Raw genomic sequence first — 57671 nt, 5'->3', positions numbered from 1 at the left:
CGCGACGTGACCGTCCGGAAGATCCGGCAGGAGCGGCTGACCTCGGCCGAGCGGCCGCTGGAGCTGCTCGCGGTGATCGAGGAAGCGGTGCTGCACCGACCAGTAGGCGGACCTGCGGTGATGCGTGCCCAGCTCGCGCGCCTGGTCGAGGCGGCCGCTCTCGACACGGTGACCGTTCAGGTGCTCCCCACCGATGTCGGGGCGCACGCCGGAATCGACGGCGCATTCACCGTGCTGAGCTTCGAGGGACTCGGCGAACCGGACATGGGCTATGTCGAGCACCCCATGGGGTCGACACATGTCGAGAAGGAGGAGGACGTCACGCAAGCTAGGCTGGTGTTCGACCACCTGCGCACGGTCGCGTACAGCCCGGCCGAGTCGGTCTCAGTGATCGAGCGGGTGGCCGCGCAGATGTAGCCGCGACCGCGAGAGGTGCCCGATGCCCACCCTCGATCCTGCAGGCACCTGGCGGAAGAGCAGTTTCAGCGGCGGCAACGGCGGGGCCGACGGCTGCGTCGAGGTGGCGGCCCTGCCCGGTGGCGTCGTGGCTGTCCGGGACACGAAGGACCGTACCCGGCCGGCGCACCACCACCCGGCGGCCGCCTGGACCGCCTTTCTGGCTGGGGTGCGTGCGGGCGAGTTCGAGGAGTAGGCCGCGGTTCCGCGGAACCGGGTGCGCTCGCACATCGGTTGTGGTGCTCGCACATCGGTTGCAGTCGGTGTGTAAGTCCCACTGCTCGTGTGTGAGTACGTCGGGGTCGCATTCCAGGCGGGCTTGATCGCCGTCCCGGCGCGTTTTCCGACGTGAGGTGTCGGGAATCGCGCCCGTCTGGCGATCACCGGGGCTTCGAGGCCGCGGCGTCGAAGAGGGCGTGGCGCTGGTCCGTCCTCTTTGCTGGGGTGCGTGCGGGCGGGGTCGAGGCGTGAGCGCCCCGGGCGGGTACGGTTCCGCGGAACCAGGTGCGCTCGCACACCGGTTGTGATGCCGACACATCGGTTGCAGTCGGTGTGCGGGCTCCCCTGCTTGTGTGTGAGCAGGTCGGGGTCGCCTTCCAGCGCCCGTCCGGCGATCACCGGGCCTGCGAGGCCGGGGTGTCGAAGGCGCCCGCGTACGCGTTGAGCGCGGGCTGGCCGCCGAGGTGCGCGTAGAGCACCGTGGAGTCGCGGGGGATCTCGCCGGTCCGGACGAGGTCGATGAGGCCTGCCATCGACTTGCCCTCGTACACCGGGTCGAGGATCACGCCCTCCAGCTGCGCGGTGAGGCGGATCGCGTCGATCGTGGAGGCCACGGGGATGCCGTAGCGCTCTCCCGCCCAGCCTTCGAGCACGGTGATCTCGTCGTCGCGCAGCGGCCTGTCCAGGCCGATCAGGTCGGCCGTGTGGCGGGCGATGCGTTCGACCTGGTCGCGGGTCTGGTCGAGGGTGGCGGAGGCGTCGATGCCGAGCACCCGGCGTGGCCGGTCCTGCCCGGCGAACCCGGCGATCATGCCCGCGTGGGTCGAGCCGGTGACGGTGCAGACGACGATGGTGTCGAAGAAGACCCCGAGCTCCTGCTCCTGGCGCGCCACCTCGTCGGCCCAGCCGGCGAACCCCAGCCCGCCGAGCGGGTGCTCGGACGCCCCGGCGGGGATGCCGTAGGGCACGCCGCCGGCGGCGCGGACGTCCTCGAGGGCCTGCTCCCACGAGTCCTTGATGCCGATGCCGAAACCGGAGGGGTCGAGGCGCACGTCGGCGCCCATGATCCGGGAGAGCAGGATGTTGCCGACCTTGTCGTTGACGACGTCGGGCCAGTCGACCCAGCGCTCCTGCACGAGCCGGGCCTTCATCCCCAATCGGGCCGCGACGGCCGCCACCTGGCGCGTGTGGTTGGACTGGTAGCCGCCGATCGAGACGAGCGTGTCGGCGCCCTTCGCGAGGGCGTCCGGAACGATGTACTCCAGCTTGCGGATCTTGTTGCCGCCGAACGCGAGGCCGGAGTTGCAGTCCTCGCGCTTCGCCCAGATCTGAGCCCCGCCGAGGTGGCGGCTCAGCCGCTCCAGCGGGTGGACGGGGCTGGGGCCGAAGGTCAGCGGGTAGCGGTCGAAGTCGGCGAGGGACAAGGTGCCTCCAGTCTGATCACGGGATGAGCGCGGTGCATGATGGGGTATGCCGGTTCCCGCCGCGTCCGAGAAGCGCCAGCTCCTGCGCGACAGCGTGTTCGTGCGGATCAGGGACGCGATCATCGACGGCACGCTCGAGCCCGGCGAACGCCTCCACGACGGTGAGCTGGGTGGCTGGCTCGGGGTCAGCCGCACCCCGATCCGCGAGGCGCTGGCGCGGCTGGAGGCGGCGGGCCTGGTGGAGACCAAGCCGGGCCGCTACACGATCGTCAGCCCGATCGACCCCGTGAGCGTGGCCGACGCGCAGGTGGTCACCGCGGCGATGAACGAGCTCGCGGTGCGCACCGCGGTGCCGCTCCTGACCGCGGACGACCTGGCGGCGATGCGCGCCGCGAACGAGTCGTTCGACGCCGCGCTGCGGGCCTCCGACGTGGCGGGCGCGCTCGCCGCCGACGACGCCTTCCACCGGGTGCCGGTCGACCGGGCGGGCAACGCCGCCGTCAGTGCGGTGCTCGACCAGTACACGCCGGTGCTGCGCCGGGTGGAACGCATCCGGTTCGCGTCGCTGGGCGGCCGCGACTCGGTGGCGCAGCACGCCCGGATCGTGGATCTCGCCGAGGCCGGGGACGCCGAGGCGGCTGCCGTCGAGACCCGGCGCAACTGGATGACGCTCGACCCGTACGCCCCGGTCGACTGAGCAACCGCGGCGGCCGTCGGTGGTGGGGCCCATCGCGTCCTTCCGCGTCCGGAATAAGTGATATGCAAAATATCGCAGCGGCCGGACGGGGGTCAACGCCGCCGCACGAGCTGCCCCGTGACGCCGATCGGGTGAGCCGCTTATGCTCCCGGCCCGGGGGATCACATGACCATCGCGGAGCGGGCGACGGTGTCGGCAGGCGCCGTGGTGCGCCTGTGGCACCCGAGGGTGGGCGTGGTCGGGGGCGGGTTCGTCGTCGCGCCCGACCGGATCGCCACCTGTGCGCACGTGGTTGCGGAGGCGCTCGACGCCGACCCGTACGCGCCGGAACCCCCCGCCGCCACGGTGCGGGTGGACTTCCCGCTCGCGGGTGACGGTGCCGACGAGCCGTTCGACGCGGTCGTGGAGCGCTGGTCGCCCATCCGGGACGACGGGTCCGGCGATGTCGCGATCCTGCGGTTGAGGCGTCCGGCGCCGGTGCCCGTACCGCCGGTGCGCGGGATCGCCCGGCTGTGGGGTCACGGTTTCCGGGTGCTCGGCTTCCCCGAGGGCGGCGCCGGCGGGGTCTGGACGAGCGGGGAGATCCGGGGCGAGCAGGGCACCCGGTGGTTCCAGCTGCACACCGGGGTCGGCGAGCCGCGCGTGGAGCCGGGGTTCTCCGGCACCCCCGTGTGGGACACGGCGTCGGGTGCGGTGGTGGGCATGACCGTGGCCGCCGTGCGCGGGGACACCACCGCGGCCGCGTACCTGATCCCGGTCGACGCGGTCTTCGCGCTGGACCAGTCGCTGGTGCCGTGCCCGTACCCGGGCGCGCGGCCGTTCGACGACGAGCACGCCGCCTACTTCCACGGCCGCGACGACGACATCGCGCGGCTCGCCGACGCCACGTCGCGCCGGGCGGTGGTGGCAGTGGCGGGGCCGTCGGGGGTGGGCAAGTCGTCGCTGGTCCGGGCGGGTCTGCTGCCCCGGCTGCGGGCCGCGGGCACACCGGTGGTGGAGTGCCGCCTCGACGTCGACCCGGTCGGGGAGGTGGCCTCGGCCCTCGCCGGCGCGCCGGAGGGCGCGGTGGTGGTGCTCGACCAGTTCGAGGAGCTCGCCACCCTCGCGCCCGAGACCGCGGGCGCGCTCCTGGACGAGGTGATCACCCGCACGGGCACGGGGCGGGTGCGGGCCGTGCTCACGTTGCGGTGGGCCGCGTTCGAGCGGCTCGACCCGCGGCTCACCGCCGCGCTCGACGAGGCCACCGTGCAGGTCACCCCGCTGGATCGCGCCGGTCTGCGGGACGCGATCGTCGGGCCGGCGGAGCAGGCCCCCGGCCTGAGCTTCGAGGACGGGCTGGTGGACCGCATCCTCGACGACGCGGGCACCGAGCCCGGTCAGCTGCCGCTCGTGTCGGCCCTGCTTGCCGACCTCTGGGACCACCGCGAGGACGGCCGCGCCACCCTGCGCGGCTACCTGGAGTGCGGCGGGGTCGCCGGCGCGCTCGCACAGCACGCCGACCGCGTCGTCGACTCGCTCGCGGCCGACGAGCAGACCGTGCGCAGGCTGTTCACGGCGCTGGCCGAGCCCGGCCGCGACGGGCGGTTCGTCCGGCGCCCGGTGCCGCTCGCCGACCTGCCTGCCGAGCAGCGCGAGCTCGCCGAGGCACTCGCCGACCGGCGCCTGCTCGTCGTCTCCCGGGACGCCGTGGAGCTGGCCCACCAGGCCCTCATCGAGCACTGGCCGCGGCTGCGCGACTGGCTGAGCGCCGACCGCGAGTTCCTCTCCTGGCTCGCCGGGCTCCAGGACCGGCGCGCGCGGTGGGAGTCCGGTGGCCGGGACGACGGCGCGCTGCTGCGCGGGGCGCCGCTCGCCGCCGCCGTGGAGTGGTCGTCCTCCCGCGCCGATGACCTGACCGCCGCCGACCAGGAGTACGTCCGGTGCGGCGTGGCCCTGGAACGCCGCCGGGTGCGGCGCAGGCGGGTCGTCACCGCGGTGCTCGCCGTGCTGCTGCTGGTGGTCGGGTCGCTGTCGGTGCTGGCGGTGCAGCGCCGCGACGTCGTGGCCACCCAGCTGGCCACCGCGAACGCCGGCACGCTCGGGCGCGAGGCGCTGGCGAGGCTGTCCTCGGATCCGGCGCTGGCCGCGCAGCTGGCGCTGGCCGCGTGGCAGGCAGACCCGGACCACCCGACCACCCGCGACGCGCTGGCGGGCGCGTACCTCGGCCTGCACGCGGCCGTCGGCGAGCTCGCGGAGCTGAGCCCGGAACCGATCGAGGCCATGCTCGTGCGGGGCGACACCGCGCTGCTGGCCACCCGGCCGCACCCGGTGCTCGTCACCGGCCTGGCCGGTCCGGCGCCGCAGCGGCACGAGCTGGCCGACCTGCCGCCCGGCAGCGGTGCGCCCGTGCTGAGCCCGGACGGCCGCCTGGTGGCGGTGCCGATGACCGACCGGCCGGTGGTGCTGCTGCGCGACCCCACCGGGCAGCAGCCCGACCGGGAGCTGCACGGCGCGCGCGGCACCCGTCCGTCCGCGCCGATCTTCGCACCGGGTGGGGACAGGCTCATGTGGTTCGCCCTGTCCGAGGCGCAGACCGCGAGCGTGCAGCTGTGGGACCTGCGCACCGGCGCGGAGATCCCGAACGGGATCGGCACGGTGCCCAACGACGTGACGTGGGGCTGGCCGACCGACGACCCCGGGCGGATCCTGCTGCGGCACGGCCGGTTCGAGATGAGCGACTCGCGGCTGGTCGTGCGCTCGGTGACCGACGGCGCCGAGGTGGCCACCCTCCCGCCCGGCACGGCGGTGGCGCCCGACGGCGGGGCGCTGGTGCGGATCGACGACGACACCACGGAGTTCACGGACCAGGCGGCGGTGGTGGTCGACCCGGCGGCCGGCGCGGGTCCGACCCGGCGCTGGCCCACCGCTGACAGCCGCGTGTCGTGGTCGCGGTTGTCGGCGGACGGCGGGTGGTTCCTCGAGCGGCAGCTGACCGCCGCCGAGGCGGACTACGAGCTGGTGCGGATGGTCCACCTCGCCACCGGGGAGGTCCGGCAGGCCGCGCTCCCGCGGGTCCCCGCCGCGGACGCGCAGGGGGCACCCGGAGACCTGTTGTCGGCGGCGACGAGCATCGGCGTGGTCTCGGCCGGTGACCGCACCGTGCTGGTGCGTGCCCAGGGCACCTCGCTGCTGACGTTCGACACCGAGCGGCTGCCCGCCACCAGGGACCCGGACCGGAGGGCCACCACCAGCGTGGGCGGGACCGTGATGTCGACCTCCTACACCCGCGTCACCACCTGGGACCGCCGCACCGGGCAGCAGCTGGGCGAGATCACCGGGATCCCGTACCGGTTCATGGGTCCGGTGCTGGAGGGCGAATCCCTGTGGATCATGTCGCCGGTGGAGGCGGAGGGGGTGTGGGAGATCGTCCGGTACGAGTTCCCGGCGCTGCGCCCGACCACCTCCTTCCGCATCCCCGACCGTCGGCGGGCCCCGAATCCCGTGGACCTGTTCTACGTGGGGGAGGAGGTCGACCTCGCCGTCGACGGGGAACAGGTCGTGATCTCGCACGGCGGGTGGCTCACCGCGCACGACCCGGCCACCGGGCAACCGCTCGGTGAGCCGGTGCGGCTCGGGGACACCCCCGCGGAGACCGAGTACAGCAGCGCCCACGCGCACGTGTGGGCGCGTCCCGGCCATCCGGGCCAGGTGGCGGTGAAGACGGCGGACGGCAGCACGCAGTTGCGGGAGATGCCCTCGGGTCGCCTCCTGCGCACGTTCCCGACCACCACCGAGGTGGGACCGGTGTTCGACGCGTCGGGCGCTCGGATGGCGATGCCCAACCGGGACCGGGCGATCGAGGTGTGGGACGTCGACGAGGGCGTGCAGATCGGGCCTCCGATCGTGCTCCCGGAGGAGGACGTGGCGGTGGTGACGTTCCGGCCCGACGGCCACCTGGTCCTCCGGGTGGCGGCCGGGTCGGGTGTCGAGCACCTGGTGCGGCTGCTGTTCGTCGAGCCGGTGAGCGGCCGGCACGCGGGTGAGATGCGGCTCGCCGACGACGTGGGCACGATCAGCGGGGACCAGACGGTGGGCCTGCGCGACGGCACGCCGTACGGGCCCGTCCACCCGAACCCGCCGGAGGTGCGGATCTCCGCAGAGGGCTGGCGGGACGCGCTCTGCGCGCTGGCCGACCGACCGTTCACCCCGGCCGAGCGGGCGTTGCTGCCCGCCGGGGTCGACCCCGTCCCGCCGTGCTCGTGAACGCGACCGGGTCGGTCTTCCGCGAGCACGCCGACCTCGCGGGCGCGCACTTGCGCGTGTGGTCGGGCTCCGGTGAGGTCGCCGGAGCCGGCTTCCTCATCGGACCGGACCTGCTGGTCACCGCCGCCCGGGCCGTGGCGGACCACGGGCGGCCGGTGTGGCTCGACTTCCCGTTGCTGCGTGACGAGCACGGCGAGCCGGTGCGGGTCCCGGCGGTGAGCGAGCCGGCCCGGCCCGGCGGGGTGCCCGGCGACGTGGCTCTGCTGCGGGTGCGCGACGCGGTGCCCCTCGACGCGCGCGTGCCCCCGCTGCGGCGCGTCAGCGACCTCGACGGCAGCGGGTTCCAGGTGCTCGGCTACCCCGAGGGCCTCGTGGACGGCGTGTGGTCGGCGGGCACGGTCCGCGTGGAGGACGACGGGCGCATCCGCCTGGACCCCGCCCCCGGTGAGCACCCGCTCGACACCGGGTTCGCCGGCGCGCCGGTGTGGCACGCGGCGGGCGGCGCGGTGGTGGGGGTGACCGTGGTCGACGAGCGGGGCGCCCATCTCGTGCCGGTCGACCGGGTGCTCGGCGTCGACCCGGACGCGCTGCCCTGCCCGTACCAGGGCCTGCGGCCGTTCGACGAGGAGCACGCCGAGGTGTTCTTCGGGCGCGACGACGAGATCGACCGCCTCCTCGCGGCCGTCGACCGGCTGCCCGTGGTGGCGGTGACCGGCCCGTCCGGGGCGGGGAAGTCCTCGCTCGTGCGGGCGGGGCTGCTCCCGCGTCTGCGCGCCGCCGGCGTCGACGTGCTGGACCTGCGGATCACCCCGGGATCCGGTGTGCCGGCGTCGCCGGCCGAGGTGCCGGCGGGCCGGGGCGCGCGACAGGTGGTGGTCGCCGACCAGTTCGAGGAGCTGGCCGCCTCCGACCCGGAGGCCGCCCGCGGGCTGCTCGAGTCGATCCTGCGGATCACGCGCCCGGACGGCGACGGCCCGAGGGCCCGGGCCGTGCTCACGCTGCGCTGGAGCACGCTGGACGAGCTGCTCACCCCCGACCTGGCCGACGCGCTGCACTCCGGCAGGCTGCTCGTCGCGCCACTGGACCGGGGCCGGCTGCGGGAGGCGATCGTGCGGCCCGCCCGGCTCGCCCCGGGGCTGGTGTTCGAGCACGGGCTCGTGGAGCGCATCCTCGACGACACCGGTACCGAGCCCGGGCAGCTCCCGCTGGTGGAGTCGCTGCTCGCCGAGCTGTGGGAGCGCCGCGAGGGCGGGTACCTCACCATGGCCGACTACACCGCGGTCGGCGGGGTGGCGGGGGCGTTGGCCCAGCACGCCGAACGGGTGGTGGGCGGGCTCGACGCCGAGCCGGACGCGCTGCGCGGGCTGTTCACCGCGTTGACGGGGGTGGATCGCGCCGGGCGTTTCACCCGCCGGGCGGTCCGGCTCGACGCGCTGCCGGAGGCGCAGCGCGCCCTGGTGCCGGCGCTGGTGGCCGGGCGGCTGCTGGTGCGCAACCGGTCGAGCGCCGAGACGAGCGCCGAGGTCGTGGAGCCCGCGCACCAGGCGCTCCTCGAGCACTGGCCGCGGTTGCGTGAGTGGCTCACCGAGGACCGCGACTTCCTGGTCTGGCGCAGTGAGCTCGCCGCCCAGCGCGAACGCTGGGAGGACGAGGACCGCGACGACGCCGCGCTGCCGCGAGGCGCGGCCCTGGCCACGGCCGCCGGTTGGCTCGGCACCCGCGCCGACGAGCTGCCCGCCGCCGACCGCGACTTCCTGCGGCGTGGCATCGCCCGCCAGCGCCGCGACGTCCGCCGCAGCCGGATCGTCAACGCGGTGCTCGCCGTGCTCGTGCTGGGCGCGGCCACGCTCGGCGGCGCCACCGTGTACAGCGGCAACCGGATCGCCGAGCAGCTGGCCACTGCCAACGCCGAGACGCTCGGCGTCGAGTCCCAGAACCGCGCCCCGGGCGACAGCGCGGTGGCCGCCCAGCTCGCGCTGGCCGCCTGGCGGTCCGACCCGGAGAACCGGCAGGCGCGCACCGCGCTCGCCCGGTCGGCGCTGGCCATGCGGTCGGTGCGCGCGGTCGTGCCCGAGGTCGCCCCGAGACCGGTCCACGTGCTGAGCCGCAACGGCGACACCGCGCTCCTCGACAGTGCTCCCGGGCTGGTGGCCGTCACCGGCGTGAGCGGCGCGGACCCGGTGCCGCACGCGCTCGACGACGTCGGCGCCGGGGCGACCATCGCGCTCAGCCAGGACGGCCGCTGGTTCGCCGACGTCGGTCCGGACGGGCGGGTGCAGCTGCGCGATCTCGTGACGGGGGAGCCGCCGCAGACCCTGCCGAACGTGCCCGCTGCCCCGCCGGACGCCGTCACGAACCTCCAGTTCTCCGACGACGGCGACCGCCTGGCCTGGGTGGTGCCCGGCGCCACCGGCGGCTGGAATCTGGTGATCCGGGACCGCCGCAGCGGCGCCGAGATCCCGCACGGGCTCGGACCGCTTCCCGCGGGAGACCGGTTCGACCTGCGGCTCACCGCCGACCCCGACGTGGTGGTGCTGCGCTATGCCGACAGTCCCTGGACCGCCACAACCCGGCTGGTGACGCGCTCGCTGGTCGACGGATCCCTGGTGGCCGAGTTCCCGGCCGAGTCCATGCCGAACAGGGAAGGCGTCGTCTCCTGCGAGCAGTCCGACGGGTCGCAGCCGGGGCTGCGGGCCACCGTGGTGGTCACCCCGCTGCGCGGTGGCCCGCCGAGCACGCGGATTCCCGTCGACGGCACGGCCATCTGCTTCGGCATGCGTCTCTCCGGGTCCTGGCTGGTCGAGCCCGCGTTGCCCGGTGTCGACGAGGAGTCCTACCGGCTCACCCACCTCGCCACCGGCGAACGCAGGCGGGTCACGCTGCCCCGCAGCCTCATGCCGCTGTCCCTGGCGAACGTGTCGCTCGCCCGGGCCGATCGGCTGAGCGTGGAGGACGGCGCCGGGGAGCCCACCGTGCTGGTGGCACACGGGAGGTCCCTGCTGCGCCTGGCCACGGAGCCCGCCGAACCGCTGGGTGGCGCACGCTCGGACATCGCCCGGATCGGCACCCGCGACCACCGCGTCGTGCGCGAGCGGGACCTCGTGCGCGTGCTGGAACGGGGTACGGGCCGCGAGGTCGCCGCCATGGAGTTGCCCGTGGCCACCAACGTCCTGATGGGGGACCGCGACCAGCTGTGGGTGGTGCACCGGCTCGACAGCGGCGAGGTCGACCTGACCTGGTACGAGCTCCCCACGCTGCGGCGCACGGCCGGGGTGCGGGTGCCTGCCCGCCCCGGCGTGCCGCCGGCTGCAGGCGCGACGCGCGGGGCCGTCTCCTACCACCGCGAGTCGGTGGACGGCCGCGATCGCCTGCTGGTCCTCAGCGAAGGCGTGCTCTCGACCTGGGACGCGGCCACCGGGCAGCCGCTGGCCGCCCCCGTCCCGATCGGACCGCCCGAGGACGCCGCCGCGTACCGGCTGCGCTCCCTCCTGCACGCCAGGCCGGGCCACCCCGGACAGGTCGCGGTGTCCACGCACGAGCGGCAGGTGCAGCTGTGGGACGTGCCGGCGGGCCGGCAACTGGCCACCATCCCGGTGGAGCCGAACCCGGACCTGACGCAATCCGGCAACGACGTCCTCGAGTTCGACCCCACCGGCGCGCGGCTCGCCGTCCTCGCCGCAGGCGCCATCGAGTACTGGGACGTCGACGCCGTCGCGCCCGTCCGCCCGCCCGTCCCGGCGCCCCTCGCACGGGACCTCGCGGGATTCGATCCCGACGGCCGCCTGGTGACCTTCGGCGGTGCCACCCTCTCGGACTCGACGCTGGCCTTCGTGGACCTCGACACCGGCCAGGAACGCGGCAGCGTCGAACCCCGGCTGGGCTTCGACCAGCTCACCGACGACGGCCTGCGCGTCGCGCTGCACGGCGACCAGGACGCGGAACGGTACGAGTTCCCCCTGGACGCGCGGGCGTGGGCCGAGCAGCTCTGCACGTGGCAGGCGCGGCCGTTCACGGACACCGAGCTGGGCCTGCTCCCGCCCGGCGTCAGCACGGCTCCGCCCTGCTCGTGAGGCCCGGGGGCGCGTCCCGAGGTTCAGGAACGCCACGTTGCTGTCCTGCAGGTTCAGGAACGTGGCGTTCCTGAACTCCGGTCGCAACTCCCGGTCGGCCACTGCGGTCAGCGCAGCCGGGCCACCAACCGCGCCGACTGCCGGGCCGTCACCTCCGGCAGGTAGGCCCGGGTGATCGCCAGCCCGATCGCGGGGAGCGCGGCCGGGTCCGGGTAGCACAGGTGCAGCGGGCGGTACTCGGGCTGGAACTTCGCCTTGAACGCCAGCAGCGACCGGAACCCGTAGACCGGCTCGAGGGCGTGACCGACGACGTCCAGGAGCCGTTGCAGCGCGGCCGGCTGCTCGCCGCGGTCGAGGCGGGCCAGCGGGGCCCCGGACAGGCTGAGGAACTCCGCGTCCTCCTCCTGGAACCGCAGCACGGCCGAGGCGATCAGGAACTCCATCACGCCCCGGAAGCCGGTTTCGCGGCGGCGCATGAAGTCGAGGGTCCAGCCGACCACGGCGCCGTCGCGGTGGACGGGCAGCCAGCTGGTGACGCCGTGCACCGTGCGGTCGGCGTCCACGGCGAGCAGGCAGCGCACATCGGGGTCGGCGAGCTCCTCCAGGCCGCCCAGGGTGAAGCCCATCTCGGGGAGGCCCTTGTCGGCCACCCATTCCTCGCTGATCGCGCGGATCTGGTCGGTGAGGGCGAGCGGGGCGTCGGCCCAGCGGATCCACTCGGCGGTGATCCCGGCCTTCGCGGCGCGGTTGAGCGCCGTGCGCACGTCCTGCCACTTCTTGCCGGTGAACGTCAGCTCCGGCAGCGGCAGGACCGTCTCCTCCGCCACCTGCACGGAGCTCCAGCCCAGGGCGTCGCACGCGCGGCGGGTGTCGTCGGTGACGCTGTAGAGCGCGGGCGTCCACCCGTGCTCGCGGCAGAACCGGGCGAACGCGGCGATCGTCTCGTCGCCGGGGGCCCCGATCGGGTCGGCCGTGGTGAGCGCGACGGGGCCGTGCACCCGGTAGGCGACGGCCGCCTCGCCCGCCTCGTCGAACCAGTAGGAGTTGCCGGCCCACGTGGTGAGCCAGCCCAGGTCGGAGCCGCCGCGCCGGGCGAGCTCCCTGGCCCGCTCCGCGTCGCTCGCCCCCGGGTCGGCGCGCGGCCTGCGGAACGCCAGCAGCAGCCCACCGGCCACCACCAGCCAGAACACCGCACCGGTCCACTCGAACAGGAGGGTGGCGAGGTAGCCCTGGGGCAGGAAGTCGGGCTCGACCTCGCCGAGGTAGCCGGGCGGCAGGAAGCGCAGCGGCAGGTCCGCGAGCAGCATCCCGAGGGTGGGCGGGCGGTCGAACTGGTCGGCCACCGCCGCGCCCACCAGTACGTACACCGCGCTCACGGCCACGAGCACGCCGCCCGTCGTGGCGAGCAACCGGCGGTATGTGCCCGCGGGGGCGCGCACGGCGAACCGGCGGCGGGTGCACCACAGCAGCACGGCCACGGCGAGCGGGAGCAGCGGCGGCAGTACCAGGGCGAAGATCCGCCGCGCGCCCGGCGCCGCCTGGTAGACCATGAGCTGCTCGGTGGGGGTGGACACCACCAGCACGGCCAGCAGCACGCCGAGCGCGGCCAGCACGAGGTTCAGCGCGATCCCCACGACGAGGGCGGCGCGCCGGCCGCGGCGCAACCCGTCGGCCACCACGAGGAGCAGCAGCACCGGCACCACGGACGCCAGCGCCGGGCCGATCCCGTACAGCCGCAGCTGAGCCTGCAGGTCCCGGCACATGGCGGCGTCGGCGGACGCGCAGATCTGCTGCACGGTGGCGGCGTCGGGTGGCGGGGAGAGCACCACGAACTGCAGCACCGACAGCGGGCCGATCGGGGCATGGGCGAAGGCGGCGATCAGCGGGCCGACGGCCGACACCGCCACCACGAGCGCGATCAGCACCCGCACCTCGGTGCGGCTGGCCGGGCCCGGGTGCCGGTCGGGCGGGGCGAGCAGCCTGCCCGCGGCGAGGCCCGCCAGCCCCGAAAACAGCATGATCACGTCCGTCAGCTCGCCGGAGTAGGCCACCAGCATCACCAGCGTGGCCACCCCGATCAGGCGCAGCCTGCGCCGCCACAGCGCCGTGAGCGTGCTGCTCACCGCGAGGACGAGCCCGATCGCGCCGGGGGCGGCACCGACCACCACCTGGGCGGCGAGGTCGCCCGCCCAGCCCTCACCCCGCACCGCGACCCCGGCAGCGACCAGCCCGAGCGCGGCGAGCGTGCCGACCACCTGCGTGCCCACCAGCAGCGCGGCCGTGCGCGCCGCCCCGATCCGGGGTTCGGCGAGCGCCCCGCCGAGCAGCACGAGCGCGGTGGTGGCGAGCGCGGCACCGAGCGTGCCCCACCACAACATCGCCGACAGCGGCGTCCACCAGCGGCCCGCCGCGAGCGGCCCGACCCCGGTGCCGGCGTGCTCCAGCAGCCGCTCGCCCGGTCCGCCCGGGAGGCTGCGGGTGGCGAGCCCGTACGCCCAGACCATCAGGACGAACGCCACGGAGAGCGGCGCGCGCCGGACCATTCGCACGAGTCGGTTCACGGCGTCATCCCGAGCCGCGTGGCGAGCCAGGGCAGCGCCTGCTCCAGGGCGGGCCCCCAGACCTCCCACGTGTGCCCGCCCGGATCCACCTCCCACCGCACGTCCATCCCCGCCGCTGCGCAGGCCGCGAGCACGCGTTGCGCCTGCGGCAGGTACTCGGCGTCCTGCTCGCCCGCCGCGAGGAAGGCCGCGGTGCCCGGGAACCGCTCCCGCGCCATCACGTCGAGCGGGTTCACGGCCGCGAACGCGGCGGCGTCCCCGCCGAACGCGGCCTGCACGGTGGAGGTCCGGTCGCCGAGCGTGGGCTCCTCCTCGCCCGAGATGTCCACGAACGTGGGGTACACCTGCGGGGCTTTCACGGCCATCTGCAACGCGCAGGTGCCGCCGTTGGAGAACCCGCCGATCGCCCACCCGGACGGCTGCGGGTCCACCTGAAGGGTGTCGCGGATCCAGCGTGGGACGTCGACCGACAGGTAGGTCGCGACGTTGCCGAGCCGCGAGTCCATGCACAGCGGGTTGGTCAGGGGAGCGCCGAGGTGGTCGGGCATCACGACCACCGGGGCGAGGCCGTCGTGCGCGGCGGCGAAAGCGTCGGCCCGCCCGGCGAGCATGCCGCCGTTCAGCCAGTCGTCCGGCGAGCCGGGCTGACCGGACAGCAGCACCAGCACCGGCAGCTGCGCCCGGGGACGCGCGAGGTAGGCGGGCGGCAGGTACAGCCACGCGGGCCGGGCGGCGAACCCCGATTCCGGCGCCGGGATCGTCACCTGCGTCACCACCCCGGTGGCGGGCATCCCCGCGGGCGCCCGCCAGATCGCCGACAGCGGCAGCCCGGACCGCGCGCCGATCACCTGCTCGCGCAGCGGCACCTCGGTGAACGGGATCTGGTCGGCGGCGGGCAGGCCCAGCGCCGTGCGCAGCGTCGGGTACTCCCGGTAGACGAGGTTCGTCCCCGCGGCCGAGCCCAGCACCACCAGGAGCACCGCCACCAGCGCCGCCGCGCGGCCCGGCCAGCGCCGTGCGCGCATCCCGGCAGCGGCCAGCCCGACCGCCGCGAGCGTGGCACCGACGAACAGCAGCACCGGCAGCGGCACCGCGTCCGGGAACGGGCGCCACACCCGCTCGACCAGCACGGCGAGCAGCGCGGTGAGCGCGGCCGCCACGAGCAGCGCGCCCGGCACCGTGCGCGTCCACCAGCAGCGGCCCCGCCGGACGAGGAGGAAGGCCGCGCCCGCCACGGCGCCCGCGCCGACGAGCAGCGGCACGGCGCCGCTCACCAGCGGTGCGTCGAGCAGTGCGGCCACGCAGGGAAGCCTGCCACCGGAGGTTGACGCGGCGCCGCGCTACGGCTCTCCGGGAGCCGGGTCCACGAGGTAGCGCTGCAGCGTGGGGGCGAACCACGGGATCAGCTGCTCGTGGGTCAGCGCCACCACCGGCGGCAGCCGCAGCACGTAGCGGCACAGCGCCACCCCGAGCGCCTGGGTGGCCACGAGGCCCGCGCGGGTGGCCGCGCCGGCCCCGTCACCGGTGAGGGTGGCGATCTGAGGGGCCAGCTGACCTGCGAAGATCGCCCGCATCCGGTCGGCCGCGTCGTCGTCGGTGGTGGCGGTGCGCAGCAGGATCTGCAGCCCGTCGTCGGCCTCCCAGCGCTCGAGCAGGTGGGTGGCGAGCACCCGGCCCACGTCGTCGCGCGGGACGGACGTGAGGTCGGGCAGGCGGAGGTCGAACTCCGCGGTGCGCGCGAACAGCTGGCGTTTGCTGCCGAAGTAGCGCATCACCATCGACGGGTCGACGCCCGCGTCGGCGGCGATCGCGCGCACGGTGGCGCGGTCGAAGCCGTCGGCGGCGAAGCGGGCCCGGGCGGCGCCGAGTATCGCCTCGCGGGCCGGGAGCGAGCGGTCGGTGAAGGGCATGGGAGCAGTCTAGCCAACAGGTGTTGGCAAACGCGGCTAGAACGCCTACAGTTGTTGGCAAACAGCGGTTGGCAATCGAAGGAGAGCGGTCATGCCGCACGTGCTCGTCCACCAGCGCATCGGGGAGTTCGACCGGTGGAAGGAGGTGTTCAACAGCCTCGGCCCGGCCCGTGCCGCCGCGAGCTGCCGCAGCACCGCCGTGTTCCGCAACCGTCAGGACCCGCACGAGGTCGTCGTGCTGTTCGAGTTCGACGACCTCGAGCAGGCCCGAGCCCACATGGGGAGCCCGCAGCTGCGCGCCGCGTGGCAGGACGCGGGGGTCACCGACCCCGGCACCCGCACCATCCTCGACGCCGTGCAGATCGACGCCGCGCAGATCGACGGGGGTGCGCGATGACCGCCGGCGGAATCGACGTGGCCGACGTCGTCGTGGTCGGCGCGGGACCGACCGGCCTGCTGGTGGCGGGCGACCTCGCGGAGGCGGGCGTGCGGGTCACCGTGCTGGAGCGGCGCCTGCACGAGTCGAACCTCACCCGCGCGTTCGTCGTGCACGCCCGCACGCTCGAGCAGCTCGACGCGCGCGGCGTGGCCGACGGGCTCCTCGCCCGAGGCACGAAGGTGGACCACTTCCGGCTCTTCGGCAGCGTCTCGGTGGACCTCACGCCGCTGCCGAGCCGGTATCCGTTCATGCTGATCACGCCGCAGTACGAGGTGGAGCAGGCGCTCACCGAGCGCCTGCTCGCGGCGGGCGCGACGGTGGTGCGCGGCGCCGAGGTGGGCGACGTGCGGCAGACGGCCGACCACGTCGAGGTGGCCTACCGCGACGCCGACGGCGCCGACCGGACGCTGCGCGCCGCGTACCTCGTGGGTGCCGACGGGCACCACAGCGTCGTGCGCGAGCGGCTGGGGCTGGCGTTCCCCGGTGAGTCCGTGGCGAGGTCGCTGGTGCTCGCCGACGTGCGGATGAGCGAGCCGCCCGCCGAGCAGCTCACGGTGGACGGGAACGCCGCCGGGTTCTGCTTCGTGGTGCCCTTCGGCGACGGCTGGTACCGGATCATCGTGCGGGACCGCCGGCGGGAGCTGCCCGACGACGCCCCCGCCGACCTGGAGGAGATCCGCTGGGTGGCGCGGCAGGTGTTCGGCACCGACTTCGGGGTGCACGACCCCCGGTGGATCTCGCGCTTCCACAGCGACGAGCGGCAGGTCGAGCGCTACCGGGTGGGCCGGGTGTTCCTCGCGGGCGACGCCGCCCACGTCCACTCGCCTGCAGGCGGGATGGGGATGAACACCGGCCTGCAGGACGCTGCCAACCTGGGGTGGAAGCTCGCCGCCGCCGTGCGTGGCCGCGGGGGTGAGCAGCTGCTCGACAGCTACCACGACGAGCGCCACCCCGTCGGGGAGATGGTGCTGAAGATGAGCGGTGGCCTGCTCCGCGCGGCGCTGCTGACCTCCCCGCTCGCCCGCAAGCTGCGCAACCTCGCCTTCCCCGCCGCGTTCGCCGTGCCGCCGATCGGCGCGTTCGTGCGGCTGCGCCAGAGCGGCATCGGCATCGGCTACGGCCGGCCCCGCGGCGCCGACCGGCGCGTCGGCACCCGCGCGGCCGACGTCACCGCCACCGACGGGACGCGGCTGTACGAGGCGCTGCGCGGCGGGCGGTTCGTCCTCGTCGCGCCGGAGGGGTTCGCCGTTCCCGAGGGCGTCACCGCGCACGTGGTGGCGGGCGCGCAGACCGCGCTGCTCGTGCGCCCCGACGGGTACGTCGCCTGGGCCGGGCGCAGCGCCGACGGCCTGGTGCCCGCACTGCGCCGCTGGGGCGTGACGCCCGCCGTGGCCGCCTGAGGGGTCCGGTGCGCCGGACCCGGCTGTCGATGACGGCGCCGGCGGGGCAGGATCGACTCCCGTGACGCGCACCGGCACTTCGCTCGCACGGCTGGGGCTCACCGAGGCGTGGGCCGAGAGCGTGCTCACCGAGCTCGGCTGGTGGGCGGGCGATCGGCCGGCAGCAGGTGCGGAGGCGGTGATGGCGGCGCTGGCCCGCAGCCCTGACCCCGACCTCGCGCTCCGGTCCGCCGAACGGCTCGTGCACGCCGTGCCCGACCGGGCGGACCTGGACGCGGCACTGCGTTCCGACGAGGTCCTGCGCGGGCGCCTGCTCGCCCTGCTCGGCAGCTCCACCGCGCTGGCCGACCACCTGATCTCCCACCCCGACCGGTGGCACCGGCTCACCGGGTCGGCGCCGCCGCCGGGGGAGGGCGCGCGGGAGGCCCTCCTGAACGCCGTCGGGGCCGACGGCGAGCCGCTCACCGGCGCCGAGGCCATCGCCGCCCTGCGCACGGCCTACCGCGACGAGGTGCTCGTCCTCGCGGCCGCCGACCTCGCCGCCGTCGCGGAGCCGGACCTGCCGGTCATCGACGTCGCCGTGGTCGCCGCCCAGCTCGCCGACCTGGCCGACGCGGCGCTGCAGGCCGCCTACACCGTGGCCAGGGCCGAGCTCGGCGCCGACGGCAGGCTCGCCGTGATCGCCATGGGCAAGTGCGGGGGCCGCGAGCTGAACTACGTCAGCGACGTCGACGTCGTGTTCGTCGCCGAGCCCGCCGACCAGTCGACCACCCGGCTGGCCAGCAGGCTGATGCGCATCGCCGGGGACGCCTGCTTCCAGGTGGACGCGAACCTGCGCCCGGAGGGCCGCCACGGGGCGCTGGTCCGCACGCTCGACGGCCACCTGTCCTACTACGGGCGGTGGGCCAAGACCTGGGAGTTCCAGGCCCTCCTCAAGGCCCGGCCGGTGGCGGGCGACGCCGAGCTGGGAGCCGCCTACGCCGACGCCGTGGCCCCGCTCGTGTGGAGCGCCGCGGGCCGCGAGGACTTCGTCGCCGATGTGCAGGCCATGCGCCGCCGCGTGGAGGAGCACATCCCGCCCGACCGCGCCGACCGCGAGCTCAAGCTCGGTGCGGGCGGTCTGCGCGACGTCGAGTTCGCGGTGCAGCTGCTGCAGCTGGTGCACGGGCGCACCGACGAGGCCGTGCGCTCGCGCTCCACCCTCGACGCGCTGGCCGCGCTCGCCCGCGGCGGGTACGTCGGCCGCGATGACGGGGCGAACCTCGCCGCGTCCTACCGCTTCCTGCGACTCCTGGAACACCGGCTGCAGCTGCAGCGGATGCTGCGCACCCACCTCATGCCCACCGAGGACGACGTCAGCGCCCAGCGGTGGCTCGCCCGGGCGGCCGGCCTGCGGCCCGACGGGCGCCGCGACGTGGTGGGCGTGCTCAACGCGGAGTGGTCACGCACCGTGCTGCGGGTGCGCCGGCTGCACGAGAAACTGTTCTACCGGCCGCTCCTCACGGCCGTGTCCCGGCTGCCGGTCGACACCGCGCGGCTGTCGGAGAAGGCCGCGGTGGCCCGCCTCGCCGCGCTGGGCTGGGCCTCGCCCGAGGGGGCGCTCGGGCACCTGCGGGCGCTCACCTCCGGCGTCTCCCGCGCCGCGGCGATCCAGCAGACCCTCCTGCCGGTGCTGCTCGACGAGCTCGCCGACACCCCCGACCCCGACCGCGGGCTGCTCGCCTACCGGCGCGTGTCGGAGGCGCTCGCCCAGACCCCCTGGTACCTGCGGCTGCTCCGCGACGAGGGGCTGGTCGCCGAGCGGCTCATGCGCCTGCTCGGCACCTCGGCGCTCGTACCGGACCTGCTGGTGCGCGCCCCGGAGGTGCTGCGGCTGCTCGCCGCGCCGACGCCCGGGCGCTCCGACGAGCTGCAGCGCGACCCCGCCGAGTTCGCCGCGGCGCTGCGCACCACCGTCGCCCGCCAGCAGGACCCGGACACCGCGGCCGCAACCGCGCGCTCCCTGCGGCGCCATGAGCTGCTGCGCGTCGCGGCCGCCGACCTGCTCGGGCTCCTCGACGTCGAGCAGGTCTGCGCGGCGCTCAGCTCCGTGTGGGTGGCGGTGCTGCAGGCCACGCTCGACTCCGTCCTGCGCGCCACCGACGGTCCCGCTCCTGCGCGGCTCGCCGTCATCGGCATGGGCCGGCTCGGTGGTGCGGAGCTCGGCTACGGCAGCGACGCCGACGTCCTGTTCGTCTGCGAGCCGGTGGGCGGCGCCTCCGACCACGACGCCGTCCGGTGGGCCACCACCGTGGTCGAGACCGTTCGCCGCCGCCTCGCCGCCCCCACCCCCGACCCCGCGCTCGTCGTCGACGCCGACCTGCGGCCCGAGGGCCGCTCCGGGCCGCTGGTGCGCACGCTCGACTCGTACCGCGCGTACTACGCGCGCTGGTCCGAGCCCTGGGAGGCGCAGGCCCTGCTGCGCGCCAGCGCCGTGGCGGGCGACCCGGACCTGGGCACCCGGTTCCTGCACATGGTCGACCCCATCCGCTACCCGGCCGACGGCATCGACGCCGCCACCGTCACCGAGATCCGCCGCATCAAGGCCCGCGTCGACGAGGAACGGCTGCCCCGCGGCGCCGACCGCAGCACCCACACCAAGCTCGGGCACGGCGGGCTCGCCGACGTCGAGTGGACGGTGCAGCTGCTGCAGATGCAGCACGCGGGCGACGTGCCCGAGCTGCGCACCACGTCCACCCTGCACGGGCTGCGCGAGGCCGCCGAGGCGGGCCTGCTGCAGGAGGAGGACGCCGCCGAGCTCGCCGCCGGCTGGCGGATGGCCACCCGCGCCCGCAACGCCGTGATGCTCGTCAAGGGCAAGCCCGGCGACCAGCTGCCCCGGTCGGGCCGGGAGCTGGCCGCCGTCGCCTCCGCGCTCGGCTACCCGCCCGGCGGTGACCCCGGCGTCTTCCTCGACGACTACCGGCGCGCCACCCGCCGGGCCCGGGCCGTGGTCGAGCGGGTCTTCTACGGCTGGTGAGCCGTCACCCGGCCAGTGGCTGACCGGGCACCCCGGCGGGGCCATGGTGCTCGGACCACGACCGGAGGGGTGGCCATGAGCGCTGAGTGGAACTTCATGGACCCGGCGAGCCGCACCAACCTCATGCGCGCGCTGCGCGCCGAGGCCGACTGGTTCTTCCGACTGGCGGCGGCGACGGACTGGGAGGCGCCGACGGCCTGCGACCGATGGCAGGTGCGGGACCAGGTCGGCCACATGATCGACGTCACCGAGGGCTACTTCCCCCGCTTCGACCACGCCAGGGCGGGCACCGAGGCACCCGGCCCGCTCGGGCTCCCGATCATGGCCGAGGGCCTCGACGAGCACGCCCGCGCGTTCCGCAGCCTGGGCAAGGAGGACGCGCTCAAGCGCGTGCACGAGGCGTACGAGCGGATGCTGGAACTCAGCGACGGCCTCACCGACGAGGAGTGGACCGGGCTGCTCGTGCAGCACCCCTACATGGGCCCGCTGCCCGCCTGCTGCTACCCGCTCTTCCAGCTCGTCGACTACACGGTGCACGCATGGGACATCCGGGAGCGCACCACCGCGCCCGGGCCGCTCGCGGGCGACTCCGCCGACCTGCTCGTGCCCCTCGCCCTCACCGTCTGGCAGAACACGGCGGTCACGTCGCAGCTCGCCGAGCCGTTCGCGGTGGGGGTGCGCGTGACGTCCGGCGCGAACGCGGGCGACTACCGGTTCGACTGCGGCCCGGACGGCCTCACCTACAAGCCCGCGAGCGTCGACGGCGTCGCGGCGGTGCTGGAGTACGACCCGGGCACCCTCGTGCTGGCGTCCTACGGGCGGCTCCGCGGCGGCACGGTCCGCGGCGACCTGGCCGCCGCGGACCGGTTCCGCGGTCTCTTCTTCCGGATCTGATCCGCGGGGGCGGCCGTCAGATCAGGCCGAGCCCCTTCACGGCCTCGCGCTCCTCCACCAGCTCGGCGACGGAGGCGTCGATCCTGCTGCGCGAGAACTCGTCGATGTCCAGGCCCTGCACGATCTCCCACTTCCCGTTCTTCGAGGTCACGGGGAAGCTGGAGATGATGCCCTCGGGCACGCCGTAGGAGCCGTCGGACGGGATGGCCGCCGAGGTCCAGTCGCCCTCGGGCGTGCCGTTCACCCAGTCGTACACGTGGTCGATCGCGGCGTTGGCCGCCGACGCCGCCGAGGACGCACCCCGCGCCTCGATGATCGCGGCGCCGCGCTTGGCGACGGTCGGGATGAACTCGTCGCGCAGCCAGGCCTCGTCGACCTGGTCCGCGGCGATCTTGCCGCCGACCTCGGCGTGGAAGAGGTCCGGGTACTGGGTGGCCGAGTGGTTGCCCCAGATCGTCATCTTGCGGATCTCGGTGAGGGGCACCTCGAGCTTCTTGGCCAGCTGCGCGATCGCGCGGTTGTGGTCGAGGCGGGTCATCGCCGTGAACCGCTCGGCCGGCACGTCCGGGGCGGCCGACTGCGCGATCAGGGCGTTGGTGTTGGCCGGGTTGCCCACCACGAGCACGCGCACGTCGTCCGCGGCGTGGTCGTTGATCGCCTTGCCCTGCGGCGCGAAGATCCCGCCGTTGGCCTCGAGCAGGTCGCCGCGCTCCATGCCCTTCGTGCGGGGGCGGGCGCCGACGAGCAGGGCCACGTTCACGCCGTCGAACGCCACGTTGACGTCATCGGTGATGTCGATGCCCGACAGCAGCGGGAACGCGCAGTCGTCGAGCTCCATCGCCGTTCCCTCCGCGGCCTTGACGGCCTGGGGGATCTCCAGCAGGCGCAGCCGGACCGGCGTGTCCGGCCCGAGCAGCTGCCCGGAGGCGATCCGGAAGAGCAGCGCGTAGCCGATCTGACCGGCGGCCCCGGTGACGGTGACGGTGACGGGGGAGGAGGTCGAAGACACGCGGGCAGGCTAGCCCTCCTGGCCGTCCGGCGCCGCGACGGGGACCACGTTTCCGGAGTGCGTTGCCGCACTTTCCTTTCCGCCTCCCGGTCCGCTTCCCGGGGTGCCTGTGCGGGTACCCGACCCACCCGGGGGGTGCCTGGACGTGCGAGGAGGCACCGTGGCCGACATCGACAACCCGGCCGGGAGGCCGGAACCCACCATCTACGAGGAGGTGCAGCGGACACCCGAGTTCCAGGAGCTGCGGCACCGGCTGCGCCGGTTCGTCTTCCCGATGAGCGCGGCCTTCCTGCTCTGGTACCTGCTGTACGTCCTGCTGGCGAGCTACGCGCCCCCGTTCATGGCCACGAAGGTGGCCGGCAACATCACCGTCGGCCTGGTGATCGGGCTCCTGCAGTTCGTCTCGACGTTCGCCATCACCACCGTCTACGTCCGCTACGCGAACCGGCGCCTCGACCCCGCCGGAGCGCAGCTGCGCGAGATGATCGAAGGAGGCGAGGTGTGATGGGACCGCTCGCCCAGGGCGCCGCGCCGGCGAGCGTCGGCAACCCGCTGCTGAACATCGGCATCTTCGCGGTGTTCGTCGTCATCACGTTGGTCGTTGTGTTCCGGGCCAGCCGCACGACCAAGACGGCAGCCGACTACTACGCCGCCGGCCGCGCGTTCACAGGACCGCAGAACGGAGTGGCCATCTCGGGCGACTACCTGTCGGCCGCGTCCTTCCTCGGGATCGCGGGCGCGATCGCCGTGAACGGCTACGACGGCTTCCTGTACTCGATCGGCTTCCTGGTCGCCTGGCTGGTCGCGCTGCTGCTGGTGGCCGAGCTGCTGCGCAACACAGGCAAGTTCACGATGGGCGACGTCCTCGCCTTCCGGATGCGGGAGCGCCCGGTCCGCGCGGCGGCCGCCACGTCGACCCTGGTCGTGTCGTTCTTCTACCTGCTCGCCCAGATGGCCGGCGCGGGCGCGCTGATCGCTCTGCTGCTGAAGGTCCCGAACACGAACACCCTCGGTCAGGGTGCGGTGATCGCGGCCGTCGGCATCCTGATGATCATCTACGTGCTCGTCGGCGGGATGAAGGGCACGACGTGGGTGCAGATCATCAAGGCAGCGCTGCTGCTGAGCGGCACCGCCCTGATCACGATCTGGGTGCTCGCCCTCTTCGGGTTCAGCCTCTCCGCCCTCCTCGGCCAGGCGGTCACCGCGAACCCGGTGCTCGAGACCGCCGGAGCCCAGCCCAAGCCACTGGGCGAGAAGCTGCTCGGGCCGGGCCTGCAGTACGGGGCAACCGCGGTGGCGAAGATCGACTTCATCTCGCTGTCGCTGGCACTGGTGCTGGGCACCGCCGGCCTGCCGCACATCCTCATGCGTTTCTACACGGTGCCCTCGGCCAAGGAGGCCCGGCGCTCGGTCGTGTGGGCCATCTGGCTCATCGGGATCTTCTACCTGTTCACGCTCGTGCTGGGATACGGCGCCGCGGCGCTGGTACCCGGCGGCGCGACGACGATCGCCAACGCGCCCGGCCGGACGAACTCCGCAGCGCCGCTCCTCGCCTTCCAGCTCGGCGGGGAGGTGCTCCTGGGGTTCATCTCGGCGGTCGCTTTCGCCACGATCCTGGCGGTCGTGGCCGGTCTGACGATCACCGCGTCGGCGTCGTTCGCCCACGACCTCTACGCCAACGTGATCAAGAAGGGTGAGGCCCCGCCGGACTCCGAGGTGCGCGTCGCCCGGATCACTGCGGTCGTGATCGGAGCGATCGCGATCGCCGCCGGCATCGTCGCCCGCAACCAGAACATCGCGTTCCTGGTCGCGCTCGCGTTCGCCGTGGCGGCATCGGCCAACCTGCCGACGCTCCTGTACTCGCTGTTCTGGAAGAGGTTCAACACCACCGGCGCCCTCTGGAGCATCTACGGCGGGCTGGCGAGCTGCGTGCTGCTGATCGTCTTCTCGCCCGCGGTGTCGGGGAGCCCGACCGCGATGATCAAGGGCGTGGACTTCCACGTCTTCCCGCTGGCCAACCCCGGTCTGGTGTCCATCCCGCTGTCGTTCCTCCTGGGGATCGTCGGCACCTACGTCGGCGGCAGGCAGCCGGTCGTCGAGGCCAAGTTCGCGGAGATGGAGGTCAGGTCGCTCACGGGCGCCGGGGCGGAGAAGCCGATCGCGCACTAACGCGGCCGGTACAGCCGCTCGCTCGTGCGGGCCTGGGCGGTCGCGGCGGCGGCCACCCGGAGCTCGCCGAGCGTGGCCACCCCGCGGGCGGCGAGCAGCGGCAGCTGCCGGAGGAAGATCTCCCCGGTGAGCAGGGCGTCACCGAGCGCGGTGTGCCGGCCGACGAGGTCCACTCCCAGGCGCTCGGCCATCGCCTCGAGGGTGTGGGCCTCGTGATCGGGGTGGAGCACCCCGTCGATGAGCAGGGTGTCGAGCAGCGGTGCGGTGAGCGCCGTCCCCATCCGCCGCTGCGCGGCCGCGAGGAATGCCATGTCGAACGCCACGTTGTGGCCGACGAGCACGCTCCCGGACGCGAACGCCGCGAAGGCGGGCAGCACCTCGTCGAGGGAGGGCGCACCGCGGACGAGCTCGCGCGTGATCCCGTGCACCGCGGTCGCCGTGCGCGGGATGCTCCGGCCCGGGTCGACCAGGCGCTCGAAGGTCTCGGTGCGCAGCAGCCGGCCGCCGACGACCCGCACCGCACCGATCGAGACGATCTCGTCGCCCTCGTCGGGCGCGAACCCGGTCGTCTCCGTGTCGAACACCGTGTAGGCGAGCTGGTCGAGCCGGCTCGCCTCCCACTCGGACCAGGCAGCCGGGCCCGGCTGGAACCGTTCGAGTTCGAAGTCGTAGAGCACGGGCGGCGGCTCCTCCGCCGGTGCGGCGGGGCGGGGAGCGGCGGGCGAGAGCGGCAGCAGCACCCGCACCAGGGGGCGGTGCGGGTCGGCCCACAGCTCGCCGCCGTGCCGGCGGACGACCGCCGCCGCGTCCCCGGCGTCCCGCTCGAGCCGGCCTGCCGGCAGCGGCCTGCCGGTCCAGCCCAGGTCGACCCGGCCCAGCTCGCCGGCGTCGCCGAGCCCGGCCGCGAGCACCACCTCGGCCACCCCGTGCCGGTCGCCCAGCATCCGGACCACGGAGGCGAGCGCGCCGGCCACCGCGAAGCTGTCCACCGCGAACCAGACGTCTCCTGCGGTCTCCACGACCTCGTCGGGCCGCGCCCGCGGGCCGCCGGCGCGTGCCGCGATGGCGGCGACGGCGGCGCCCAGGTCCGGGGCGGAGATGTCGGACACCGCCCAGCCACCGTCGCCGGCGCCCGGCCCGGCCGTGAGGCGCCGGGTGGCCTCGCCCAGCCGAGCCGTCTCCTCGGCGATCACCTCGACGAACGTGCGGCGCTGCTCCGCGGGCATGTCCGGGTGGTCGAGGATCGCCCCGGCGGCGGCCCCGATGCTGCCCGCGGCTCCGCGCACCAGGTCGGCGGTGGATCCCAGCAGCTCGGCCTGCCGGGTGGCCGCCCGCTCCGGCCGGGTGGCGTCCTCGCAGACCAGCACGAACCCGCCCGCTCCCGCGGTGCCCGACGGCACGCGGGCGAGCCGGACGTGAACCAGCGTGCCTCCCCGCTCGACCGTGGCCTCGTGGGGCGCGGAGCCCGCGTCCAGCCGGGCGAGACCGTGTACGACGAGGTTGCGGTCGAGCACGCCGAACACCGACCGGCCCAGCCCGACGTCGGTGCCGAGGAGGTCGCGGGCGGCGGCGTTGTAGAGCAGGATCCTCCCGTCCTTCGCGCACACCAGCACGGCGATCGTCAGCACGCCCATGAGGGTCGCCAGCCGGTGCCGCTCGCGCTCCAGGTCGGTCGCCGCGGCCGCCACCTGCTCGGCCACGTCCCGCCGCGCGGCCGCGTGCCGCTCGGCCAGCTCGTTCAGAGCGGTCGCCAGGTCACGCAGCTCGGCCGCTCCGGACGGCGTCACGCGGTGCTCGGGGTTGGCGTCGAGCACCACGCGGACGTCGGCCGCCAGCCGGCGGGCCGGGGCGACGTGGCGGTGCAGTGCGGCGGCGAGCAGCAGGCCGGCCACGAGCACCACCAGCACCGCGGCCACCGCGAGGAAGACTGCCTGCTCCCGCAGCACCCTCGCCAGCACGACCCGGTCGGCGGGCGGCGCGGTGACGTACACCCCCGCGGCGACGGCCGCGACCACCACGGCCGGCGCGAGGACCGCGGCCGCGAGCGCGCCCGCCCACCGGATCCGCGGCGTGCTCACGTCCCGGCCCCGAGCAGCCGCTGCACCCTGGCCACCAGGTCCTGGGTGCCGAACGGTTTGGTCAGGTACGCGTCGGCACCGACGGCGAGGCCCTTGGCGATCTCGGCCTCGCGTCCCTTCGCGGTCAGCATGAGGATCTTCATGTGGTGCCCGTCCGCCCGCAGCGTCTGGCAGACCTCGTAACCGTCCCGGCCCGGCAACATCAGGTCGAGCAGCACCAGGTCCGGGGCGAACTCGGTCACCGCCGCGAGTGCGGCGTCCCCGTCCCCGACCGCGCGGACCTCGTGGCCCTGCCGGCGCATGAGGAACTCCAGCGAGACCACGATGTTGGGCTCGTCGTCGCAGATCAGGATCCGCGCCACGGTGTTCGATCACCTCCGCTTCGCTCCGGCGTGCGCCGATTTTGCCGAAACCGGCAGCCCGACCGAGAACGTGGCGCCCCTCCCGTTGCCTCCGCAGTCGGACACCTCCAGCGTCCCGCCGAACTGCTCGACGATCCGCCGGCTGATCGCCAGGCCCAGCCCCGTGCCGCCGGTGCCGCCCGCTCCTCCTTGCCGGAAGCGGTCGAAGATCAGCTCGCGCTCTGTGGCCGGCACGCCGGGACCGTCGTCCGCGACGTCGATGCGCGCCACGCGGTCGTCGGTGCGCAGCGTGATCCGGACCCTCCCGCCCGCCGGTGGGCTGACCTTGACCGCGTTCGAGAGCAGGTTCAGCAGCACCTGCACGACCCCGTCCCGGTCGGCCTCGACCACGGTCGTGCCGGCGGGGACGTCGACGTCCAGGGCGACCCGTCCGTCCGTGAACAGCTGGGCGGTGGCGGTGGCCGCTTCGTCGATCAACGGGCCGAGGGCGACGTCGGTGACCCGCCACTCGGCGTTCCCGGACTCCAGCCGCGCGAGGTCCAGCACCTGGTTCACCATCCTGGTCAGCCGCTCGGTCTCGGTCGCCATGATCTCCAGGTAGCGTGCCCGTTCCGCGGCGGGCAGGTCGGGGTTGTCCCGCAGGATCTCGGTGAACGCCCGGATCGAGGTCAGCGGCGTGCGCAACTCGTGCGTGACCGTGGCGATGAACTCGTCCTTGAGGCGGTCCAGCTCCCGCAGGTGTTGCGCCTCGCCGACCAGCTCGATCACCTCGGCCATGCCGAGCGGTTCCTCGTCGGCCACGGAGGCGACGAGCGCCCGCGCGGCGGCGGGCCCGACCGCGCCGGTGAGCGCGGTCTCCACCTGCCGGACCAGCTCGGGGTCGGCCTGCGCGTCGTCGGGGAGCGGCGCGCCGCGCCGGGTGGCGTGCTCCGTGACGAGCGCGGCGGCGGCCTCGGCCCCGACGAACCGTGCGAGCAGATCGCGCAGCCGCGCCACCGGCACGCTGCCACGGTAGAACCGGGTGCCCGGTCCGGGGGTCCGGCGGTCGATGTCCACGAACAGTGCGGCGTGCCCGGCCTCGGCCGGTGTCTGCCGGCCGGCCAGCGAGACCCCGACGAAGAGGACGACGTTGACCAACAGGCTCCAGAACACGCCGTTGCCGACCGCGCCCGCTCCGGTCAGCCCGAACAGCTCCTGCGGCCGCAACAGCGCGATCCCGAACGGCCCGTCGCGCACGACCGACCCGGGCACCCAGCCCGACTTGGCCAGCTCCGGCAGCAGCAGGGTGTAGGCCCAGAGCGCGATCCCGGCGACCAGCCCGGCGAGCGCCCCGTTGCGGGTCGCGCCCTTCCACCACAATCCGCCGAGCAGGGCGGGGGCGAACTGCGCGACCGCGGCGAACGAGACGAGCCCCATGTCGACGAGGCCCAGCGCGTCGCCGGAGATCCGGAAGAACCCGAAGCCCAGCAGCAGCACCACGAGGATCGTGACGCGACGGATCCTCAGGACCAGGCGGCCGAGGTCACCGCGGGCGGCGACCTCGGCGCGCCGCAGCAACAGCGGCACGACGAGCGAGTTCGAGACCATCGTGGAGAGCGCGATGGTCTCGACGATCACCATGCCGGTGGCCGCCGACAGTCCTCCGATGAAGACCAGCAGCGCGAGCGCGCTGCTCTGCTGCAACGCGAGCACGTAGGTGTCCGGGCTCACGGTCGGGCCGAGCAGGAGCACGCCCGCGAGCGCGATCGGCAGCACGAAGATGTTGATCACGAGGAGGTACAGCGGGAACAGCCACGCAGCGGTGCGGACGTGCCGCTCGTCGACGTTCTCGACCACCCCGATCTGGAACTGCCTGGGTAACAGGAGCACCGCGAACGCCGACAGCACGATCAGCCAGAACCAGTTGCCGTACTCGCCGATGTCGGTCGCGTCGGCGAGTGCGGGCGAGGCCGCGGCCCGGTCGAACAGGTCGCCGAACCCGCCGAAGAGCCCGAACGTGACGTACAGCCCGGCAGCCAGGAACGCGACGAGCTTGACCACCGACTCGAACGCGATCGCGGCGACCATGCCCTCGTGGCGCTCGGTGGCGTCGAGGTGCCCGGTGCCGAACAGGATCGAGAACAGCGCGAGCACCAGCGCGACGTAGAGCGCGGTGTCGGCGTAGGGCGGCACTCCCGCCGCCGACACCTCCCCGCCGGACACGAGGCGGAACGTGCTGGACACCGCCTTGAGCTGCAGTGCGATGTACGGCACGGTGCCGACGACTGCGACGAGCGCGACGAGCCCGCCGAGCACCCGGCTGTTGCCGTAGCGCGCGGCGGCGAAGTCCGAGAGCGACGTGATGCGGTAGCGCTTGCTGACCCTGATGATCTTCTGGAGCACGACGGCGGAGCAGGCCATCGCACACGCCGGCCCGAGGTAGATCGTCAGGAACTCCATCCCCCGCGTCGCGGCCCGCCCGACGCTGCCGTAGTACGTCCAGGAGGTGGCGTACACGGCGAGCGACAGTGCGTAGACGACGCCGCTGGAGATCAGGCTGCGGCCCGCCGCGGCCCGTTTGTCGCCGTGGTGGGCGATGCCGAAGAGCAGGCCGAGGTAGGCCAGCGAGACGACCACGACCACCCACGCCGCGACCATCAGCGCCCCTGCCTCGACAGGACACCCACGGCCACGACGAGCAGCGCCCAGACAACGAAGAGGTACGCCCACACCAACGGCACGCCGAGCACCAGGAACGGCCGGTCGAACAGCGACAGCAACGGGTAGGTGAAGCACGCGGCGGCGAGCGTGGTCACGGCGATCAGCTTCGCTCTCACCCGATCACCCCGGGCCCGGGTGGGTCAGGGCGCTGGCCCGCAGCGCGGTGCGCACCGCACGCAGCGCGCCCTGCAGCTCGCGGCGCCGCGGGGCGGACAGCGTTGAGGGAACCTCCTCGCCGAGGTCGGCCGCCATCCGGGTCGAGAGCAGCACGGCGTAGGCGTCGAGCAGGGTGTCGGCCGTGTCGCCGGAGATCAGGTTCGCGGCCACGGCGGCACGCAGGCGGCCCGCGGTGGTGCGTTCCGGGGAGCCGGCGGCCAGGCCGTAGAGCCGGCCGAGCAGGACGATCGGGACGGTGCCGCGCAGCTTCAGCTCGGCGGGCGGGAGCCGGTCCGGCCGGATCCGCCCGAAGCGCCCCGCGCGCGGCGCGAACCTGCGCGCCGTCTGCGCGAGCGCCAGCTGGATGCCCGGCCGGTCGCGGCCCCGGGCCAGCGTGCGGTCCAGCACGCCGACGTCCAGCTCTCCCGCGACGGGCCGCAGGTCGAGGAACACCTGTGCGTCGAGCAGGCTCCGGGCGTGCGGCTCGTCGAGCCAGCCGCGGAACGTCCGTTGCCACTCGTCCAGCGGCCGGTTCCAGCGGGTTGCCATGAACCCGCCGGGGCACCGCGGCACACCCGCCGCCGCGAGCCCGTCCGTGACCCGCTCGGCCAACGCCGCGAAGTACTCACCGGCCTCCTCGGTCTGCTCGGCGAAGGCGAGAGCGGTGTCCTGGTCGGAGTGCAGCAGCTGCTCCATGCGCCCCTGCGACCCGAGCGCGAGCCAGGCGTACGGGCCGGGCGGGCGTCCGAGCTCCCGCTCGGCGAGCTCCAGCATCCGGATGGTCAGGGCGTCGCGCAGGCTGGCGACGACCGCCGCGATGCGCAGCCCGTCGACGCCGTCGCCGAGCAGCGACGCCGCGACCCCGGCGAGGTCGGTGGGCAGGTCCGCGAGCGCCGGGTCGTGCGCCCCGCCCGCTCCGGCCCGGCGGATGCGATCGGCGACGAGCAGCGGGCTCGCGGACTGCTGGCGCATCACGTCGACGTCGGTGACCACGCCGACCACCCGGTTGCCCCGCAACACCGGCACGTGCTCGATGCCCTCGTCGAGCATCAGGAGCAGCGCCCGGATCAGCGGGGCGCCGGCCGGCAGCGCGTGGACCGGGCTGCTCATGACCTGCTCGACAACCGTGTCGGACGGGCGGCGCTCGGCCACCACGCGAGCCAGGTCGCCGTGGGTCACGATCCCGTGGGGCCGGGAGGTGACCACGGCGCAGCTGTGATTGCCCTCGCGCATGGCCAGCGCGACGTCCGCGACCGTTGTGGAGGGCGGCACGAACAGCGGCTCGCGGCCGATCACGTCGGACAACGGCGTGGCGAGCGCCGTCTCCTGGCCGGCCTCCGGCCCTCTGGCCACGGCAGACGGCCGGCCGGCGCGGGAATCCACCCGGATCACGATGCAAGTGCAGTCCGGGGTGCCCCCGCTGTCAACGGGGCGCCCGTCGATCACCGACCCACCGATAGGTGGACCCGGTCCGCGACGATCACGGCTTACCTTGTCCGGTATGAGCGCCTCGCCGCCCGTGGACCCGGGTGCAACGCCGACCGCCGCCCGCGCCCTCGCACCCGACCTCGCGCGTGGCTTCATGCTGCTGCTCATCGCGCTGGCCAACGTCCACCTCTGGACCTACGACCACGCGCTCGGCCCCCGCGGGTACCCGAGCGACCTCACCGTCGCCGACCAGGCGGTCACCCTCGGGCAGATGCTCCTCGTCGACGGGCGCGCCTACCCGCTCTTCGGATTCCTCTTCGGGTACGGGATCGTGCAGCTCGCCGACCGCCGCCGCACCGTCGGGATGCCGGCGGAGGCCGTCACCGGCCTCGTGCGCCGCCGCGGGTGGTGGATGGTTCTCATCGGCGCCGTGCACGGGCTCCTGCTCTGGTCGGGCGACATCGTCGGCGCGTACGGCGTGATCGCCGTGGCGCTGGCGGGCGTGCTCGTGCGCGGCAGCGACGCGACGCTGATCGGCACGGCCGTCGTGGGCCTGTTCCTGGCGTCCCTCTTCTACTCCGGCTCCGGCCTCACCCCGCCGGGGCCGCCCGACCAGTCGCTCCTGCCCTCCATGGCCGAGACCCAGCCGCTCCAGGCCGCGGGCGTACGCGCCGCCGAGTGGTTCACGGTCGGGTTCGTCCTACAGGCCCTCTCGGTGTTCGCCGCGGTGGCGATCGGCGCCTGGGCCGCTCGGAGGCGGCTGCTCGACGAGCCGGAGCGCCACCGGCGGCTGCTCGTGCCGGTCGCGGCCGGCGGCCTCGTCGTTGCCGTCGCGGGCGGGCTGCCGTTCGCGCTGATGGCGGCCCAACTGTGGACCTCGCCCTCGACGGGCGCGCTCGTGCTCGCCGGCTTCCTGCACGGCCTGAGCGGCTACGCGGGCGGCCTGGGCTACGCGGCGCTCTTCGGGCTCCTCGCCGCCCGTCTCGGCCGCCGCACCGGCCCCGTCACCTCCGCGCTGCAGGCGTGCGGGCAGCGCTCGCTGTCGTGCTACCTCGCGCAGTCCGTCGCGTTCGCGGCGCTCCTGCCGGCGTGGACCGTCGGCGTCGGGGCGGGCGCGCACGTCTGGCAGACCGCGCTCTACGGGTTCGGCACCTGGCTGGTGATCCTCCTGGTGGCCGCCGCGTCAGCCCGTGCGGGATTCCGCGGCCCCGCCGAACTTCTCCTGCGCCGCCTCACCTACGGCCCCCGCCGCCCGTCCCCGCCCGTGCCGACGCCCGAGGTGCGCGACTCGCCACGCTGAACGCGACACTCGCCCCACCAAACGGGAGACTCGCCAACCCCCGGCGAGTCTCCCGTTTCGGCGGCCGAGTCTCGCGTTCCGCCGGGCGAGTCTCTCGCTCGGCCGTCGCCCGCGACAGCGGGGACGGGCGAGGCTACGGTCGCCTCCGTGACCACCCCGCCCCAGGACCCTCGGCCCGAGGACGGGCGACCGCCGTCGTGGGCGGGTGCCCCGGGGTTCACCCCCGGCGTCGACGGCGGGGTGCCGCACGCCCCGATGCCGGGCGCGCCGCCCTATCCGGAGAACCCCGAGCACGGCCCGCCGCCGGTCGGGCAGCCGGCGCGACGGACCCGGTTCGTGATGGCCCTCGCCGCTGCGGCCGTCTGGGCCGCGGTGTACGTGGTGCTGGTCCTCGCCGTCGCCGGCCCGCCGCCCAGCGACCGGGCACTCGGCCGGTTGATCGGCGTGATGGTCCTGCCGACGTTGCTGGCCACGGTGGTGGTCTGGGCGATCGCCCGCCGCCGGGCGTGGGCGTTCTGGCTGCTCGTCCTGCTGGCGGCTCCGTTCTTCTGGGTGTCGCTGGCCTTCTTCAGCGTGGCGCGCTGACCTCCTGAGCGGCGCGGATCGCCGCGGTCACCGCGCTCGCGGCCGCCGTCAGCGCCTCGGTGCTGCGCGCCGCCCGGCACAGCACGAACGCACCCTCCAGGCCGGTGATGAACACGATCGCCAGCCGGCGGGCGTCGGCCGGTGCGAACCCCCATCGCCGGAACCGGGCGGCCCCGGCCTCTACCCACGCGTCGAAGACCTCGGCCGTGGCCGCACGCAGGGTGTCGTCGGTGCTCGCCACCTCCAGCGCCACCGTGGCGATCGGGCAGGCGTCGGCGTAGTCGGTGGCGGCCAGCGTCTCGGCGGCTGCCGCGAAGCCGGTCTCGACGGCGGTGACCGCGTCCGGCGCCTCGTCGAGGATCGCCTCGACCAGCTGCTGGTACGCCCGCCCGGACGTCCGGATCACCTCGGCGGCGAGCTGCTGCTTCCCGCCGGGGAAGAAGTGGTAGATCGAGCCGAACGGGGCTCCCGCCTCCGCGACGATCTGCTTGAGGCCGGTGCTGGGGTACCCCTGCCGCCGGAACAGCTCGCTCGTCGTGGCGACGATCCGCTCCCTCGTGCCCGCTGCCACCGCACCTCCTTGCGCTCGCCTTCCCCCACACCCTAGCCTCGAATTCATTAGAGCGATCTATCTAGTCGTGGGGGAGCGATGGCGGAGATCGAGCTCTCGGCGGGCACCATCGAGTACACCGACACCGGCGGCGACGGCCCCGTCCTCGTCTTCCTGCACGGCGTGATGGTGGCGCCCACCGAGTGGCGCCACGTCGTCGCGGAGCTGGCGGGCGAGTACCGGTGTGTGCTCCCGCACCTGCCGCTCGGCTCGCACCGCCGTCCGATGCGGCCGGGGGCCGACCTCTCCCACGCCGCGATGGCCGGGCTGATCCGCGAATTCCTGGAGCGGCTCGACCTGCGCGACGTCACCCTCGTGCAGAACGACTGGGGCGGTGCGCAGCTCCTCGTGGCCCACGGCGGCGCCGAGCGCGTGGCGCGGATGGTGCTGGTGGCCTGCGAGGCCTTCGACAACTACCCGCCGGGCATCGCCGGGCGGCTGCTGGTCGCCACCGCCCGGGTCCCGGGCGGGCTGGCGCTGCTCGCGCAGCTGCAGCGGTTCCGCGCGGTGCGCCGCGCGCCCGGCGGTTGGGGCTGGATGAGCAAACGGCCCGTGCCCGCCGCCGTCATGGACGAGTGGTTCCGCCCGGCCCGCGAGCAGGCCGGGGTGCGCCGCGACCTCGCGGCCTACGGGCTCAGCACCCCGCCGCGCGAGGTGCTGCTCGACTGGGCCGAGCGCAACCGGTCGTTCGAGGGCCCGGTGCTCGTCGTCTGGGCCGCCGAGGACCGCATCATGCCCGCCGACCACGGCCCCCGGCTCGCAGCGCTCTACCCGCAGGGCAGGCTCGTGACGATCCCCGACAGCTACACGCTCGTGCCCGAGGACCAGCCCGCGGCGCTCACGTCCGCGATCCGGTCCTTCCTCAGCGAGACGCGCGCCGCCGTGCGCTGATCACGCCGGTGTCGAACCCGGCGATGTGCAGCCCGCCGTGGAACCGCGCGTGCTCGACCTTCAGGCAGCGGTCCATCACCACCTCGAGCCCTTCGGCCTCCGCGCGGCGCGCCACGTCCTCGTCGAACAGCCCGAACTGCAGCCAGAACGTCTTCACCCCGCCGACGGCGAGCACGTCGTCGAGCACCGACGGCAGGTCCTCGCGACGGCGGAACACGTCGACGATGTCCGGCACCACCGGCAGGTCGGCGAGGCTCTTGTACACCGGCCTGCCGAGGATCTCGGTGGCGTTCGGGTTGACGAAGTAGACGTCGTAGTCGGTGCTGGCGAGCAGGTAGGTGGACACGAAGTTGCTCGCCCGTGCCGGGTTCGGCGACGCGCCCACCACCGCGACGTTGCGGGTGGCGCGCAGGATCTGCTGCCGCCGGGTGGCCGAGGGGTTCTCCCAGCTCACGAGGTCTCCTTGGATGCCGCGGCGAGCGCCTGGTCGAGGTCCCACAGGATGTCCTCGGGGTCCTCGAGCCCCACGCTGATCCGGATGAGGTCCGGCGGCACACCCGCGTCGCGCAGCTGGTCGTCGGTGAGCTGCTGGTGGGTGGTGGAGCCGGGGTGGATCACGAGCGTGCGGGCGTCACCGATGTTGGCGAGGTGGCTGCACAGCTGCACCGACTCGATGAACCGCGCCCCGGCCTCCCGCCCGCCGACCACGCCGAACGAGAACACCGCACCGGGCCCGAGTGGCAGGTAGCGGGCGGCGCGGTCGTGGTGGGGGTGGTCGGGCAGCCCCGCCCAGCGGACGTAGGACACGCGCGGGTCGGCGTCGAGCCACTCGGCCACCGCACGCGCGTTGGCCATGTGCGCCTCCATTCGCTGCGGCAGCGTCTCCACGCCCTGGATCAGCAGGAACGCGCTGTGCGGCGACAGCGAGGCGCCCACGTCGCGCAGCTGCTCGGCCCGCAGCTTGGTGAGGAACCCGAACTCCTGGAAGTTGCCCCACCAGGTGAGCCCGCCGTAGGAGGGCACGGGCTCGGTCATCGACGGGAACTTCCCGTTGCCCCACGGGAAGCGGCCCGACTCGACCACGACCCCGCCCAGCGTGGTGCCGTGCCCGCCGAGGAACTTCGTGGCCGAGTGGATCACGATGTCGGCGCCGTGCTCGATCGGCCGGCACAGGTACGGGGTGGCGACCGTGGCGTCGACGACCAGCGGGATGCCCGCGGCGTGGGCGACGTCGGCGAGCCCCGCGAGGTCGGCGACCTCGCCACCGGGGTTGGACACGACCTCGGCGAACACCAGCTTCGTGCGGTCGGTGATCGCCGCGGCGAAGTCCTGCGGGTCGCCCCCCGCGACGAACGTGGTGTCGACGCCGAAGCGGCGCAGGGTGACGTCGAGCTGGGTGATCGTGCCGCCGTAGAGGCCCGCGGCGGCGACGATGTGGTCACCGGCCCCGGCGAGACAGGCGAACGTGAGGAACTCCGCGGCCTGCCCGCTGGCCGTGGCGACCGCCCCCAGCCCGCCGTCGAGGCTCGCGAGCCGCTCCTCCAGCGCGGCGACGGTCGGGTTCGCGATGCGGCTGTAGATGAGCCCGTACTTCTGCAGCGCGAACAGGCTCGCGGCATCGGTGGTGTCCTCGAACACGAAGCTCGTGGACTGGTAGATCGGCACCGCCCGCGCCCCGGTCGCGATGTCGGGCACGTGCCCGGCGTGCACCGCGCGCGTGCGGAAGCCCCACCTTCGGTCCTGCTCGGTCATGCTCCCCATCCTGCTATGTGCTGAGGCGGCCGCGGCCACCCGGCGGAATCGGTCAGTGGGATCCCGGACACGCGCAGGTGTACACCAGGGCGAAGTCGACGTGCCGGCGGCGCACGAGGAACTGCGTGAGGACCGGCACGACCTCCTTCCTAGTCGATCGACCTGCGCCCGTCGAGGTGCTCGCGGAAGAACGCGACGATGCGGCGGTGGGCGTCCTCGGCGGTGGGGGCGTGGTACTCGGCCCGGAACGGCGTGTACTTCGTCAGCGCCCCGATCAGGCCGGGCGGCCTGCTCTGGAAGGAGTGGCCCGCCTCGGGGTAGGTGCGGACGTCGTGCGGCACGCCGAGCTCCGTGAGCCGGGCCTCGAGGCGGTCGCCGAAGCCGCGGGTGGTGCGGTCGCGCCCGCCGTAGCTGGCGACGAGCGGGCACGCGCGCGGCACCGGCATCGGGAGGTTGTAGAACGGGGCGCTGACCTTGTAGCGGCCGCTGCCCGCCAGCAGCAGCGCGAAGCTGCCGCCGAGGCAGAAGCCGATGGTGCCGATCCGCTCGGCGTCGACCTCGGGGCGGTCGGCCAGCCAGCGGCGGGCGGCCTCGATGTCGTCGAGCTCGCGGCCGTGGCCGCGCCGCACGGTGCGCATCGCCCGCGCCACGCACAGGGCGGTGACCCGGCCGCGCGCGAACAGGTCGGGGATGAGCACCGCGTACCCCTCGGCGGCGAGGTCGCGGGCGATGCGCCGCATCTCGTCGTTCATGCCGAACGCCTCGTAGATCATCACCAGCGCGGGGTACGGCGGTTCGCCGGTGCGGGGCAGCGTGAGCACGCCGGGCAGCGAGAACCCGTCGTCGGCTGCGAGGCGGATCTCCGTCTGCACACCGGGGACGCTACCGGTGCCGGACGCATCCCGATCGTCGTTCACCTGCTGGGTGGAGGGTCGTCGGGGGTGATCACGGCCGGGGTGAACCAGCGGTCGTCGAGGAAGGCGCCGGAGTCGTCGAGGAGGTAGTCGGGCCTGCGGCGTTCCCGCTCCTGCGTGCCGGGCGCCCCGGCGGCGAACGGCGGGTACAAGCCGCCCAGCGCGGCGGGTCCGCCCGGCCGCGCCCCGGCGGGAGGTGCGGACCCGCCGGGCCGCGGTGAGGGCTCGCGCACGGAGCGACCGAGGGGCGGCTCGGCGGTGGTGGCGCGGGCGCCGGGTGGGAGGGCGCTGCTCCCGGGCGCGGGTGGGCCGCCTGCCGGCGTGCGCGGGATGCGGGGGATGACGTCGCGCCAGCCGGGCGGCGGTGTGGCCCGCGCCGGTGGGCCGGGGACGGTGGGGAGGACCCCGCCCGGCGGCGTACCCGGGCTCCCGGGCGGCGCCGGGGGCACGACCGGGCCGGGCGGTACGACGCCGGGTGGGGGTGCGCCGGGGGCCAGGGGCAGGCCGGTCGATGCCGCCGGGACGGCCGGTGCGCCGGGCACGGGTGGCGGCACGACGGGTGCGATCGGTGCCGGCGGAACGGCCGCGGACGGCGGCTGAGGCGGGACGGCCCCGGCGGGCGTGGGGGCCGCGGAAGGCGGCGCTGGGGGGAGGCCGCCGCCTGGCGGTGGTGGGGGGATGTCCGCGAGCGGGGTGGGAACCGGCAGGTCGACGCCCCCTGGCGGTGCCGGCGCGGAGGCGACCGTGACCTGCGGCGGGAACGGCCAGGAGGTCCAGAAGTCGCGGTTGCCCTCCGAGCCCTCGGTGTAGTGCTTCATCAGCTCGATCGCGCGGGCCGAGCGGTTGGCGGCGTCCTCCTCCACGGCCTGCAGGTCGTCGAGGCCGTGGAAGATGTACGTCGGGTCCGTCAGGGCTTCCCCGATCGCCGCGTTCCGCTGCTCGGTGAGCGGCTCCGGCATGTGCTCCCGGACGTAGTTCGCCTGCAGCCCTTGCCCGGTGACCGCCGCCGCCGTCAGCTTCGCCTGCCTCGCCGCGTCGAGGGCCCACTGCCCGAGCGGGGTCATCGCCGACCGCGTGGCGTCGGCCGCGCCGCCCTCCCACTCCGCCGCCGACGCGGCGATCGCCGACGCGATCCGCTCGTCGATCCGCACGATCAGCGCCTCCGCCTCCTTCCACGCGTCCTCCGCAGGCCCCGAGACCGCCGCACCGGGGCCCTGGTGCACGGCCGCGTAGATCTCGTCGTGGCTCATGCCCTCCCAGCGGATGTCGTTCACGCCTGCCGGCCCAGGCCTCTTGCGATCTCGGCCTCGGTGGCGAGGTACTGCGCCTCCATGGCCTTGAGGCTGTCGCGGATGGCGATCAGGCTGTTGACGTACTCGGTGATGGCGGCGTAGGCGCCGTCGGGAGCCTCCATCACCACGGCGTTGTAGTGGGTTTGCATTGCGCTGCTGACCTGGTCGCCCATCCACGGCTCGGGGATGAATGCCGAGCTCCCGAGACGCTGGACCTGCAACCGAAGCTCTGCGATGGACTCCTCGAATACGGCCTTGATCGACTGCAGAGCCTGCGGTTCGACACGAAGAGTGACAGCGGGTTGCGGCTCGGGCATTTCATCCTCGCTTCCGTAGTCGCGTCCACGCTACGGTCCCCGGCTCAAATCCGAGGGCTATCCACCTGCATCGTTCACAACTGTGAACGGTCGCTCGGTCAGCGAAGAGCGATGAGCGTGTCGAGCACAGCGTCGGCCGCTCGCTCTGCGTCTGCGCAGAGCGACTCCACCGGTGCGCTGGCGTCCGGCCCGTCGAGCCGAAAGTTGACATCAACGGCCTGACCAGAGGCGACGTCGATGACGACGCTGCAGAACGAGGGGTTCCTGGGCGCGATCGCCACGACAGCTGGATAGTCCTGGACGTGGGCCTGCCGGATGTCGGCTGCGAGGTTGCCGGACAGATAGAGTTCTACGCCAGTTGTGCCGATGAGTGCGACGCCCAGCGATATCGAACGCGGCTGGAATCCGCCGAACAAGCACAGCGGAATGTCGGTGCCGGGATATGGTGGCAGGGGCCCGACGTCCGAGCGCGGTTCCGCGTCCAACCCCAATTCCGCCCGCTGGGCCTCGGTGAGCAGCGAGCAGGGGTCGACTCCGTCGATCCGGACCTCCCGCGGCCGGGTGGGTGCCGGGGGTTCGGCCGGCCCGGCTTGCCCGGTGATGGTGGTGCAGCCGGCGAGGAGGAGCACGACCACGACCACCACCGCACTCCGCGCCCGGCCCACAGGTGCACCGTAGCGGGCCGGTCACGCTCTGGGGTGACATCCGCGGAGATCGTCATGATCACGAAGTCGGCGCGTTCCCGGGCGAAATCGACATGGGAACGCGCCGACTCCGTGATCATGCAGGCTGTGGCCGCGCTCAGGTGCGGCGGCGCAGGCGCACCAGGCCTTCCTGCACGGTGGTGGCCACCAGTCGGCCGTCCTCGGTGGTGAACCGGCCGGTGGCGAGCCCGCGGGAGCCGGAGGCGGTGGGGGAGTAGCAGGTGTAGAGCAGCCACTGGTCGGCGCGGAAGGGGCGGTGGAACCACATGGCGTGGTCCAGGCTCGCCATCTGCAGGCGGTCGAAGGGGACGTCGTGGCGGGCGACCACCGAGCCGAGGAGGGTCATGTCGCTGGCGTAGGTGAGCAGGCAGACGTGGAGCAGGGGGTCGTCGGGCAGGGTGCCGTCGGCGCGCATCCACACCCGCACCGGGGCGTCGGTGGGGCCGGTGCGGGCGCTGGACCAGGCCGGTTCGTCGACGAACCGCATGTCGATCGGTCGGGGTTCGCGGGCGAGCCAGCCGGCGCCGTCGCCGCGCGCCACCCGCTCGCCGACGGTGGGGAGGGTGTCGGGTGCGGGCACGCCGGTCGGAGCGGGCTCGCTGTGCTCCAGGCCCTCCTCGTGCAGCTGGAACGAGGCCGACAGGGAGAAGATCGCCTCGCCGTGCTGGATCGCCAGGACGCGGCGGGTGGTGAAGGAGCGGCCGTCGCGCACGCGTTCGGTGTCGTAGACGATCGGGACGCGGGGGTCGCCGGGCCGGATGAAGTAGGCGTGCAACGAGTGGACCGAGCGGTCGGCCGGCACGGTGCGGACCGCGGCGACGAGGGCCTGGCCCGCCACCTGCCCGCCGAACACGCGGGTGGGGCGCTCGGGTGGGCTGACCCCGCGGAACAGGTTGACCTCCAGCTGCTCCAGGTCGAGGAGCTGGACCAGCCCGTCGAGGACGGCCTGGCCGCGCGGCACGCCGTCGGCGTCGGTCTGGGGTACGGCGGGCGTACGCGTCACCGCGGCATCCTCTCAGCTCCGGCGGCGCCGGGCGGTCAGGGAGTGGAGCGGTAGGCGCGCTGTTCCTCCGCGATCGCGCGCAGGTAGCCCACCACGGTGGCGCTGCCCTCGGGGTCGAGGCCGTCGGCCACGCGGTCGAAGCGGGCGAGCAGCGGGCCCAGCTGCGCCATGACGGCGTGCCACCCGGTGTCGGTCATCTCGAGGATCACGCGGCGGCGGTCGTGCGGGTGGCGGACGCGCCGGATGTGCCCGGTGCCCTCGAGCCGGTCGACGAGCTCCGTGGCCGATGCGGACCGCATCCCGAGTCGGTTGCCCAGCTCGACCGGGCCGAGGGGATCGGTGGCCTCGGCGAGGATGCTCAGCGCCCGCACGTCGTTGTAGGGCAGGCCCAGTCGCTGGGCCAGCACGTGCCCGGCGTCGGTGGCGGCGCGCATCACCTCCCAGAGCGCCCACGTCGGTTCGGCGGCCGCCCAGCGGGTGCGTTCCCTGGACTCGATCTCGTCGGGCACGGATCCATGTTACGTTAGCTAGGCAGCCTAGTGACTTGGGAGCCGAAAGTGCTGGACGCCCCGACCGCCCCCGTGGACCCGTTCGCGACCGTCGTCCGGCGGATCGACGAACCCGGCACCGGCGCCGCGCTACGGGCGGCCGGCCCGGTGGTGCGCGCCGAGGCGCCGGCGGGTGGCCCGGTCTGGATCGTCACGGAGGCCGCGCTGGCCCGGAGGGTGCTGGCTGACGAGCGCGTCGTGAAGGACCCCGCGTTCGCCCCGGTGGACTGGAACCGGTGGGCGGCGGGACTCGAGCCGACCGCGGCCGAGCAGCCGTCGCTCACCACGCTGGACGGGCCGGCGCACGCGGCGCTGCGCAAGGCGCACGCCCCGCTGTTCGGCGCCCGCCGGATGCAGGGGTACGCGGGGCGGATCGCCGAGATCGCCAGGGAGCAGCTGGCCGTCGACGGCACGGTCGACCTCGCGGCCGACTTCACGACGCGGTTCCCCCTCACCGTGATCTGCGAGCTGCTCGGCGTACCCGCCGACCGGGTGGACCAGGCGGTCGAGGCCTGCGCCGGGATGGGCAGCTACGGCCCGGCCGAGTTCGCGAAGGTGCTGGGGTCGTTCGCCGAGCTCGCCGCGGCCGCGCTGGAGGCGGGCGGGGGCATGGCCGTCGAGCTGCGCGAGCGGGTGCCGGAGGGGATGACCGACCAGGAGCTGAGCTACCTGCTGTTCGGGCTGATCTTCGCCAGCCAGATCACCACGGACTCCGCGCTCGGGTTCCTCGTCGCGAGCGCGCTCGGCGACCCGTCGGACGATCTGGTGCGCGACGTCCTGCGCCGGCACCCGCCCGCCCCGTACACGCTCTGGCGGTTCACGCGCACCGAGGTCGACCTCGACGGCGTGCGGCTACCGGAACGGGCGCCGATCCTCGTCCACCTCGCGGGGATCAACGCCGCGGGCGAGGGGCAGGGCCTGCCGTTCGGCGCGGGCCCGCACTACTGCATCGGCGCGCAGCTGGCACTGGTGGAGATGCAGGTCGTGGCCGACGTGCTGGCGGCCGACTTCCCCGACGCCCGGCTCGCGGTGCCCTACGACGAGCTGCGCCGGGTCGACCGCGGCGTGCAGGGGAGCAGGCTGGTGGAGCTGCCGGTGGTGCTGCGCGGGTGACCGGTCAGCGCGGGACCGTGCGGACCCACTCCTCCTCGTTCGTCGCGGGGTTGCTCGGCAACGGCTGCCGGCGTCCGGTCGGCGCGAACCCCGCGCGCCGGTAGACCGCGGCCGCGGCGGTGTTGCCGTCGGCCGCCCAGAGCGCCACCTCGCGGGCTCCGTCGCGGTCCGCCCACGCGACGACGGCGGCCACGAGCGCGGCCGCGATGCCGTGGCCGCGGTGCTCCGGGGGCACCCACAGGGAGATCAGGTCACGGCGTGCCGGCAGCCCGTCGTATGACGGCGTGCCGATCGCGAGCCCGGCCGGTTCTCCGTCCACCTCCGCGACGAAGCAGGCCCGGCGGGCTACGCGATCACGCCAGCGATCATCCGGCTCCGCCCGCTCCCGCTCGTGGGTGGACGCGAACGCGCCCGGGGCGTCGAGCAGGGCAGCGAGCCGGAGCTCGCGCAGCGTGGCCCACTCCGCCGGGCCGAGCCTGCGGACGACCGCGCGCGTCAGGCGTGGTCCTCCTCGCCCAGGCGGTGGACGCGGATGAGGTTGGTGGAGCCGATGGTGCCGGGCGGCGAGCCGGCGACGATCACGACGAGGTCACCGGGCTGGAACCGCGCGATCGACAGCATGGCGTGGTCGACCTGGCGGACCATGGCGTCGGTGGACTCGACGTAGTCGACGAGGAAGGTCTCCACGCCCCAGCTCATGGCCAGCTGGCTGCGCACCTCGGGGGCCGGGGTGAACGCGAGCAGCGGCAGCCGCGTGTGCAGGCGGGCGAGCCTGCGGACCGTGTCGCCGGACTGCGTGAACGCCACGAGCGCGCGGGCGGAGAGCCGCTCGCCGATGTCGCGCGCCGCGTAGGACAGCACGCCCCGCTTGGTGCGCGGCACGTGGTTGAGCGGCGGGACCGAGACCGGCCCGTCCTCGACGGCCTCGATGATGTCGGCCATCGTGGCGACCGACTTGATCGGGTAGCGCCCGACGCTCGTCTCGCCCGAGAGCATCACGCAGTCGGCGCCGTCGAGCACGGCGTTGGCGACGTCGGACGCCTCCGCGCGCGTGGGCCGCGAGTTCGTGATCATCGAGTCGAGCATCTGGGTGGCGACGATGACCGGCTTGGCGTTCTCGCGCGCGATCTGGATGGCGCGCTTCTGCACCAGCGGCACGTGCTCCAGCGGCAGCTCGACGCCCAGGTCGCCGCGGGCGACCATGATGCCGTCGAACGCGAGGACGATGGCCTCGAGGTTGTCGACGGCCTCCGGCTTCTCGAGCTTGGCGATGACCGGCAGCCGGGCGCCCTTGCTGTCCATGATCTTGTGGACGACGTCGATGTCGGCCGGGCTGCGCACGAACGACAGCGCGATGGTGTCGACGCGCAGGTCGAGCGCGAACTCGAGGTCTGAGCAGTCCTTCTCGGTGAGCGCGGGCACCGACACGTTCATGCCGGGCAGCGAGATGCCCTTGTTGTCGCTCACCGGGCCGCCCTCGGTGACGCGGCAGACGACGTCCTCGCCCTCGACCTTGACCACCCGCAGGGCGACCTTGCCGTCGTCGACGAGCAGGCGGTCCTCGGGGCGGGCGTCGGTGGCGAGACCGGCGTAGGTGGTGGACACGCGGTCGTGGGTGCCCGCCACGTCCTCGACCGTGATCCGCACCTCCTCGCCGGTGCGCCACTCGACGGGCCCGCCCGCGAAGCGGCCCAGCCGGATCTTGGGGCCCTGCAGGTCGCCCATGATCCCGACCGCGCGGCCCTCGGCGTCGGCCGCGGCCCGGACCATGTCGTAGACCCGCTTGTGGTCGTCGCGGTTGCCGTGGCTGAAGTTCAGGCGGGCGACGTCCATACCCGCCTGCACGAGCTCGCGGATCCGGTCCGGCGTCGCCGTGGCGGGACCGATGGTGCAGACGATCTTGGTACGTCGGCTCACGCGATCGAGTCTAGCGCCTGGACTGGAACGATCAGGTCCAGGTTAGGCATCGATTCAGGGAACGTTTCAGATCATGCGCCCGTCTCCGCCACCAGGCCCGCGGCCTCGATGCCCGCCACCGCCGCTGCCTCGTCGTTCAGCGAGGCGTCACCGCTGATGCCGACGGCTCCGAGCAGCTGTCCCTCGCCGTCGCGGACGAGCACGCCGCCCGGCACCGAGACGACCTTGCCGCCGGCCAGGCCCACGAGCGAGGTGTAGATGTCGGGCGACGCCTCGGCGCGCGCGGCGAGCGCGCGGCTGTTCATGCCCATGCCCAGCAGGCCCCACGCCTTCGCGGTGGCGAGGTCGGGCCGCAGGTAGCCCGAACCGTCCTGGCGGCCCAGCGCGACGAGCGCGCCGCCCGGGTCGAGCACCGCGACGGTGAGGGGCTGGAAGCCCTGCTCGGTGCCGTGCTGAAGGGCGGCGCGGACGATGGTCTGGGCCTGGTCGAGTGTGATCGGCATGCGCCGATCCTGCCTCAGGACACCCGGGTGAGCCGCACCAGCGGGATGGTCCGCTCCGTCTTGGCCTGGTAGTCGGCGAACCCGGAGGCCTTCGCGGTGATGCGCTCCCACAGCTCGTCACGCTCGGCGCCGGTGACCTCCTCGGCCACCACGGTGTAGGTCTCCGTGCCGACCTCGACCCCGATCTTCGGGTTCGCCTTGAGGTTGTGGAACCACGCCGGGTGCTTCGGGGCCCCGCCCGCGGAAGCGACGATGATCGTGCGCTGGTCGTCCTCGGGGAAGTGCACCAGCGGTGTGACCCGCTCGGTGCCCGACTTCGCGCCCACGTGGTGGACGAGGATCATGTCGGCGCCCTCGAACATCCCGCTGACGCGGCCGCCGTTGGCGCGGAACTCGTCGATGATCTGCTGGTTCCAGTCGCTCACGCGATTCCTCCGGTGAAGAGCAGCACCCCGGCCGCGACGACCGCGGCCACCGCGAGCAACCAGAACAGCAGCACCCACATTCCGCGGGGCACCCCGGTGAGGGAGCCGAGCATGTCCGCGTCGGACGCGCCGCGGCGCCTGCTGCGCTGCAGCTCGTGGACGGCCCGCACGCCCCCGAACAGCAGGAACCAGCACAAGGCCGCCGCGAACCCGTCCTGCAGCCGCGGCTCGCCCCACCAGGCGACGGCCCCGACGAGCGCCCCCGTGGCCAGCACGGAGAACACGCCGTAGGCGTTGCGGACGTGCACCAGCGTGGTGACGAGCAGGCCGATCGCGATCCACAGCATCAGGCCCGCGAGGTCGGCCGCCACCAGGAGGGCGCCCCCGAGCCCGAGCAGCGAGGGCGCCGGGTAGCCGCCGAGGAACGTGAACACCAGCCCCGGCCCGCGCCGCGCCCCGGTGGAGACCGTGAGCCCGGACGTATCGGCGTGCAGCCGGATCCCGGTGAGGCCGCGCCCGGCGAGCACCGCCACGAGCGCGTGCCCGCCCTCGTGCGCGATCGTCACGACGATCCGCGTCCAGTACCAGGTGGCCGACCAGCCGACGGCCACCAGCGCGAGCGCCGCGGCGAGCAGCACGACGGGCCGCTCGTCGACCAACAGGGTGACGGCGTCGACGACGCGTTGGACCGAGGTCGTGCCGTCACCCACGCGAGCCAGTCTGGCACGAGGGAGAATCGGCCTTGACCTTCCAGTCGCTGGAGACTCCAGGATCGGATCCATGGCCGAGGAACACCTGCTGACGATCGGGCAGCTCGCCCGCCGCACGGGCGTGCCGGTCCGCACCATCCGCTTCTGGTCCGACGAGGGCGTGCTGCCCGAGACGGACCGCTCGTCCGGCAACTACCGCCGGTACGACAGCCGGGCGGTGGCGCGGCTCGACCTCGTGCGCACACTGCGCGAGCTCGGCATGGGGCTGGACGACGTCCGGCTCGTGCTCGAGCGCAGGCGCAGCGTGGAGGAGGTCGCCGCCGCGCACGTGCAGGCCATCGACCACCAGATCCGCGTCCTGCGCACGCAGCGCGCCGTGTGCACGCTGCTCGCGCGGGGCGCTCCCACCCCACGGAAGGCAGCACTGATGAACGACCTCGCCCGGCTCTCCGCCGCCGAGCGCCGCCAGATGATCGACGAGTTCGTCGACGCCACGTTCGCCGGCACCGACCCGAACGCCCCCGGCGCCGGGATCGCCGACAACATGCGGATGCTCCCGACCGAACTCCCCGACGAACCGACCACCGAGCAGGTGGAGGCGTGGGTGGAGCTCGCCGAGCTCGTGCAGGACCCGGCGTTCCGCGCGCGGGCTCGGGAGATGGCCGTGGCCGGCTCGGAGGCCGGCCCCGACCAGCCGCAGTTCGACCCCGGCCCGATCGTCGAGCACGCCGGCGCCGCCGTCGAGTCCGGCATCGCACCGGACTCGCCCGAGGGGCAGGAGGCCCTCGCCCGGATCATCGAGCCCTATATGGACGCGACGGCCCGCGACGAGCTGGCCACCACGATCGAGACCTTCACCGACCGCAGGGTCTCGCGCTACTGGGACCTGCTGGGCATCCTCAACGGCTGGGGCCGCCCGCCGTCGCAGATCGAGCCGTTCGAGTGGTTCGCAGCCGCCCTGCGCGCCCACGGCTGACCGCGGCGGTCAGTCCTTGCGGCCGGTGAGCGCCAGGCCCGCGCCCATCACGATCAGGGAGGTGCCACCGATCCCGCCCATCCACCGCAGCCGGGCGGGGGAGGTGGCGAACCAGGCGCGGGCCGTGCCGGCGGCGAGGCCCCACGCGCTGTCCAGCGAGGCCGCGATGATCGCGAAGAGCAGCCCGAGCACCAGCATCTGGGTGGTCGGGCTGCCCACCGCGGTGTCGACGAACTGCGGCAGCACGGCGGCGAAGAACACCAGCACCTTGGGGTTGGTGGCCCCGACGACGAGGCCCTGCAGGAACAGGCGCCCGTCGGCGGGAGCCGCGGGCTCGCCGAGGCGGCCGAGCAGGTCGCCGCGCTTGCGGATGGTCTGCACGCCCAGGTAGACGAGGTAGGCCGCGCCGACCAGCTTGAGCACGGTGAACACCGCGATCGACTGCGCCGCGATCGTGCCGAACCCCAGTGCGACGACGAGCACCACGAGCGACGCCCCCGCGGTGTTGCCCGCGACGCTCGCCAGGGCCGCCCGCCTGCCGTGCGCCAGCGCGCGGCCCACGATGAACAGCACGCTGGGGCCGGGGATGATCACCAGGATGACGCCCGCCAGCGTGAACGTCAGCAGTGTCTGCAAGGACGGCACCCGCCGACACTAACGCCGACGGGCGCCGTGGCCGACCGTGTTTCTCTGCCGCGAAGCCGGCCCGCACGATGCGCGGCGCCGCCAGGAGGGCGCCTACCAGGGCATGATCACGACTTTGGCGCAAACGCGGGCGTTTTCGCCCCGGGAATGCGCCAACTCCCTGATCATGACCCCTTGCGCTCCGGGGCGTCGGTCAAGGGCAGATGATCTTCAGGAGCGACCATTTCTCCTTGATCGCCGCGAAACCTCCGGCTTCGCCCCTCCAGGGGAGACCGCCACCAGGATGCCGCGCGGCGAGGGCATGATCGTTGTGTGGGCGCGAAACCCGACGCGAGGCGTCGGGAAACGTGCCCGACTGGCGATCTTGACCTGTGAGGGGCGGCCCGCCGAAGGGCCCGGCCACCCGCACCGGGCCCCGTCGCGCTCGGCAGCGTGGCGGAGCCGTCCCTCAGCTCAGCTTCACCACGGCGAACGACTCGGGCGGCAGCGCGATCGTCGTGCCGTCCCCCTTCACCGGCTCCGAGGCCAGCAGGATCCGGTCGACCGGGGCCTGCAGGTCGAGGGTGACGGCATCGGCGCCGAGGTTGCACGTCACCCGCAGCGTGCCGCGGTGCAGCACCACGGTGCGGGCGGTGTCGTCGCCGCCCACCCCCACCTCGTCGAGCCACGGGTCGGACAGCTCCGGCCACTGCTTGCGCAGCGTGATCAGCTCGCGGTGCACCCGTAGGAGGGTGGCGTGCGGTTCCTGTGCGGGCTCGTCCCAGTCGAGCTTCGAGTCGAGGAACGTGCTCTCCGCGTTCGGGTCGGGCACCTCCGTCTCGCCCCACCCGTGCTCGGCGAACTCGCGGCGCCTGCCCTCGCGCACGGCGTCGCGCAGCTTCTCGTCGGGGAAGTAGGAGAAGAACTGCCACGGCGTGCGGGCGCCCCACTCCTCGCCCATGAACAGCATCGGCGTGAACGGCGAGCAGAGCACGAGCGCCGCACCGCAGGCCAGCAGGCCGGGGGAGAGGGTCTGGCTGAGCCGGTCGCCGGTGGCGCGGTTGCCGATCTGGTCGTGGTTCTGCAGGTACGCGAGGAAGCGGTGGCCGGGGATGCGCCGGGTGTCCACCGGCGCGCCGTGGCTGCGCTGCCGGAAGCTCGACCACGTGCCCTCGTGCAGGAACGCGCGCGTGAACACGTGGGCCAGGCCCGTGATGCCTGCGGTGGCGAAGTCGGCGTAGTAACCCTGCGACTCCCCCGTGAGCACGGCGTGCAGGCTGTGGTGGATGTCGTCGCACCACTGTGCGTGCAGCCCGTACCCGCCGCCGTCGCGGGCGGTGACCAGCCTGGGGTCGTTCAGGTCGGACTCCGCGATCAGCGACAGCGGCCGCCCCACGTGCGCCGACAGGGCCTCGACCTCGACGGCCAGCTCCTCGAGCAGGTGCGTGGCGCGGCTGTCGTGCAGCGCGTGCACGGCGTCGAGCCGCAGGCCGTCGACGTGGAAGTCGCGCAGCCACATGAGCGCGTTGTCGATCGCGTAGCGGCGCACCTCGTCGGAGTACGCGCCGTCGAGGTTGAGCGACGGCCCCCAGATGTTGCTGCCCGCGAAGTAGGGGCCGAACCGGTCGAGGTAGGCCCCCGACGGGCCGAGGTGGTTGTAGACGACGTCGAGCACGACGCCCAGCCCGTGGGCGTGGCAGGCGTCGACGAAGCGCTTGAACGCGTCCGGCCCGCCGTAGTTCTCCGTGACCGCGTACCAGCCGACGCCGTCGTAGCCCCAGTTGCGCGGCCCGTCGACCGCGTTGACCGGCAGCACCTCGACCATGTCGACGCCCAGGCCCACGAGGTGGTCCAGCCGCTCGGTCGCCGCGTCGAAGGTGCCCTCGTCGGTGAACGTGCCGATGTGCAGCTCGTACAAGACGCTGCCGGGCAGCTGACGGCCGGTCCAGGCGCGGTCGGTCCAGAAGAAGGCGGATTCGTCGTACACGCGCGACGCGCTGTGCACCCCGGTGGGCTGCCAGCGCGAGCGCGGGTCGGGCAGCGGCTCCTCGTCGTCGTCGAGCAGGAAGGCGTAGGCGGTCCCGGGCGCGGCGTCGTCGACGGTGGCCCGCCACCAGCCCGCGTCGTCGGAGGACATGTCGTGCGCGGTGCCGTCCACCAGCACCCGTACGCGCTGGCGCTGCGGCGCCCACACAGCGAACTCGGTCACGTCGGACGATCCTGCCTCCCTTCGCGCCGGCGCGCGCCTCGGGGCCCGCGGGGGGCTGTCGCGGCGGGTGCGAGATCCATACAGTGGACGGGATCCGGCGAGGGGAAGGAGCGGGCGATGGCGCGCGTGCTGGTCCTGACGGGAGATGCGGCCGAGGAACTCGACTCGATGTACCCGGTGTTCCGCCTGCGCGAGGGCGGGCACGAGGCGGTCGTCGCCGCCCGCACCACGCGCGCGGTGAAGCTCGTGGTGCACGACTTCGAGCCCGACTGCGACGCCTACACCGAGAAGCCCGGCCACCTGCTGCCCGTCGACCTGGCGTTCGCCGACGTCGACCCGGCGCAGTTCGACGCCCTGGTGATCCCGGGCGGGCGGGCCCCCGAGTACATCCGCACCGATCCCGACGTGGCACGTATCGTCACGCACTTCTTCGAGCGCGGCCTCCCGGTGGGCACGATCTGCCACGGCGCGCAGGTGCCGGCCGCCCTCGGGCTGCTGCGTGGTCGCACCACGGCCGCGTTCCCGCCGTTGAAGGCCGACGTCGAGCAGGCCGGAGCCACCTTCGTCGACGCCCCTGACGTCGTCGATGGGGCGATGGTGTCCTGCCGCGGCTGGCCGGATCTGCCCGAGTGGTCGCGCGCCTTCATGCAGGTGCTGGAGAAGGCGAGCGTCCCGGCCTGACGGCTCGCACACCACCTGTGGTGCTGACACACCGGTTGCAGTCGGTGTGTGAGCGATCGGGGTTGTGTGCGAGCAGCTGAGGGCGCTCGGGAGGCCGCGACGCGGCGGCCGGCGGGGCTCGCACACCACCCGTGGTGCGGGCACACCGGATGCAGTCGGTGTGTGACCACTACAACCGGTGTGCGAGGGACCCGGGTTACGCCGGGCGGACCAGCAGCGCCACCGGGTAGCGGGACAGCAGGTCCGCCACCTTCGGGGTGGCGCCCTCCACCGCGGTGTCGGTGATGACGTCGTGCCAGTCGCTGGTGCCCTCGGGCAGGGGGAGCACCGTGTCGCCCCAGCCGCCACGGGCCGCGAGCCGCACGGGCAGCCGCGTGGCCACCGCCACCAGCGACGCCGATCGCGCGAACGCGACGGCGTGGTCGGCGGCGTCGCCCTGCGCGGGCAGCGGCCGGTAGCCGGTGAACACCTCGGGCCGGTAGCGGCGCAGCCGCAGCGCGCTGGCCGTGACGAGCAGCTTCGCCGCGCCCTCCGCGTCGATCTCGGGCAGCCAGCCCTCGTCGAGGCGGGCGAGCAGCTTGCGGCGGGCGGCCCAGTCGACGGGGCGGCGGTTGTCCGGGTCGACGAGCGAGTACTCGAACAGCTCGGTGCCCTGGTAGACGTCGGGCACGCCGGGCCCCGCGATCTGCAGCAGCTTCTGGCCGAGGGAGTTGGAGCGGCCCGGCGCGGCGATGCGGGCCACGAACTCCTCGATCTGGGCGACGAGCTCGCCGTCGGCCAGCACCTGCGCGGGCCAGGCCGCGATGGCCTCGTCGACCTCGGGCACGGGCTCGACGTGGCTCGTGACGACTTTGGCCTCCTTGGCCGCCTTCAGCAGGTACGCCGACATCCGCTCGGCCGGGATCGGCCAGGCGCCCACGAGGTTCTGCCACGCCAGCAGCTCCAGCGACCGGTCGGGCAGCGGGTGCGCGGCCGCCCACCGGCGCACCAGCCGCGCCCACTCGGCCGGGATCTCGGCGAGCACGGCGAGGCGGGCGCGGACGTCCTCGGAGCGCTTGGTGTCGTGGGTGGAGAGCGTGGTCATGGTGGCGGGCCACGACGCCTCCCGCGCGGCGAGCGACCGGTGGAACTCCTCCGGCACCACGCCGAACCGGGACGGGTCGCCGCCCACCTCGTTGAGCGCGACGAAGCGGTTCCACCGGTAGAACGCGGTGTCCTCGACGCCCTTGGCCATCACCATCCCGGACGTCTGCTGCACGCGGGTGGCCAGGTCGCCCGCCGGGTCGGCGAGCATGGCGGCGCGGATCGCGGCCAGGACGTCGGCGAGGTCGGGCCGGTGGGTGCGGGCCACGGCCACGGCGGTCTCGAGCGCCGCCCGGCCCTCCGGGAGGTAGCTGCGGTAGACCGGGAAGCCGCACAGGAGCTCGGCGACGGCCGCCCGCACGCGGTCGGCGGCCTCGCCCGGCTCGGCCTCGGTGCTGGGTGCGGCCTCCGGCACCGGCACCAGCGCGGCGATCCGGCGCACCTCGGCGGCGAGGATGGTGTCGGCCACCTCGCGGCGGGCCGCGTGCTCCGCGGCGTGCGCCGACTCCTTGCGGCCCGTGTGCTCGGCCGCGAGCTGGGTGAGCACGCCGGCCCCGTCGGGGTCGACGAACACGCCCTGCAGCTCGCGCAGCGACTCGTAGCCGGACGTGCCGTTGACCGGCCACGACGCCGGCAGTTCCTCACCGACGGCGAGGATCTTCTCCACCAGCAGCCAGCGGTCGGGCCCGATCGCGGCGCGCAGCCGCCGCACGTATCCGCCGGGGTCGGACAGCCCGTCGGGGTGGTCGACGCGGATGCCGTCGACCTCGCCCGCCTCGACCCAGCGCAGGATCTCCCGGTGGGTCTTCTCGAAGATCTCCGGCAGCTCCACCCGCACGGCCGCGAGCGTGGACACGTCGAAGAACCGGCGGTACGTCAGCTCGGCGGCGCCGCGCTTCCACGAGACGAGGCGGTAGTGCTGGCGCTCGTGCACCTCCTGCGCGGTGCCGGTGTCGCCGGTGCCGGGCGCCACCGGGAACGTGCGCTCGTAGTACTGCAGCCGCGTGCGGTCCTCGGAGAGGGAGAGCTCCGAGAGCGCCTTCTCCTCGTCGGCGTCGAGGACGGGCAGCAGGAGCGGGCCCGCGTCCCAGTCGATGTCGAACGTGGCCGCGTGCTCCGACTCCCTGCCGTGGGTGAGCACGTCCCACCACCAGGGGTTCGCCGCCGCGTCGTCGACGCCGACGTGGTTGGGCACGATGTCGACGACGAAGCTCAGCCCGTGCTCGCGCACCGCCGCGACCAGCGCCCGGCGGCCCTCCTCGCCGCCGCGCTCGGCCGAGACCCGGGTGGGGTCCACGACGTCGTAGCCGTGGTTGGACCCGGCGCCGGACTCCAGCATCGGGGAGGCGTACACCGCGCCGACGCCGAGCGCGTCGAGGTAGGGCACGAGCGCTGCCGCGTCGGTGAACGTGGTGTCCTTCGACAGCTGCAGGCGGTAGGTCGAGCTGGGTGCGGGGGAGTGCGACCGGTTCACGAGCCCGCCGCCTGCTGCAGGACCACCACCGACCGGGCAGGCACCCGGTGCACGCTGCCGCCGTCCACCATGACCGGCTCGGCCGCCGCGACGCCCGGGGTGGTGGCGAGCGTGACCACCTCGCCGGTGGCGGTGTCGACCACCACCGCCCATCGCGCCCCGTACTCCGGCCCCGGGAGCGTGACGTCGATGTCCTCGTAGTGGGCGTTGAGGCAGAGCAGGAACGAGTCGTCGACGACGGGTTCGCCGCGCGTGTCGGCCTCGGCCATGCCGTGGCCGTTGAGGAACACGGTGACGCACTTGCCGAAGCCGGAGTCCCAGTCCTGCTCGGTCATCTCCTCGCCTGCCGGGGTGAACCAGGTGATGTCGGCGAGCGCGCCCGCCTTGCGCCTGCCCACCGGGCGGCCCTCGAAGAACTTGCGTCTGCGGAACACCGGGTGCGCGTTGCGCAGGGCGGTGACGCCGGAGGTGAAGTGCACGAGCGGCGCGTTCTTCGTGGCGAGCGACCAGTCCACCCAGGACAGCTCGTTGTCCTGGCAGTAGACGTTGTTGTTGCCGCCCTGGGTACGGCCCAGCTCGTCGCCGTGCAGCAGCATCGGCACGCCCTGGCTGAGCATCAGCGTGGTGATGAAGTTGCGCTGCTGGCGCGCCCGCAGCGCGAGCACGGCCTCGTCGTCGGTGGGGCCCTCCACCCCGCAGTTCCACGAGCGGTTGTGGCTCTCGCCGTCGTTGCCGCCCTCGAGGTTGGCCTCGTTGTGCTTCTCGTTGTACGAGACCAGGTCGGCGAGGGTGAAGCCGTCGTGCGCCGTGACGAAGTTGATCGAGGCGTAGGGGCGGCGGCCGTCGTCCTGGTAGAGGTCGGAGCTGCCGGTGATGCGCGAGGCGAACTCGCCGAGCGTGCCCGGCTCGCCGCGCCAGAAGTCCCGGACGGTGTCGCGGTACTTGCCGTTCCACTCCGTCCACAGCGGCGGGAAGTTGCCGACCTGGTAGCCGCCGGGGCCGACGTCCCACGGCTCGGCGATCAGCTTCACCTGGCTGATCACCGGGTCCTGCTGCACGAGGTCGAAGAACACCGACAGCCGGTCGACGTCGTAGAACTCGCGGGCGAGCGTGGACGCGAGGTCGAACCGGAAGCCGTCGACGTGCATCTCGGTGACCCAGTACCGCAGCGAGTCCATGATCAGCTGCAGCGTGTGCGGGTTGCGCACGTTCAGCGAGTTGCCGGTGCCGGTGTAGTCCATGTAGTAGCGCGGGTCGTCCTCGACCAGCCGGTAGTACGCGGCGTTGTCGATCCCGCGCAGCGAGAGGGTGGGGCCCAGGTGGTTGCCCTCGGCGGTGTGGTTGTAGACCACGTCGAGGATCACCTCGATGCCCGCGTCGTGCAGGTCGCGGACCATCGCCTTGAACTCCTGCACCTGGTTGCCCGTGCGCCCGGACGACGTGGCGTAGGCGTGGTGCGGGGCCAGGAAGGCGATCGTGTTGTAGCCCCAGTAGTTGGAGAGGCCCTTCTCCTGCAGGTGGTGGTCGTTCAGGAACTCGTGCACCGGCATGAGCTCCACCGCCGTGACCCCGAGCGTCTTCAGGTGCTCGATCATCACCGGGTGCGCGAGACCGGTGTAGGTGCCGCGCAGCTCCTGGGGGATCTCCGGGTGGTTGATCGTGAGGCCCCGCACGTGGGCCTCGTAGATCACGGTCTCGTGGTACGGGGTGCGCGGCGCGCGGTCGGTTCCCCAGTCGAAGAACGGGTTGACCACCACCGACTTCGGCACGAACGGCGCGGAGTCGGTGTCGTTGCGCCCCTCCTGCTCCCCGAACGGGTAGCCGAACACCGCCTCGTCCCACACCACGGGGCCGTCGAGCGCCTTGGTGTACGGATCGATCAGCAGCTTGTTCGGGTTGCACCGCAGGCCCTGGCCGGGGTCGTAGGGCCCGTGCACCCGGTACCCGTAGCGCTGGCCCGGTTCGACGCCGGGCAGATACCCGTGGTGGACGAACCCGTCCACCTCGGTGAGCGGGATGCGCGTCTCCTTGCCGCGCGCGCTGAACAGGCACAGCTCCACCCGCTCGGCGACCTCGGAGAACAGCGTGAAGTTGGTGCCCGACCCGTCGTAGGTGGCACCCAGGGGATAGGCGTGGCCTGGCCACGGCCGCATGGTTCCTCCGGCGTACTCGTGAGTCAGCGCCCGGCCGCGGCCGTCTGTACTCGGTCATGTGCTCCCGGCGGGAAGCCCCGCCCTCGCGGCCTTCTTCTGCCGCGCGAGAGGTTACCGGGGTACCCCGCCCGCGTGCCGGGACACGGCGCGGGCGCGTGTGGGCGCAGTCGCGTGCGTCACGCGAGGCGCGCCGGGAACCCCCCGGTGGCCACCGGGCCCCAGCGGACCGGGGTGACCCGGATCAGCGCCTTGCCCTGCTCGTGCATCGCGCGCCGGTACTCGTCCCAGTCCGGGTGCTCGCCGGAGATGCAGCGGAAGTACTCGACGAGGGGTTCCACGGCATCGGGCAGCGTCAGCAGCTCGGCGTCGCCGTCCACCTGCACCCAGGCGCCGTTGAACTCGTCGGACAGCACGATGACCGACGCCTTCCCGTGCCGCGTGACGTTCACCGCCTTCGCGCGTTCCGGGTAGGTGGACACCACGATGCGGCCTTCGGCGTCGACGCCGCCGGTGACCGGCGAGCCCTGCCACCCGCCGTCCGAACGCGGCGTCAGCAGGATCATCTTGTGGCGGCAGCGGATGAAGTCGACCAGTGCGTCGCGGTCGACGGGTGTGTTCGTCGCGATGGTGCGGACCATGGCCTTCGAGCCTACTGCGGGCGCCGATACCCTTCCCGACGATGAGCACTCTCTTCACCCGGATCATCGACGGTGAACTGCCCGGCCGTTTCGTCTGGTCGGACGACCGCGCCGTCGGCTTCCTGTCGATCAACCCGCTCGGCCCCGGCCACACGCTCGTGGTGCCGCGCGCCGAGGTCGACCACTGGGTCGACGCCGAGCCGGACCTGCTGGCGCACCTCACGTCCGTGTCCCACGCGGTGGGCAAGGCCGTGCGCGACGTCTGGCAGCCCCCGCGCGTGGGCCTCATCGTGGCCGGCTTCGAGGTGCCCCACCTGCACGTCCACGTCTTCCCCGCCTGGGACATGCGGGCCTTCGACTTCGCCAACGCGGCACCCTCGGTGGAGGCCCAGGAGCAGGAGGGGCACGCCGAGAAGCTCCGCGCCGCCCTGCGCGCGGCCGGCCACGGGGAGCACGTCCCCTCCTGAGGCCACCGGCCGTCGCTCTCCGTCACGATTTCCCGGCGCTTCCCGCCCTCGGGTGGCGCAGCGGGTGACGCAGCGGAGGCGTTGTTGCGACCCGTGGGCGGCACCAGGCAGCATGCCGGGCGGGCGACACGCACAGCGCATGATCATTTACCGTCGGTGGATCGAGCGACCCGGTCGGGGCGGTGCGAAGGGGGAACGACCGGATGGCGGGTAGCGGACTCGGCGCCGTGTTCCGCGTGCCCGAGTTCCGCGTGCTGTGGGTCGCCGAGCTCTTCTCCATCGCGGGCGACCAGCTCGCCCGGGTGGCGCTGGCCGTGCTCGTCTACGGGCGCACCGGCTCCGCCATGTGGTCCGCCGTCGCCTACGCCCTGACCTTCCTGCCCGCCCTGCTCGGCGGCGTGCTGCTGTCCGGGCTCGCCGACCGCTACCGCCGCCGCGAGGTGATGATCGTCGCGGACGTGCTGCGGGCCGTGCTCGTGGCGGTCATGGCGATCCCCGACCTCCCGCTGTGGGTGCTGTGCGCCGTGCTCGTGGTCGTCGTGCTCCTCGGCTCGCCGCACACCGCGGCGCAGGGTGCGCTCTTCCCGGAGGTCCTGCGCGGCGAGCTGTACGAGCGGGGTCTCGCGGTCCGCCAGATCACCAGCCAGAGCGCCCAGCTGGTCGGGTTCGCCACCGGTGGCCTGCTCGTCGCGGCCATGAGCCCCTCCGTCGCGCTGCTCGGCAACGCCGCCACGTTCGCCCTGTCGGCCGTCGTGCTGCGCATCGGGGTGACCGACCGCCCCGCACCCGCCTCCGACGGCGGCGACCACGCCACCGGTGGGCTGCGCGGGATCGTCGCCGGCATCGTCGAGATCGCGACCGACCGGCGGCGGCGCGCGCTCGTGCTGCTCGCCTGGCTCATCGGCTGGTACGTCGTGCCCGAGGCGCTCGCCGCCCCGTACGCCGCCGACCTCGGTGCCGGACCGGCCACGGTCGGGCTGCTCATGGCGGCCGACCCGCTCGGCAGCGTGCTCGGGGCATGGCTGTTCGTGAGGTTCGTGCCCGCGGCCACGCGCGCACGGCTCGTCGGCGTGATGGCCGTGGCGGCCGGGGTCCCGCTGGCGCTGTGCATCCTGCGCCCGGGTGTCGCCGTCACGCTCGTGCTGTGGGCGGTGTCCGGGATGCTCTCCACGGCCTACTTGTTGCAGACGCAGGCCAGCTTCGTGCGCGCCACCCCGGACGGGGGACGTGGCCGCGCGATCGGCGTGGCCGCGTCCGGGATCATCGCGGCGCAGGGTGCCGCGGTGCTCCTCGGAGGGCTGCTCGCCGACGCGTCGGACCCCGTGACCGCCGTCGCCGTCGCAGGCGTGGCCGGGGCGGTGATGTCCGCCGGCGGGGCCGTGGCCTGGCATCGCGCCAACCCGCACGCCGATGCCGTGGCCGAACCCGCGGCGCTGCGCCGCGGCTGACCCGCCGACCGTGGGGACGCCCTCGGCGTCACCAGTTCTTGCCGCGCATGGGGGGTCCTTTCTGTGTGTGGTGGGTGGGGGTGGTTGGTTCACCAGTTCTT

Annotated in this window: 48 protein-coding genes (1 of these 48 running past the window's edge); 19 read left to right on the top strand and 29 right to left on the bottom strand. The window is 73.9% G+C overall.

Features of this window, described 5'->3' with window-relative positions:
• Positions 1 to 417, top strand: partial view of a helix-turn-helix domain-containing protein gene (locus ACFPL3_RS29240; protein WP_343942047.1) — the final stretch only. Its footprint begins 423 nt before the window's first position; only the last 417 of its 840 coding nucleotides appear in the window; its start codon lies beyond the left edge, outside the window; its stop codon occupies positions 415 to 417.
• A gap of 22 nt (positions 418 to 439) precedes the next feature.
• The gene (locus ACFPL3_RS29235; RefSeq protein ID WP_343942046.1) at positions 440 to 652 is read left to right on the top strand and encodes a DUF397 domain-containing protein; all 213 of its coding nucleotides are present in this window, start codon (positions 440 to 442) and stop codon (positions 650 to 652) included.
• Between the two features lie 418 nt (positions 653 to 1070).
• Here the strand turns inward: ACFPL3_RS29235 and ACFPL3_RS29230 are convergent, their stop codons facing one another.
• Positions 1071 to 2099 carry a 1-aminocyclopropane-1-carboxylate deaminase gene (locus ACFPL3_RS29230; protein WP_343942045.1) on the bottom strand — a complete coding sequence of 343 codons (1029 nt, stop codon included), beginning with the start codon at positions 2097 to 2099 and terminating at the stop codon, positions 1071 to 1073.
• Positions 2100 to 2145: 46 nt separating this feature from the next.
• Between ACFPL3_RS29230 and ACFPL3_RS29225 the strand changes: the two genes are divergently transcribed.
• From ACFPL3_RS29225 to ACFPL3_RS29215, 3 genes are all read left to right on the top strand, one after another.
• Positions 2146 to 2796 carry a GntR family transcriptional regulator gene (locus ACFPL3_RS29225; RefSeq protein WP_343942044.1) on the top strand — a complete coding sequence of 217 codons (651 nt, stop codon included), beginning with the start codon at positions 2146 to 2148 and terminating at the stop codon, positions 2794 to 2796.
• A gap of 165 nt (positions 2797 to 2961) precedes the next feature.
• The gene (locus ACFPL3_RS29220) at positions 2962 to 7038 is read left to right on the top strand and encodes an nSTAND1 domain-containing NTPase (protein WP_379589758.1); all 4077 of its coding nucleotides are present in this window, start codon (positions 2962 to 2964) and stop codon (positions 7036 to 7038) included.
• The gene (locus ACFPL3_RS29215; RefSeq protein WP_343942042.1) at positions 7029 to 11108 is read left to right on the top strand and encodes an nSTAND1 domain-containing NTPase; all 4080 of its coding nucleotides are present in this window, start codon (positions 7029 to 7031) and stop codon (positions 11106 to 11108) included. Before ACFPL3_RS29220 ends, ACFPL3_RS29215 begins: the two co-directional genes overlap by 10 nt.
• Before the next feature lie 107 nt (positions 11109 to 11215).
• Here ACFPL3_RS29215 and ACFPL3_RS29210 read toward each other — a convergent pair whose 3' ends face one another.
• Genes ACFPL3_RS29210 through ACFPL3_RS29200 form a run of 3 tightly spaced genes read right to left on the bottom strand, consistent with a single transcriptional unit; the run spans position 11216 to position 15579 of the window.
• The gene (locus tag ACFPL3_RS29210) at positions 11216 to 13669 is read right to left on the bottom strand and encodes a bifunctional lysylphosphatidylglycerol flippase/synthetase MprF (protein WP_343942041.1); all 2454 of its coding nucleotides are present in this window, start codon (positions 13667 to 13669) and stop codon (positions 11216 to 11218) included.
• Complete coding sequence (locus ACFPL3_RS29205) at positions 13666 to 14970, bottom strand: alpha/beta hydrolase (RefSeq protein WP_343942040.1); 1305 nt, start codon at positions 14968 to 14970, stop codon at positions 13666 to 13668. The genes ACFPL3_RS29210 and ACFPL3_RS29205 overlap by 4 nt, the downstream gene beginning before the upstream one ends.
• A gap of 39 nt (positions 14971 to 15009) precedes the next feature.
• Entirely contained in the window at positions 15010 to 15579 is a 570-nt protein-coding gene (locus ACFPL3_RS29200) for a TetR/AcrR family transcriptional regulator (protein WP_343942039.1), read from the bottom strand.
• Positions 15580 to 15670: 91 nt separating this feature from the next.
• Here ACFPL3_RS29200 and ACFPL3_RS29195 point away from each other — a divergent pair, with 91 nt between their 5' ends.
• The 4 genes from ACFPL3_RS29195 (at position 15671) to ACFPL3_RS29180 (ending at position 21331) form a co-directional block, all read left to right on the top strand.
• Positions 15671 to 15976 carry an antibiotic biosynthesis monooxygenase gene (locus tag ACFPL3_RS29195; protein WP_343942038.1) on the top strand — a complete coding sequence of 102 codons (306 nt, stop codon included), beginning with the start codon at positions 15671 to 15673 and terminating at the stop codon, positions 15974 to 15976.
• Complete coding sequence (locus tag ACFPL3_RS29190; protein ID WP_343942037.1) at positions 15973 to 17418, top strand: FAD-dependent monooxygenase; 1446 nt, start codon at positions 15973 to 15975, stop codon at positions 17416 to 17418. Before ACFPL3_RS29195 ends, ACFPL3_RS29190 begins: the two co-directional genes overlap by 4 nt.
• A gap of 61 nt (positions 17419 to 17479) precedes the next feature.
• Positions 17480 to 20437 carry a bifunctional [glutamine synthetase] adenylyltransferase/[glutamine synthetase]-adenylyl-L-tyrosine phosphorylase gene (locus ACFPL3_RS29185; protein WP_379589757.1) on the top strand — a complete coding sequence of 986 codons (2958 nt, stop codon included), beginning with the start codon at positions 17480 to 17482 and terminating at the stop codon, positions 20435 to 20437.
• A 75-nt stretch (positions 20438 to 20512) separates the two neighbouring features.
• Positions 20513 to 21331: a maleylpyruvate isomerase N-terminal domain-containing protein gene (locus ACFPL3_RS29180; protein ID WP_343942036.1), complete on the top strand. Its 819-nt coding sequence runs from the start codon at positions 20513 to 20515 to the stop codon at positions 21329 to 21331.
• A gap of 16 nt (positions 21332 to 21347) precedes the next feature.
• Here ACFPL3_RS29180 and ACFPL3_RS29175 read toward each other — a convergent pair whose 3' ends face one another.
• Entirely contained in the window at positions 21348 to 22340 is a 993-nt protein-coding gene (locus tag ACFPL3_RS29175; protein WP_343942035.1) for a malate dehydrogenase, read from the bottom strand.
• 160 nt (positions 22341 to 22500) lie between these two features.
• Between ACFPL3_RS29175 and ACFPL3_RS29170 the strand changes: the two genes are divergently transcribed.
• On the top strand, positions 22501 to 22845 hold the full coding sequence (locus ACFPL3_RS29170) for a DUF485 domain-containing protein (RefSeq protein ID WP_379589756.1): 345 nt from the start codon (positions 22501 to 22503) through the stop codon (positions 22843 to 22845).
• Positions 22845 to 24509, top strand: coding sequence for a solute symporter family protein (locus ACFPL3_RS29165; RefSeq protein WP_343942034.1), 1665 nt, complete (start codon positions 22845 to 22847; stop codon positions 24507 to 24509). The genes ACFPL3_RS29170 and ACFPL3_RS29165 overlap by 1 nt, the downstream gene beginning before the upstream one ends.
• On the opposite strand, the gene ACFPL3_RS29160 is transcribed toward ACFPL3_RS29165, so the two are convergent.
• Genes ACFPL3_RS29160 through ACFPL3_RS29140 form a run of 5 tightly spaced genes read right to left on the bottom strand, consistent with a single transcriptional unit; the run spans position 24506 to position 31188 of the window.
• A complete protein-coding gene (locus ACFPL3_RS29160) occupies positions 24506 to 26587 on the bottom strand; it encodes a 3'-5' exonuclease (protein WP_343942033.1) in 2082 nt (693 codons plus the stop codon). The two genes, ACFPL3_RS29165 and ACFPL3_RS29160, sit on opposite strands and share 4 nt — an antisense overlap.
• Entirely contained in the window at positions 26584 to 26949 is a 366-nt protein-coding gene (locus ACFPL3_RS29155; RefSeq protein WP_343942032.1) for a response regulator transcription factor, read from the bottom strand. The genes ACFPL3_RS29160 and ACFPL3_RS29155 overlap by 4 nt, the downstream gene beginning before the upstream one ends.
• Positions 26950 to 26958: 9 nt before the next feature.
• Positions 26959 to 29586, bottom strand: coding sequence for a sensor histidine kinase (locus ACFPL3_RS29150; protein ID WP_343942031.1), 2628 nt, complete (start codon positions 29584 to 29586; stop codon positions 26959 to 26961).
• Complete coding sequence (locus ACFPL3_RS29145; RefSeq protein ID WP_343942030.1) at positions 29586 to 29765, bottom strand: hypothetical protein; 180 nt, start codon at positions 29763 to 29765, stop codon at positions 29586 to 29588. Before ACFPL3_RS29145 ends, ACFPL3_RS29150 begins: the two co-directional genes overlap by 1 nt.
• Before the next feature lie 4 nt (positions 29766 to 29769).
• Positions 29770 to 31188: a DUF294 nucleotidyltransferase-like domain-containing protein gene (locus ACFPL3_RS29140; RefSeq protein ID WP_343942029.1), complete on the bottom strand. Its 1419-nt coding sequence runs from the start codon at positions 31186 to 31188 to the stop codon at positions 29770 to 29772.
• A gap of 118 nt (positions 31189 to 31306) precedes the next feature.
• On the opposite strand from ACFPL3_RS29140, the gene ACFPL3_RS29135 reads away from it, so the two are divergent.
• Together ACFPL3_RS29135 and ACFPL3_RS29130 are read left to right on the top strand one after the other, a co-directional pair.
• Positions 31307 to 32533, top strand: a complete 1227-nt coding sequence (locus tag ACFPL3_RS29135; RefSeq protein WP_343942028.1) for a DUF418 domain-containing protein — start codon at positions 31307 to 31309, stop codon at positions 32531 to 32533.
• Between the two features lie 147 nt (positions 32534 to 32680).
• Entirely contained in the window at positions 32681 to 33118 is a 438-nt protein-coding gene (locus ACFPL3_RS29130; protein ID WP_343942027.1) for a hypothetical protein, read from the top strand.
• On the opposite strand, the gene ACFPL3_RS29125 is transcribed toward ACFPL3_RS29130, so the two are convergent.
• A complete protein-coding gene (locus ACFPL3_RS29125; RefSeq protein ID WP_343942026.1) occupies positions 33102 to 33689 on the bottom strand; it encodes a TetR/AcrR family transcriptional regulator in 588 nt (195 codons plus the stop codon). The genes ACFPL3_RS29130 and ACFPL3_RS29125 overlap by 17 nt on opposite strands.
• Before the next feature lie 78 nt (positions 33690 to 33767).
• Between ACFPL3_RS29125 and ACFPL3_RS29120 the strand changes: the two genes are divergently transcribed.
• Positions 33768 to 34619 carry an alpha/beta fold hydrolase gene (locus tag ACFPL3_RS29120; RefSeq protein ID WP_343942025.1) on the top strand — a complete coding sequence of 284 codons (852 nt, stop codon included), beginning with the start codon at positions 33768 to 33770 and terminating at the stop codon, positions 34617 to 34619.
• On the opposite strand, the gene ACFPL3_RS29115 is transcribed toward ACFPL3_RS29120, so the two are convergent.
• The 8 genes from ACFPL3_RS29115 to ACFPL3_RS29080 all read right to left on the bottom strand — a co-directional run bounded on the left by ACFPL3_RS29115 (position 34591) and on the right by ACFPL3_RS29080 (position 41110).
• Complete coding sequence (locus ACFPL3_RS29115) at positions 34591 to 35073, bottom strand: CoA-binding protein (protein WP_343942024.1); 483 nt, start codon at positions 35071 to 35073, stop codon at positions 34591 to 34593. The genes ACFPL3_RS29120 and ACFPL3_RS29115 overlap by 29 nt on opposite strands.
• Positions 35070 to 36371, bottom strand: coding sequence for an O-acetylhomoserine aminocarboxypropyltransferase/cysteine synthase family protein (locus ACFPL3_RS29110; protein ID WP_343942023.1), 1302 nt, complete (start codon positions 36369 to 36371; stop codon positions 35070 to 35072). Before ACFPL3_RS29110 ends, ACFPL3_RS29115 begins: the two co-directional genes overlap by 4 nt.
• A gap of 149 nt (positions 36372 to 36520) precedes the next feature.
• Complete coding sequence (locus tag ACFPL3_RS29105) at positions 36521 to 37243, bottom strand: dienelactone hydrolase family protein (protein WP_343942022.1); 723 nt, start codon at positions 37241 to 37243, stop codon at positions 36521 to 36523.
• 41 nt (positions 37244 to 37284) lie between these two features.
• Positions 37285 to 38535, bottom strand: coding sequence for a PPE domain-containing protein (locus ACFPL3_RS29100; protein WP_379589755.1), 1251 nt, complete (start codon positions 38533 to 38535; stop codon positions 37285 to 37287).
• A gap of 20 nt (positions 38536 to 38555) precedes the next feature.
• A complete protein-coding gene (locus ACFPL3_RS29095; RefSeq protein WP_343945787.1) occupies positions 38556 to 38894 on the bottom strand; it encodes a hypothetical protein in 339 nt (112 codons plus the stop codon).
• Positions 38895 to 38992: 98 nt separating this feature from the next.
• Positions 38993 to 39538 (bottom strand): DUF3558 domain-containing protein, encoded by a 546-nt coding sequence (locus ACFPL3_RS29090; RefSeq protein WP_343945786.1) that lies wholly within the window; start codon positions 39536 to 39538, stop codon positions 38993 to 38995.
• A 157-nt stretch (positions 39539 to 39695) separates the two neighbouring features.
• Positions 39696 to 40601, bottom strand: a complete 906-nt coding sequence (locus ACFPL3_RS29085) for an acyl-CoA thioesterase (protein WP_343945785.1) — start codon at positions 40599 to 40601, stop codon at positions 39696 to 39698.
• A 35-nt stretch (positions 40602 to 40636) separates the two neighbouring features.
• A complete protein-coding gene (locus ACFPL3_RS29080; protein WP_343945784.1) occupies positions 40637 to 41110 on the bottom strand; it encodes a MarR family winged helix-turn-helix transcriptional regulator in 474 nt (157 codons plus the stop codon).
• Positions 41111 to 41158: 48 nt separating this feature from the next.
• Here ACFPL3_RS29080 and ACFPL3_RS29075 point away from each other — a divergent pair, with 48 nt between their 5' ends.
• Positions 41159 to 42262: a cytochrome P450 gene (locus tag ACFPL3_RS29075; RefSeq protein ID WP_343945783.1), complete on the top strand. Its 1104-nt coding sequence runs from the start codon at positions 41159 to 41161 to the stop codon at positions 42260 to 42262.
• A gap of 4 nt (positions 42263 to 42266) precedes the next feature.
• On the opposite strand, the gene ACFPL3_RS29070 is transcribed toward ACFPL3_RS29075, so the two are convergent.
• The 5 genes from ACFPL3_RS29070 to ACFPL3_RS29050 all read right to left on the bottom strand — a co-directional run bounded on the left by ACFPL3_RS29070 (position 42267) and on the right by ACFPL3_RS29050 (position 45817).
• Positions 42267 to 42689 (bottom strand): GNAT family N-acetyltransferase, encoded by a 423-nt coding sequence (locus ACFPL3_RS29070; protein WP_343945789.1) that lies wholly within the window; start codon positions 42687 to 42689, stop codon positions 42267 to 42269.
• Between the two features lie 68 nt (positions 42690 to 42757).
• A complete protein-coding gene (gene pyk / locus ACFPL3_RS29065; protein ID WP_343945782.1) occupies positions 42758 to 44179 on the bottom strand; it encodes a pyruvate kinase in 1422 nt (473 codons plus the stop codon).
• A 71-nt stretch (positions 44180 to 44250) separates the two neighbouring features.
• Positions 44251 to 44682 (bottom strand): GlcG/HbpS family heme-binding protein, encoded by a 432-nt coding sequence (locus ACFPL3_RS29060; RefSeq protein ID WP_343945781.1) that lies wholly within the window; start codon positions 44680 to 44682, stop codon positions 44251 to 44253.
• 14 nt (positions 44683 to 44696) lie between these two features.
• A complete protein-coding gene (locus ACFPL3_RS29055; RefSeq protein ID WP_343945780.1) occupies positions 44697 to 45107 on the bottom strand; it encodes a nitroreductase family deazaflavin-dependent oxidoreductase in 411 nt (136 codons plus the stop codon).
• Complete coding sequence (locus ACFPL3_RS29050) at positions 45104 to 45817, bottom strand: M50 family metallopeptidase (protein ID WP_343945779.1); 714 nt, start codon at positions 45815 to 45817, stop codon at positions 45104 to 45106. Before ACFPL3_RS29050 ends, ACFPL3_RS29055 begins: the two co-directional genes overlap by 4 nt.
• A gap of 70 nt (positions 45818 to 45887) precedes the next feature.
• On the opposite strand from ACFPL3_RS29050, the gene ACFPL3_RS29045 reads away from it, so the two are divergent.
• Entirely contained in the window at positions 45888 to 46793 is a 906-nt protein-coding gene (locus tag ACFPL3_RS29045) for a helix-turn-helix domain-containing protein (RefSeq protein ID WP_343945778.1), read from the top strand.
• A 9-nt stretch (positions 46794 to 46802) separates the two neighbouring features.
• Here ACFPL3_RS29045 and ACFPL3_RS29040 read toward each other — a convergent pair whose 3' ends face one another.
• Complete coding sequence (locus ACFPL3_RS29040; protein WP_343945777.1) at positions 46803 to 47438, bottom strand: LysE family translocator; 636 nt, start codon at positions 47436 to 47438, stop codon at positions 46803 to 46805.
• A gap of 448 nt (positions 47439 to 47886) precedes the next feature.
• Complete coding sequence (gene treZ / locus ACFPL3_RS29035) at positions 47887 to 49626, bottom strand: malto-oligosyltrehalose trehalohydrolase (RefSeq protein WP_343945776.1); 1740 nt, start codon at positions 49624 to 49626, stop codon at positions 47887 to 47889.
• A gap of 117 nt (positions 49627 to 49743) precedes the next feature.
• Between treZ and ACFPL3_RS29030 the strand changes: the two genes are divergently transcribed.
• Entirely contained in the window at positions 49744 to 50307 is a 564-nt protein-coding gene (locus tag ACFPL3_RS29030; protein WP_343945775.1) for a DJ-1/PfpI family protein, read from the top strand.
• A gap of 196 nt (positions 50308 to 50503) precedes the next feature.
• Here ACFPL3_RS29030 and treY read toward each other — a convergent pair whose 3' ends face one another.
• The 3 genes from treY to ACFPL3_RS29015 form a co-directional block, all read right to left on the bottom strand.
• A complete protein-coding gene (gene treY / locus ACFPL3_RS29025; RefSeq protein ID WP_343945774.1) occupies positions 50504 to 52864 on the bottom strand; it encodes a malto-oligosyltrehalose synthase in 2361 nt (786 codons plus the stop codon).
• A complete protein-coding gene (gene glgX, locus ACFPL3_RS29020) occupies positions 52861 to 55017 on the bottom strand; it encodes a glycogen debranching protein GlgX (protein ID WP_343945773.1) in 2157 nt (718 codons plus the stop codon). Before glgX ends, treY begins: the two co-directional genes overlap by 4 nt.
• A 176-nt stretch (positions 55018 to 55193) precedes the next feature.
• Entirely contained in the window at positions 55194 to 55655 is a 462-nt protein-coding gene (locus ACFPL3_RS29015) for a PPOX class F420-dependent oxidoreductase (RefSeq protein WP_343945772.1), read from the bottom strand.
• A 41-nt stretch (positions 55656 to 55696) separates the two neighbouring features.
• On the opposite strand from ACFPL3_RS29015, the gene ACFPL3_RS29010 reads away from it, so the two are divergent.
• The gene (locus tag ACFPL3_RS29010; protein ID WP_343945771.1) at positions 55697 to 56122 is read left to right on the top strand and encodes an HIT family protein; all 426 of its coding nucleotides are present in this window, start codon (positions 55697 to 55699) and stop codon (positions 56120 to 56122) included.
• Positions 56123 to 56325: 203 nt separating this feature from the next.
• On the top strand, positions 56326 to 57570 hold the full coding sequence (locus ACFPL3_RS29005; protein WP_343945770.1) for an MFS transporter: 1245 nt from the start codon (positions 56326 to 56328) through the stop codon (positions 57568 to 57570).
• The last annotated feature ends 101 nt before the right edge of the window (positions 57571 to 57671 follow it).

The organism is Pseudonocardia zijingensis, assembly GCF_042657305.1.
In the GTDB taxonomy this organism is placed as follows: Bacteria; Actinomycetota; Actinomycetes; order Mycobacteriales; family Pseudonocardiaceae; genus Pseudonocardia; species Pseudonocardia zijingensis.
The sequence above is the reverse complement of the archived record's forward strand: the minus strand, read 5'-3'. Positions and strand labels throughout refer to the sequence as shown.

What these genes read in the sequence shown, in the direction of transcription:
- ACFPL3_RS29110 (WP_343942023.1), bottom strand. Translation starts at nt 36,371, where the DNA reads ATGACCGAGCAGGACCGAAGGTGGGGCTTCCGCACGCGCGCGGTGCAC.
- ACFPL3_RS29095 (WP_343945787.1), bottom strand. Translation starts at nt 38,894, where the DNA reads ATGCCCGAGCCGCAACCCGCTGTCACTCTTCGTGTCGAACCGCAGGCT.
- ACFPL3_RS29180 (WP_343942036.1), top strand. Translation starts at nt 20,513, where the DNA reads ATGAGCGCTGAGTGGAACTTCATGGACCCGGCGAGCCGCACCAACCTC.
- ACFPL3_RS29220 (WP_379589758.1), top strand. Translation starts at nt 2,962, where the DNA reads ATGACCATCGCGGAGCGGGCGACGGTGTCGGCAGGCGCCGTGGTGCGC.
- glgX (WP_343945773.1), bottom strand. Translation starts at nt 55,017, where the DNA reads ATGCGGCCGTGGCCAGGCCACGCCTATCCCCTGGGTGCCACCTACGAC.
- ACFPL3_RS29165 (WP_343942034.1), top strand. Translation starts at nt 22,845, where the DNA reads ATGGGACCGCTCGCCCAGGGCGCCGCGCCGGCGAGCGTCGGCAACCCG.
- ACFPL3_RS29120 (WP_343942025.1), top strand. Translation starts at nt 33,768, where the DNA reads ATGGCGGAGATCGAGCTCTCGGCGGGCACCATCGAGTACACCGACACC.
- ACFPL3_RS29195 (WP_343942038.1), top strand. Translation starts at nt 15,671, where the DNA reads ATGCCGCACGTGCTCGTCCACCAGCGCATCGGGGAGTTCGACCGGTGG.
- ACFPL3_RS29060 (WP_343945781.1), bottom strand. Translation starts at nt 44,682, where the DNA reads ATGCCGATCACACTCGACCAGGCCCAGACCATCGTCCGCGCCGCCCTT.
- ACFPL3_RS29045 (WP_343945778.1), top strand. Translation starts at nt 45,888, where the DNA reads ATGGCCGAGGAACACCTGCTGACGATCGGGCAGCTCGCCCGCCGCACG.
- ACFPL3_RS29005 (WP_343945770.1), top strand. Translation starts at nt 56,326, where the DNA reads ATGGCGGGTAGCGGACTCGGCGCCGTGTTCCGCGTGCCCGAGTTCCGC.
- ACFPL3_RS29190 (WP_343942037.1), top strand. Translation starts at nt 15,973, where the DNA reads ATGACCGCCGGCGGAATCGACGTGGCCGACGTCGTCGTGGTCGGCGCG.
- ACFPL3_RS29150 (WP_343942031.1), bottom strand. Translation starts at nt 29,586, where the DNA reads ATGGTCGCGGCGTGGGTGGTCGTGGTCGTCTCGCTGGCCTACCTCGGC.
- ACFPL3_RS29200 (WP_343942039.1), bottom strand. Translation starts at nt 15,579, where the DNA reads ATGCCCTTCACCGACCGCTCGCTCCCGGCCCGCGAGGCGATACTCGGC.
- ACFPL3_RS29015 (WP_343945772.1), bottom strand. Translation starts at nt 55,655, where the DNA reads ATGGTCCGCACCATCGCGACGAACACACCCGTCGACCGCGACGCACTG.
- ACFPL3_RS29010 (WP_343945771.1), top strand. Translation starts at nt 55,697, where the DNA reads ATGAGCACTCTCTTCACCCGGATCATCGACGGTGAACTGCCCGGCCGT.
- ACFPL3_RS29030 (WP_343945775.1), top strand. Translation starts at nt 49,744, where the DNA reads ATGGCGCGCGTGCTGGTCCTGACGGGAGATGCGGCCGAGGAACTCGAC.
- ACFPL3_RS29135 (WP_343942028.1), top strand. Translation starts at nt 31,307, where the DNA reads ATGAGCGCCTCGCCGCCCGTGGACCCGGGTGCAACGCCGACCGCCGCC.
- ACFPL3_RS29235 (WP_343942046.1), top strand. Translation starts at nt 440, where the DNA reads ATGCCCACCCTCGATCCTGCAGGCACCTGGCGGAAGAGCAGTTTCAGC.
- ACFPL3_RS29225 (WP_343942044.1), top strand. Translation starts at nt 2,146, where the DNA reads ATGCCGGTTCCCGCCGCGTCCGAGAAGCGCCAGCTCCTGCGCGACAGC.
- ACFPL3_RS29100 (WP_379589755.1), bottom strand. Translation starts at nt 38,535, where the DNA reads ATGAGCCACGACGAGATCTACGCGGCCGTGCACCAGGGCCCCGGTGCG.